Consider the following 57,671-nt stretch of genomic DNA (forward strand, 5'->3'; position numbering starts at 1 on the left):
ATCCAGATTCTCAGTTCCGAAGAGCGCAGCAATTACCCGCTGGTACTCAACGTCGATGACCTGGGCACAGGTTTTGCGCTGACCGTCCAAGGTGTGGCGACCCTGGATGTGCAACGCGTGGGCGACTACATGCTCACCGCGCTGCGCCACCTGGTGGCCGCACTGCAGCAGGCGCCGACCACACCGTTGCAGGCAGTCTCGATCCTGCCGGCTGCCGAGCGCCATCAGTTGCTGGTGGACTTCAACGCCACCGCCCGTGAATACCCGTCGCAGCTCACCGTACACCAGTTGTTCGAAGCCCAGGCGCTGGCCCGTCCGGAAGCCGTGGCGGCGGTGCATGGGCCGCTGTCCTTGAGCTACCGCGACCTCAACCGGCGTGCCAACCGCCTGGCCCACCACTTGCTCAACCAGGGCGTGCAACCGGGCGAAAGCGTGGCGATCGCACTGCCGCGTTCCCTCGATCTGCTGATCTGCCAGTTGGCGATCCTCAAGTGCGGCGCGGTGTATGTGCCGCTGGACGTCAACGCGCCGGTCGAGCGCCAGGCGTTTATCGTGCAGGACAGCGGTGCGCACCGGGTGCTCAACAACCTGGCGGACCTGAACCTGGACGCCCAGTCGCCGCGTAACCCTGAACTGCGGCAGTCTGCCGAAAGCGTCGCCTACATCCTCTACACCTCCGGCTCCACCGGGGCGCCCAAAGGCGTGCAAGTGCCGCACCGTGCGATCTCGCGCCTGGTACTCAACAACGGTTACGCCGATTTCAATGCGCGTGATCGCGTGGCGTTCGCCTCCAACCCGGCGTTCGACGCGAGCACCCTCGACGTGTGGGCGCCGTTGCTCAACGGTGGCTGCGTGGTGGTGGTCGAGCATGCGGTACTGCTGTCCCAGGCGGCGTTTGCGTCGTTATTGCAGGAGCAATCCGTCAGCGTGTTGTGGATGACCGCCGGGTTGTTCCACCAGTACGCCGACGCGCTGATGCCGGTGTTCCGCCAGTTGCGCTACCTGATCGTTGGCGGCGATGTGCTCGACCCGCAGGTGATTGGCCGCGTACTTGAACACGGCAAACCCCAGCACCTGCTCAATGGCTACGGGCCCACCGAAGCCACCACCTTTTCCACCACCTTTGAGATGACCTCGGTGGGCCAGGGTGGCATTCCCATCGGCCGGCCGATTGCCAATGCCCAGGCCTATGTGCTGGACCCACGCCAGCAACCCGTACCGTTGGGCGTGGTGGGCGAGCTGTACATCGGTGGCGCGGGCGTGGCCAAGGGGTATCTGAACCAGCCGCAACTGACCGCCGAAAAATTCATCCCGAACCCGTTTGGTGAAGGCTTGCTGTACCGCACCGGTGACCTGGCCTGCTGGCAGGTCGACGGCACCTTGCTGTACCAGGGGCGCAATGACCTGCAGGTGAAGATCCGTGGTTTCCGTATCGAACCGGGCGAGATCGAGACCTGCCTGGCCAGCTTCCCGGGTGTAAAAGACACCGTGGTGCTGGCCCGTGAAGACGAACCTGGCGACAAGCGTCTGGTGGCCTACTACACCGCCCGTGAGCCGTTGGACATCGAAACACTGCGCGCCCACCTGCAAGGCCAACTGCCGGATTACATGGTGCCGTCGGCCTACGTGTGGCTGGCGCTGTTACCGCTCACCGCCAACGGCAAGCTCGACCGCAAAGGCCTGCCGGTGCCCGACCAGAGCGCGCTGCTCAGCCGTGGTTTCGAAGCACCGGAAGGCGAAGTGGAAACCCAGCTGGCGCAGATCTGGCAGGACGTGCTCAAGCTCGACCGCGTTGGCCGTCACGATCACTTCTTTGAGTTGGGCGGGCACTCGTTGCTGGCAGTCAGCCTGATCGAGCGCATGCGCCAGGTCGGCCTGAGCTGCGACGTGCGTGTGTTGTTTAGCCAGCCAAGCCTGGCGGCGCTGGCCGCCGCCGTGGGCAGTGGCCGGGAAGTCGTGGTGCCGGCCAATGGCATTCCAGCGGGTTGCACCCAGATCACGCCGTCGATGCTGACCCTGGTGCAGCTCGACCCGGTGGCCATCGAACGAATCGTCGCGAACGTGCCGGGCGGTGCGGCGAACGTGCAGGACATTTATCCGTTGGCGCCGTTGCAGGAAGGCATTCTTTACCACCACATCAGTGCCGAACAGGGCGATCCGTACCTGCTGCAATCGCGCATGGCATTCGACAGTATCGAGCGCCTGCACGCGTTCATGGGCGCGCTGCAACAGGTGGTGGCCCGCCATGACATCTTGCGTACCGGGGTGGTCTGGGAAGGGTTGGACAGCCCGGTGCAGGTGGTGTGGCGCCAGGCGCAGCTGGTTGTCCAGGAGGTTGCCTTGGACCCGGCGGACGGCGGCGTCATCGAACAATTGCACGCGCGCTTCGACGCCCGCCATTACCGCCTGGATATCACCCAGGCGCCGCTGCTGCGCATGGTTTACGCCCAGGATCCGCAACACACCCGCGTCGCGGCGATCCTGCTGTTCCACCACCTGGCGCTGGACCACACCGCCATGGAAGTAGTGGGCCAGGAGATGCGCGCGTTCCTGTTCAACCAGGCGCAGGACTTGCCCGAGGCGGCGCCGTTCCGCAACTACGTGGCCCAGGCGCGCCTGGGTGTCAGCATGGAGGAGCACGAAGCGTTCTTCCGCGACATGCTCGCTGACGTGGATGAGCCGACCCTGCCGTTCGGTGTGCAAGATGTACAGGGCGATGGACGTGACATCGAAGAAGCCGAATGGCCGGTGGATACAGCCCTGGCCCGGCGGGTGCGCGAACAGGCGCGGCAGTTGGGCATCAGCGCGGCGAGCCTGATGCACCTGGCCTGGGCGCAGGTACTGGGTCTGGTGTCTGGGCGTGACGACGTGGTATTCGGCACCGTATTGATGGGCCGCATGCAAGCCGGTGACGGCGCGGACCGTGCGCTGGGCATGTTCATCAACACCTTGCCGCTGCGGGTCAATGTAGCAGCGCCGGCTGCGGTTGCGGTCAAGGCGACCCATGGGCGCTTGAGCGCTTTGCTTGGCCACGAACATGCGTCCCTGGCGCTGGCCCAGCGTTGCAGCGGCGTGGCGAATGCTTCGCCGTTGTTCAGTGCCTTGCTCAACTACCGCCACAGCACGCCTGGAGAAATGGCTCGCGACGGCCATGGCATCTGGGAAGGGGTGCAACTGCTCGGTGGTGAGGAGCGCAGCAACTACCCGCTGACCTTGAGTGTGGATGACCTGGGCGAAGGCTTCGGCCTGACCGTATTGGCGCTGCCGCAGATCGGCGCCCAGCGGCTGTGTGCCTACATGCATAACGCCATCGAGCAGTTGGTCGAGACGCTGGAAAGCGAACCCAAGACCCCACTCAGTCAATTGCCGATCCTGCCGGCAGCGGAGCGCGAAACCCTACTGCGCGAGTTCAATGCCACCGCCAGCGATTTCCCCACGGGCCACACGGTGCATGGGGCTTTCGAGATCCAGGCCGAGCGCCAACCTCATGCCATCGCCGTGGTGCAAGACGGCGAATCGCTGACCTACCAACAGCTCAACACACGTGCCAACCAGTTGGCCCATCATCTGCTGCAACAGGGCGTACAGCCTGATGACCGTGTCGCCCTGTGCTGCCGTCGCGGCCCGCAGATGCTGGTGGGCTTGCTCGGCATCCTCAAGGCCGGTGCCGGATACGTGCCCGTCGACCCGGCGTATCCTGCCGAGCGCATCGCCTACCTGCTGAAAGACAGCGCACCTGTGGCGGTGTTGGCCGAAGCCAGTACTCGCGATCTATTGGGCGGGGTTGCCACCCTCGACCTGCACGATCCGCGCTTGCAGCAGCACGTCGTCAACAATCCGCAACTCAGCGTGCTGACCCCGGCCCATCTGGCCTATGTCATCTACACCTCCGGTTCCACCGGCCAGCCCAAAGGTGTGATGGTGGAGCACCGTACCGTGGAAAACCTGGTGCACTGGCACTGCGAGGCCTTTGGCCTGGATGCGACGGGCGACACCAGCAGCGTCGCCGGTTTCGGTTTTGATGCGATGGCCTGGGAGGTCTGGCCGGCGCTGTGCGTGGGTGCCACCCTGCATCTGCCACCGGCCGATGTGGGCAATGAAAACATCGATGAGCTGCTCGCCTGGTGGCTGGCGCAACCACTGGACGTCAGCTTCCTGCCAACGCCTGTGGCCGAATACGCCTTCAGCCAGAACCTGCAACACCCCACGTTGCGCATTCTACTGATTGGCGGTGATCGCCTGCGCCAGTTCACCCAGGAACGCCGCTTTGCAGTGATCAACAACTACGGCCCCACCGAAGCCACGGTAGTTGCCACCTCCGGCCGCGTGCGCGCCGGGCAGGTACTGCATATCGGCCGGCCTATCGCCAATGCCAGCGTCTACCTGCTGGACGCGCACTTGCGTCCGGTGCCGGTGGGGGTGGCGGGCGAGTTGTATGTCGGCGGCAGCGGCGTGGCGCGCGGTTACCTGAACCGTCCGGACCTGAGCGCCGAACGCTTCCTGCAAGACCCGTTCAACGAGGGCCGCATGTACCGCACAGGCGACCTGGCGCGCTGGTTACCGGATGGCAATATCGAGTACCTGGGGCGTAATGATGACCAGGTGAAAGTGCGTGGCGTGCGGGTTGAACTGGGTGAAATCGAAAGCCGTCTGGCCGCACTGGACGGCGTCGGTGAGGCGGTGGTGCTGGTGCGCGAAGGGCGCTTGATTGCCTGGTTCACCGAACAGCAACCATTGGATATCGACACCCTGCGCGCGCAACTGCAAGCCCAGTTGCCGGATGCGCTGGTGCCGGTCGCCTATGTGAAGCTGCACGCATTGCCCCTGACTGCCAACGGCAAGCTCGACCGCAAGGCGTTGCCGGAACCGGATCAGGCGGCGTTGCTGACTCGCGAGTACGCAGCCCCCCAAGGCGAGGTTGAGAGCACCCTGGCGCGTATTTGGGCCGAGGTGCTGCACGTGCAGCAGGTCGGGCGCCATGACCACTTTTTTGAACTGGGCGGCCATTCGTTGCTCGCCGTCAGCCTGATCGAACGCATGCGCCAGGTCGGCCTGAGTGCCGATGTGCGCGTGCTGTTCAGCCAGCCGACCCTGGCGGCGCTGGCGGCCGCCGTGGGCAGTGGGCGCGATGTGTCGGTGCCGGACAATCGTATTCCGGCGGGTTGCCAACGTATTACCCCGGATCTCTTATCCCTGGTGCAACTCGACCAATCGACCATCGACCACGTCGTCGCCCAGGTGCCCGGTGGTGCCACCAATGTGCAGGACATCTACCCGCTGGCGCCGCTGCAGGAGGGCATTCTCTACCACCACATCAGCGCAGGGCAGGGCGACCCTTACTTGCTGCAATCGCACCTGGCGTTCGACAGTCTCGACCGCTTGAATGCCTTCGCCCAGGCGCTGCAACAGGTGATCGACCGTCACGACATCCTGCGCACCGCCGTGGTCTGGGAAGGCCTTGCCCAGCCGTTGCAAGTGGTGTGGCGCAAGGCCCGCTTGCAGGTGCAGGCGGACGTAATCGACCAGTTGCACCAGCGCTTCGACCCGCGCCAGTACCGTGTGCCGATGAATCAGGCGCCGCTGATACGCCTGGTGTACGCGCCGGACCCGGCCAACCAGCGCGTGGTCGCGATCCTGTTGTTCCACCACATTGCCCTCGACCACACTGCCCTCGACGGCGTGCGCCACGAGATGCAGGCCAGCCTGCTCGGGTTGCCACAGCCTGCCGGTGACGCGACGCCTTACCGCAACTACGTGGCCCAGGCGCGATTGGGTGTCAGCGAGGAGGAGCATGAGCAGTTCTTCCGTGGAATGCTCGGTGATATCAGCGAACCAACCCTGCCATTCGGCCTGCAGGACGTGCGCGGCGACGGCAATGCCATCGAAGAGGTCCAACTGAACCTGGCCCCGACCCTCAACCAGCGCCTGCGGACCCAGGCGCGTTTACTCGGCGTGAGTGCCGCCAGCCTGTTCCACCTGGCCTGGGCGCGAGTCCTCGCCAGCACTTCAGGCCAGGAAAACGTGGTGTTCGGCACCGTGTTGCTGGGGCGCATGCAAGGCGGCAAAGGCAGTGATCGCGCGCTGGGTATGTTCATCAACACCTTGCCGCTGCGCGTGGACATTGATGGCAGCGGCGTGCGCGTGGCGGTCAAACAGACCCATGCGCGACTGACCGCATTGCTCGGGCATGAACACGCATCCCTCGCCCTGGCCCAGCGTTGCAGCGGTGTCGCCGCGCCGCAGCCGTTGTTCAGCGCGATGCTCAACTATCGCCACAGCGACAGCCAGCAGGCGCCGGTGTCCCAGGCCTGGGAAGGCATCCAGACCCTGGCCAGCGAGGAGCGCACCAACTACCCGTTGACGCTGAACGTGGACGACCAGGGCGACGGCTTCCGCCTCACTGCCATGACCGCGAAGTCGATTGGCGCGCAACGCCTCTGCGGTTACCTGCAGGTGACCTTGCAAGGGCTGGTCGACGCGCTGGAGCAGGCGCCGCAGTTGGCGGTCAATCGCCTACCGGTGCTGGAGGCTCAGGAGCGTCAGCAATTGCTGTCGGGTTTCAATGCCACCGAGGTGGCCTATGACCTCGACCAGACCCTGCACGGCCTGTTTGAAGCGCAAGTGATGCGCACACCGGACGCCATCGCCGTCAAGGCAGGTGAGCTGGCATTGACCTACGCCGAACTGAACGCGCAAGCCAACCAGCTGGCGCATCACCTGATCGAAATGGGCGTTCAAGCCGATTCGCGGGTCGCGATCTGCCTGGAGCGTGGCCTGGACATGGTGGTCGGCCTGTACGCGATCCTCAAGGCCGGTGCGGCCTATGTGCCGCTGGACCCGGCGTATCCGCTGGAACGTATCGCCTACATGCTGGAAGACAGCGCGCCTGTTGCGGTGCTGGCCCAAGGCGCCACGCGTGGTTTGCTGGGCGACGCGCCGGTGATCGATCTGGACCGCCCGACCTGGCAACACCACGCCATCGACAATCCCCGCGCACAGGCCCTCAGCGCCTACGTGATCTACACCTCCGGCTCCACCGGTCTGCCCAAGGGCGTGATCAACGACCATCCCGGCGTGGTCAACCGCTTGTTGTGGGTGCAGGACGCCTACGCCCTCAAGGCCCACGACCGGGTGTTGCAGAAAACCCCGTTCAGCTTCGACGTGTCGGTGTGGGAGTTCTTCTGGCCGCTGTTCACGGGTGCCTGCCTGGTCATGGCGCGTCCTGGCGGGCATAAAGACCCGGCCTATCTGTGCGAGGTGATCGCCACTGAACAGATCACCACGTTGCATTTTGTACCGTCGATGCTCGACGTATTCCTGGCCCACGGCGATGTCAGCCAGGCGGCCGGCCTGCAACGGGTGATGTGCAGCGGCGAAGCGTTGCCGGGCAGTCTTGTGAGGCGCTTCAAGCAGCAACTGCCAGGCATCGGCCTGTACAACCTGTACGGCCCGACCGAAGCCGCCGTCGACGTGACCGCCTGGAACTGCGCGCGCCCGGACGTGCCGGACAACACGCCGATTGGCAAACCCATCGCCAACACCCGCATGTACGTGTTGGATGGGCAAATGCAGCCGGTGCCCCTGGGCGTGGTGGGCGAGTTGTTCATCGGCGGCGTGCAGGTGGCGCGGGGCTACCTCAATCGTCCCGAGTTGACCGCCGAACGTTTCCTCAAGGACCCGTTCACCGATGGGCGCCTGTATCGCACCGGCGACCTTGGGCGTTACCTGCCCGACGGCACTATCGAGTACCTGGGCCGCAACGACGACCAGGTGAAGATCCGTGGCCTGCGTATCGAGCTGGGCGAGATCCAGGCGCGACTGCTGGAACATCCGCAGGTCAACGAAGCCGCGGTGGTGGCCCGCGATGACCGGCTCGTCGCCTACTACACCGGCGTTCGGGTAACGGACCTGCGCGAACACCTGCTGCAACACCTGCCGGACTTTATGGTGCCCGCGCTGTTCGTGCACCTTGACGCGTTGCCGTTGAGCCCCAACGGCAAGCTCGACCGCAAGGCGCTGCCGGCGCCGGGCAACGAAGCCTTGACCGTGCGCGAGTACGAGGCCCCGGTGGGCGATACCGAAATGCTCCTGGCGCAGCTCTGGGCCGAACTGCTCGGCGTGGAGCGGGTAGGGCGCCAGGACAATTTCTTTGAATTGGGCGGGCACTCGCTGCTCGCCGTGAGCTTGATCGGGCGCTTGCGCCAGGAAGGCATGGAAGCCGATGTGCGTGCGTTGTTCGAACAGCCGACCCTGGCTGGCTACGCCGCGATGACTGAACGAATGGAGATCGTCCTGTGAGCATTCACGAACTGCTGGCGACGCTGAAAACCAAGGACGTACAACTCGCGCTGAAGGGTGAGCAGTTGTCGGTGCTAGGCAACAAACAAGCGCTGAGCGATCCGGTGATTCTTGCCGCCTTGCGCGAACACAAGCCGGCGTTGATCGACCTGATCAAGGCCGGCGAGTATTCGGCCGCCAACGAGGTGCCGACCAATGGCATCCCGGCCAACGCCGAGCGGATCACGCCGGCCATGTTGACCCTGTCCGAGCTGAGCCAGGAGGAGATCGACCGCATCGTCGCTACGGTCGACGGCGGCGTGGCGAATATCCAGGACATCTACCCGCTGGCGCCGCTGCAGGAAGGCATTCTGTTTCACCACGTCAGCACCGAGCAGGGCGACCCTTATGTGATGCAGTCGCAGTTCGCCTTCGACAGCGTCGAGCGTTTCGACGCGTTTGCCCTGGCCCTGCAAGGGGTGATCGACCGTCACGACATCCTGCGCACCGGCGTGGTCTGGGAGGGGTTGCAACAGCCGTCGCAAGTGGTGTGGCGCAGCGCGCGTCTGCCGGTACAGGCGCTGGAACTGGACCCGGCTGACGGTGATATTGCTGCCCAACTGCACGCTCGGTTCGATGCTCGCCATTTCCGGCTGGACGTGACCCAGGCGCCGCTGCTGCGCCTGGCCTGGGCGAAGGACCCGGCGCAGGGGCGCATTGTCGCGATGCTGCTGTTTCATCACATGGCCCTGGACCACAGTGCCCTGGAAGTGGTACGCCATGAAATGCAGGCGTTCCTGCAAGGCCACGCCGGGCACCTGGGTCACGCCGTGCCGTTTCGCAACTATGTTGCGCAGGCGCGGCTGGGTGTCAGCGAGCAGCAACACGAGGCGTTTTTCCAGCAGATGCTCGGCGATGTGGTCGAGCCGACCTTGCCCTTCGGCTTGCAGGATGTGCAGGGCGATGGCCGTGATATCAATGAACTGGATTGGCCGCTGTCGGACGCACTCAACCAGCGCCTGCGCGCCCAGGCTCGAGCGCTGGGCGTCAGCGTTGCCAGCCTGTTCCACCTGGGCTGGGCCCAGGTACTGAGCGTGCTGGCCGGCAAATCCCAAGTAGTGTTCGGCACCGTGCTGATGGGCCGCATGCAAGGCGGGCATGCCACGGACCGCGCCTTGGGGATTTTCATCAACACCTTGCCGTTTCGCGTGGACGTGGCTGGCGACGACCTGCGCAGCGCGGTCAAGGCCACCCACACGCGACTCACCGCGCTGCTGCGCCACGAACACGCGCCCCTGGCGTTGGCGCAAAGGTGCAGCGGGGTGGTGGCGCCGACGCCGTTGTTCAGCGCGTTGCTCAACTATCGCCACAGCGGCACCGGTACCAGCAGCGAAGCCGTGGCGGCGTGGCAGGGCATCGAGACATTGCGTTCGGATGAGCGCACCAACTACCCGCTGACCCTGAGCGTGGATGACCTGGGCGATGGGTTTATCCTGCGTCTGCTGGCGACCACCCAGGTCGATCCGCAACGCGTCTGTGCCTACCTGCAAACCGCCTTGGATAACTTGGTGACCGCGTTGGAGCAGGCGCCACACACCGCGCTCAACCAGCTCTCGGTGCTGCCTGTAGATGAACAGCGTTTGCTGCTGGAACACTTCAACACCACCCAAGCGGATTTCCCCCAGGACACCACGCTGCACGCTCGCGTCGAAGTCCAGGCCGCGCTCACGCCGGACGCGATTGCCGCTGTGCATTCGGGCCGTCAACTGACCTATGCCGAACTCAACCAGCAAGCCAACCTGCTGGCCCATCACCTGCTGGCGCTGGGGGTCAAGCCGGACGACCGGGTCGCCATCGTTGCGCGCCGTGGCCTGGACACCCTGGCCGGCCTGCTGGCAATCCTCAAGGCCGGCGCCTGTTATGTGCCGGTAGACCCGTCGCACCCGGCCGAGCGCCTCACGTACCTGCTGACCGACAGCGCCCCGGTGGCGGTGCTGACCCAGCATGCCTTGCTCGAGCGCTTGCCGGCCCTTGAAGTGCCGGTGATCAACCTTGACCGCTACACCTGGCAGCATCATTCAGCGAGCAACCCCAAGGTAACGGTCAACCCGTCCAACCTCGCCTATGTGATCTACACCTCCGGCTCCACCGGCCTGCCCAAAGGCGTGATGGTAGAGCATCACACCGTGGCCAACCTGGTGGACTGGCACTGCAACGTCTTTGACCTGCGCGCCGGGCGCCACACGGCCAGTGTCGCTGGGTTCGGCTTTGATGCAATGGCCTGGGAAGTCTGGCCGGCGCTGTGTGTGGGCGCGACGCTGCATCTGCCCCCAGCCCATGACGGCGCCGAAGATATCGACGCGCTGTTGGCCTGGTGGTGTGCGCAGCCGTTGGACGTGTGTTTCCTGCCCACGCCAGTGGCCGAGTACGCCTTCAGCCAGCAGATCGAACACCCGACACTGCGCACCTTGCTGATCGGTGGCGATCGCCTGCGCCAGTACAACCGGGCGCAGCGCTTTGACTTGATCAACAACTACGGGCCTACCGAAGCCACGGTGGTTGCGACTTCGGGCAAGGTCGAGGCCGGCCAGCCGCTGCATATCGGCAAGCCCATCGCCAACGCCACGGTTTACTTGCTCGATGAGCAACAGCGCCCCGTCCCATTGGGCGTAGCAGGGGAGTTGTACGTGGGCGGCAAAGGCGTGGCGCGGGGTTACCTGAACCGCCCGGAACTCACTGCCGAACGCTTCCTGCAAGACCCGTTCAACGCCGGGCGCATGTACCGCACTGGCGACCTGGCGCGTTGGTTGCCGGACGGCAACATCGAGTACCTGGGACGCAATGATGACCAGGTAAAAATTCGCGGCATGCGCATCGAACTGGGTGAAATCGAAACCCAGCTCAACCAAGTGGCAGGTATCCAGGAAGCCGTGGTGCTGGTGCGTGAAGAGCGGCTGGTGGCGTATTTCACCGAAAACCGTCAACTCGACCCATTGGCTGTGGGCGACATCCGCGCCCATCTGGTGGCGCACCTGCCGGACTACATGGTGCCGGTCGCCTACGTGAAGCTGGACGCGTTGCCCCTGACTGCCAACGGCAAGCTTGACCGCAAGGCCTTGCCGGCGCCGGACATGGCCGCTGTGTTTACCCGCGAATACGCGGCACCCGAAGGCGAAATCGAAAGCGTGCTGGCGCACATCTGGGCCGATGTGCTGCACGTCGAGCGCGTCGGGCGTCGCGATCACTTCTTCGAACTGGGAGGGCACTCGTTGTTGGCGATGCGCATGGTCTCGCAGATCCGCCAGCGCCTGGGCGTCGAGTTGCTGCTCGGCGATTTGTTTGCCAATGCCGAACTGGCGGCCGTCGCCGAGGTGCTGGCCCGGTCCGGCCGCAGCACCTTGCCGGATATCCTGCCGGCCAATCGTGATGAACAGGTGCCGCTGTCCTTCGCCCAGCAGCGCCTGTGGTTCCTGGCGCTGATGGAAGGCGCCAACACCGCCTACAACATTCCTATCGGCCTGCGTTTGCGTGGGCAGTTGCATGTCGAGGCGCTGCAAAGGGCGCTCGCCCGTATCGTCGCGCGCCACGAAACCCTGCGCAGCCGCTTCGCCCAGCATGGCGATGACGCCCAGGTGCTGATCGTGCCCGCCGAGGACGTGCTGCCCCTGCAGGTGCAGGACCTGCGCCGCCACCCGCAACCCCAGCAGGCGCTGGATGCGTTGATCCACGGCGAGGCTTCGGCGCCGTTCGACCTGGAGCGTGGCCCGCTGTTGCGCGGGCGCCTGGTGGTCATGGCCGACGATCATCATGTGCTGCTGCTGACCCTGCACCATATCGTTTCCGATGGCTGGTCCATGGGCGTGCTCACCCGCGAGTTGATGGCGTTGTATCAAGCCTTCAGCCACGGCCAGCCCGATCCATTGCCGCCGCTGCCGATCCAGTACGGCGACTTTGCCGTATGGCAACGCCTGTGGCTCAGCGGCGAAGTGCTGCATCGCCAGAGCACCTACTGGCAGCAGGCGCTGGCCGGCGCGCCGGCCTTGCTTACTTTGCCCACTGACCGACCGCGCCCTGCGCAACAGGACTACGCCGGCAGCAGTGTCGAGGTGCGCCTGGACGAACGCCTCACCGCCGGGCTCAAGGCCTTGAGCCAACGCCACGGCACCACCTTGTACATGACCTTGATGAGCGCCTGGGCATCCTTGCTGGCGCGGCTGTCCGGACAGCAGGACGTGGTGATCGGCTCTCCCGTCGCCAATCGCACACGCAGCGAGGTGGAAGGGCTGATCGGGCTGTTCGTCAACACCCTGGCCGTGCGCATCGACACCTCCGGCGAGCTGAGCACCGAGGCGCTGCTGGCGCGGGTCAAGGCGCTGGCGCTGGAAGCACAGGCCCATCAAGACCTGCCGTTTGAGCAGGTGGTAGAAATTACCCGTCCGCCGCGCAGCCTGGCCCACAGCCCGCTGTTCCAGACGCTGTTGACCTGGCAGGACAGCAGCGCGCCGACCCTGGCCTTGGGCGACCTGGCCCTGGAAGGCATCGTCGAGAACAGCCATTTTGCCAAGTTCGACCTGTCCCTGGACTTGAGCGAAGTGCAGGGCACGATCATCGGCGCACTGGAGTACGCGGTGGCGCTGTTCGATGAGTCGACGGTGCAGCGTTACGTCGGCTATTTCACCCGCGTGTTGCAGGCCATGGTCGATAACGACCAGGCGGTGCTGGAGCAGGTGCCGCTGGTGGAAGAGCGTGAACGTCAGCATTTGCTGTTCGACTTCAACGCCACCGAGGTGGCCTACGACCTCGACCAGACCTTGCACGGTATGTTCGAACAGCAGGTGGCGCGGACACCGGATGCCGTCGCCGTCAAGGCTGATCACCTTGTATTGACCTATGCCGAGCTGAACGCGCAGGCCAATCAGCTGGCACATCACCTGCTGGAAATCGGCGTTCAGCCCGATTCACGGGTCGCTATCTGTGTAGAACGCGGCCTGGATATGGTTATCGGCCTGTACGCGATCCTCAAGGCGGGTGCCGCCTATGTGCCGCTGGACCCGGCGTATCCGCTGGAGCGCATCGCCTACATGCTGGAGGACAGCGCGCCGGTCGCGGTGCTGGCCCAGGGCGCGACACGCGGGTTGTTGGGGGATGTGCCGGTGGTCGATCTGGATCGGCCGACCTGGCAGCACCAACGTCAAGACAACCCCGGTGTAGAAGGCGTCAGCGCTTACGTGATCTACACCTCCGGCTCCACCGGCCAACCCAAGGGCGTGATCAACGACCATCCAGGCGTGGTCAACCGCCTGTTGTGGATGCAGGACGCCTATGGCTTGCAAGCCCATGATCGTGTCTTGCAGAAAACCCCGTTCAGCTTCGACGTGTCGGTGTGGGAGTTCTTCTGGCCGCTGTTCACCGGCGCTTGCCTGGTGATGGCGCGTCCTGGCGGCCATAAAGACCCGGCGTACCTGTGCGACGTGATTGCGGCCGAGCAGATCACCACGCTGCACTTCGTGCCGTCGATGCTGGACGTGTTCCTGGCCCATGGCGATGTCAGCCAAGCCAAAGGGTTGGTGCGTGTGATGTGCAGCGGCGAAGCCTTGCCGGGCAGCCTGGTGCGGCGCTTCAAGCAACAATTGCCGGGCAGCGAACTGCACAACCTGTATGGCCCGACCGAAGCCGCCGTCGATGTGACTGCGTGGAACTGCGCCGGGCCGGTAACGCCGGACAACACGCCGATCGGCAAACCGATCGCCAACACCCGCATGTACGTGCTCGATGCACAGATGCAGCCGGTGCCGTTGGGTGTGGTCGGCGAGTTGTTCATCGGCGGCGTGCAAGTGGCACGCGGCTACCTGAACCGCCCTGAATTGACCGCCGAGCGTTTCCTCAAGGACCCGTTCACCGACGGTCGCCTGTACCGCACCGGCGATGTGGGCCGCTACTTGGCGGATGGCACGATCGAGTACCTGGGACGCAATGACGACCAGGTGAAAATCCGTGGCCTGCGCATCGAACTCGGGGAAATCCAGTCGCGCCTTACCGATTATCCGCCGGTCAACGAAGCCGCTGTGATCGCTCGCGACAATCGTTTGATCGCCTACTACACCGGGGTGTTCAGCGAGATCGACGCGTTGCGCGCGCACCTGTTGCAGCATTTGCCGGAGTTCATGGTGCCGGCCATTTTCGTGCACCTCGACACCTTGCCCCTGAGCCCCAACGGCAAGCTCGACCGCAAGGCCTTGCCTGCGCCGGGCCTGGAGTCGGTGGTGGTGCGCGAATACGAAGCGCCCCAGGGCGACACGGAAATCGCCTTGGCCAGCCTGTGGGCCGAGTTACTCAACGTGGAGCGCGTGGGCCGTCACGACAACTTCTTCGAATTGGGCGGGCACTCGTTGCTCGCGGTGAGCCTGATGGGGCGCATGCGCCGCCTCGGGTTGTCGGCGGATGTGAAGGTGTTGTTCGGCCAGCCGACCTTGTCAGCCTTGGCGGCGGCCTTGGGCGGTGGTCGGGAAGTGGCGGTGCCGGCCAATCGCATTGCCGCTGATTGCACCGCGATCACGCCGGATATGTTGCCGTTGGTTCAACTGGATCAGCCATCCATCGAGCGTATCGTCGCCTGCATTCCAGGCGGCGCAGCCAATGTGCAGGACATCTACCCGTTGGCGCCGTTGCAGGCCGGCATGCTGTATCACCACCGTGCGGTACAGGGTGCTGACGACTATGTGCTGCGCGCGCAGTTTGCATTCGACAGCCAACAGCGCCTGGAGGCGTTCGCCCTGGCCTTGCAGGCGGTGGTCCAGCGCCACGACATCCTGCGTTCGTCGTTCCATTGGGACGGCCTGGAAGAACCGGTGCAGGTGGTGTGGCGCGAGGCGTCGCTGCGTGTCGAACGCGGCGTGGTGCCGGAGCGGCTCGAGCTGGCGCAAGCCCCGTTGATGCGCCTGGTGGTCAATGCGGACAGTGCCACGTTGCTGTTTCACCACCTGGTGATGGACCACATCGCCCTGGAAATTTTGCAACAGGAGATGCAGGCGTTCCTCATGGGCACTCAACACACCTTGGGCGTGGCTGTACCGTATCGCAACTATGTGGCCCAGACCCGCGTGGGTGCAGAGGACCACGAAGCGTTCTTCCGCGAAATGCTCGGTGATATTGATGAGCCGACCCAGGTCGAACGCCTGGGCAAAAATGAGCAGATTCAACGCCCACTGGATGCGCAATTGAGCCAACGCCTGCGTACCCAAGCGCGGCAATCCGGCGTCAGCGCCGCCAGCCTGATGCACCTGGCCTGGGCCCAGGTGCTGGGCAAGGTCTCGGGCCGCGACAACGTGGTGTTCGGCAGCGTGATGCTCGGCCGCCTGCAAGGCGGTGAAGGCGCCGAGCGGGCCATGGGTGTGTTTATCAATACCTTGCCGCTGCGGGTCGACCTGGGTGAGCACTCGGTGCGCGACGCACTGCGGGCCACCCACGCACGTCTCAGTCAATTGCTCAGCCATGAGCAGGCGCCGCTGGCGTTGGCCCAGCGTTGCAGCGGCGTGCCGGCGGCGACGCCGCTGTTCGACACGTTGTTCAATTATCGTCACAGTGCGCCGCAGGCTGCCAGCGAGGCGTGGCAAGGCATTCGGATGCTCAAGGCTGAAGAACGCAGCAACTATGGCCTGTCAGTGAGCGTGGATGACCTGGGCGACGGTTTCTTCCTGAAAATCGTGGGGCAGGGCGCGCGCCGGTTGTGCGGCTACTTGCAGGTTGCCGTGGAACAGGTGGTGCAGGCGTTGGAGCAGGGCGGCGCGATGGGCATCAGCCACTTGCCGATCCTGCCTGCTGCCGAATGCCAGCAACTACTGGAGTTCAACGCCACCACGCGACCATTCCCGCGTGAACACACGGTGCAACGCCTGTTCGAAGCCCAGGCCCAGGCGCGTCCTGGCGCATTGGCGGCGCTGCATGGCGGGCAGTCACTGAGCTATGGCGAGCTGAATACCCGCGCCAATCGCTTGGCCCATCACCTGCTGGGCCTTGGGCTGCGTCCCGGTGATAACGTGGCGATCCTGTTGCCGCGCTGCCTGGACCTGCTGATCAGCCAACTGGCCGTGCTCAAATGCGCCGCCGCCTATGTGCCGCTGGACATCAACGCACCCGCCGAACGCCAGGGCTTCATGGTGCAGGACAGCGGCGCGGCCTGGTTGTTGACCCGCAGCGATATTGCCGTCGACTACGGTGTACAGCGGTTGGACCTGGACACCTTGGTCCTCGACCCACAACCCAGCCACAACCCCGACCTGTCGCAGTCCTCGGACAGCGTGGCGTACATCATGTACACCTCCGGTTCCACCGGCACGCCCAAGGGTGTGTTGGTGCCCCATCGCGGCATCACGCGGTTGGTGATCAACAATGGCTACGCCGACTTCAATGCCAGCGACCGCGTGGCCTTCGCCTCCAACCCGGCATTCGACGCCAGCACCATGGACGTATGGGGCCCGCTGCTCAACGGCGGCCAGGTGCAGGTGATCGACCACGCCACCTTGCTGGATCCTGCAGCCTTAGGCGTAGCCTTGGCGGACGCAACGGTGTTGTTCGTTACCACGGCCTTGTTTAACCAGTACGTGCAATTGATTCCCCAGGCCCTGGCAGGTTTGCGCATTCTGCTGTGCGGCGGCGAGCGTGCCGACCCGGCCGCCTTTCGCAACCTGTTGGCCCAGGCGCCCGCGTTGCGTCTGGTGCATTGCTATGGGCCGACCGAAACCACCACCTACGCCACCACCTATGAGGTGCGCGCGCTGGCTGAGGACGCCGACAGCGTGCCGATTGGTCGGCCGATTTCCAACACGCAGATTCATGTGCTGGATGCGCACCTGCAGCCGGTGCCCGTGGGCGTGACCGGTGAAATCTGCATCGGCGGGGATGGCGTGGCGCTGGGGTATCTGAATCGACCTGATCTGACCGCTGAAAAGTTTGTGCAGGATCCGTTGAATTTGCACGCCTTGATGTACCGCACCGGCGACCTTGGCCGTTGGACGGCGGACGGCCTGCTGGACTGCATCGGGCGCAATGACGATCAGGTGAAGATCCGTGGTTTCCGCATCGAGTTGGGCGAGATCGAAGCGCGCCTGGCGACCTTCCCCGGTATCCAGGACGTGGTGGTGCTGGCTCGCGAAGATGCGCCGGGCGACAAGCGCTTGGCGGCCTATTTCACCTGGGCTGATCAGCCTGTCGACCTCGACAGCGTGCGCGCCTATCTGCAAGGCCAATTGCCGGAATACATGGTGCCGTCGGCCTTTGTGCCGCTGGATCACCTGCCGTTGACCGCCAACGGCAAGGTCGACCGCAAGGCCTTGCCGGTGCCGGCCCTGGAAACGTTCAACCGCCGTGAGTTCGAGGCGCCGGCCGATGGGCTGGAACACACCCTGGCCCAGCTATGGGCCGAGGTGTTGAAGCTGGAACAGGTCGGTCGTCATGACAGCTTCTTCGAGTTGGGCGGGCATTCATTGCTGGCGATCCGGCTGGTCAACCTGATGGAGGAAGCGGGGTTGCAGGTGTCCCTGGCTGAGCTGTTCCAGCATGCCAGTGTGGCGTCCGTTGCCGCGATGCTGCGCCAGCGTACGGATGAGCCGGTGCGTGACACGTCGGTGATCACGGTGCGCAGGGGTGGTTCGCAAGCGCCGCTGTTTCTGGTCCATGAGTTCAGCGGCATGGACGTGTACTTCCCGGCGCTGGGTCAGCATTTGCCGGGTGACTATCCGATCTACGGCTTACCGGGCGTGGCGCTCGGCGAAGCGCATCTGAACACGATGGAAGGTCTGGCTGCGCGGCTGGTCGAGTTGATCCGAGGCATTCAACCCCATGGGCCTTACCGGGTTGCCGGCTGGTCGTTTGGCGGGGTGCTGGCCTATGAAGTGGCGATGCAACTGCTGGGGCTGGATGAACCGGTGGAGTTTCTCGGTTTGATCGACAGCTACCTGCCGCGCATGACTGACCAGGGCAAGGCGCGCTGGAGCGGGCCGGACGCGCTCAAGCGGCACTTGCTGTTGCAGTGCACGGCGTACTGGAAAACACAGGGAGGTGTGGATGAGTTGGCGAGCCTTGGGCAGTTGGAGGCGCAGGTTGGACAGCTGGACTTTGCAGGCCTGCTGCAACGTTGTCGCGATGAAGGTGTGCTGCACGCGCAAATGGCAGCGGCGACGGACGCGGACCTCTTGAACTACATCGAGCGGGAAGTGGGGCACGGGCATGCGTTGGCGCATTACAGCCTGTTTCCGTTGCCGATCGCGGTGCATCTGTTCAGTGCGTGTGAGCGGCCGACCGAGTTGTCGCGGCGCAGTGAAACCTTGGGGTGGAATGAGGTGTTGGCGCCGGGGCAATTGCGCCAGGTGGCGGTGCCGGGGGATCACCAGAGCATGATGCAGGCGCCGTACATCCAGGCATTGGGCCAGGCGATGGCTGAGGCCTTGGTGACATGCACGCCGCAGGTTCAGGCCCCGCATCAGCCCTTGCTGCGGATTCAGAGTGGCCGGACAGGGTATGCGCCGGTGTTCTGTGTGCCGGGGGCGGGGGACAGCGTTACCGGTTTTATCGGTTTGAGTGAGGCGTTGGGACGCGACTGGCCGTTGTTTGGTTTGCAGCCGCGCGGATTGGACGGTGAGGCGGTGCCCCATAGCCAGGTGGAAGCGGCGGCGGCTTGTTACTTGAAGGCGTTGGAGCAGGAGTGTCCGCAGGGGCCGGTACATTTGGTGGGGCATTCGTTTGGGGGCTGGGTTGCGCTGGAGATGGCGTTGCGGTTGCAGGCGGCGGGGCGGGAGGTGGCTTCGTTGACGGTGATTGACAGTGAGTCTCCGGAGCGCGCCGTTAGGCCTTATACGACGACGGCGGCGTTGGTGCGGTTGATTGAGGCGATGCAGTTGTCGGCGGGGCAATCGCTGGGGATAGATCTGGAGAATTTTGCCGGGAGTGATGAGGTGGCGCAGCGGCGGCAGTTGCATGCAGGGATGGTCGGCGTTGGTCTGTTGCCGGGGCGGTCGGCTGTGGATGCGATGGATGGGCCGGCGCGGACTTATGCGGCGGCGTTGCGCACGCGGTATCGGCCTGGTTTGCGCTTTAACGGGGTGGTGAGGTTGGTGCTGGCTGAGGATCCGGCGTTGGATGCGGCGGGGAATCAGCGGGAGCAGGGGGAGATGGTTGAGGGGTGGCGGCGGCAGGGGAGTGGGTTGCAGGTTTGGTATGGCGGGGGGAATCACTTTACGTTGCTCAAGGCGCCCAATGTGGTTGGGTTGGCGCGTTGGTGGGTGGATGGGGTTGTTGTTGGGGAGGTGGTGTCTTGAGGGCTGTATGTCGAGTACACATCCATTCCTGCGGTAACGGCTACTTTGGGTTCCGCTCTTACAGCGGGTCACTTTTGGCAAACGCCCCAAAAGTAACCAAAAGGTCTTCGCCCCACCACTCGGCACCTCGCCTAGGCTCGGTGTGCCCTCACTCCGGCTTTGGAGCGTGGGCCGCCGCGATGGGCCATCCTTGGCCCAGCGCGGCTAACCCGGCGTCCTGCCGGGTTACCCACGCTTCAAAGCCTGCGTTCGGCCAGCGTGGTTTTACGGGGCGCCGAAGATCAAAAGCCAGAGCAAAAGCGACTAGCTTCGCATCGTGGATACGCTTTTCGTGTTCTGTAGGAGCCGGCTTGCCGGCGAAAAACGCGAGAACGCCGCGATCATCCAGATGTTCTCGCGTCATTGTTAACGACCATCGCCGGCAAGCCAGCTCCTACAGTGGATCGCGTTTGCTTTTGCGTTTGCCTTTGCTCCACACCACTCAAGCCGGAGTGAGGGCATGCCGAGCCTAGGCGAGGCACCGAGTGTTGGGGCAAGAGCGTTTTGGTTACTTTTGCGCTTTTCAAAAGTGACCCGCTGTAAGAGCGGAACCAATAGTGGCCGTTACTCAAATAACGGATATGTTCTCGATCAAAGGTCATCTATGCAAAAGCCAACGCTACGCAAACTAGGAATGTTCGCCACACTGGCCATCGCCATAGGCTTGATCATCTACACGGTCCAAGCTCCCGCCGACGCACCGCAATACCTCACCGCCACCGCCGAACGCGGCAACATCGAAAACGCCGTCCTCGCCACCGGCCTGCTCGAAGGCATCAAACAGGTCGACGTCGGCGCCCAAGTCTCCGGCCAATTGAAATCCCTCAAGGTCAAAGTCGGCGACAAGGTCAAAAAGGGTCAATGGCTAGCCGAAATCGACCCATTGATCCTGCAAAACACCCTGCGCAAAGCCCAGGTCGACGAAGAAAACCTCCAGGCCCAACGCCGCGCCACAGCGGCGCAGCTCAAGCAGGCCAAGTCCGTATACGAACGCTACAAAGGCCTGCAGATTGACGAATCAGTCTCCCGCCAAGACTTCGAAGACGCCGAATCCACCTTCCAGGTGCAACAGGCCAACTTGCTGTCCCTGGACGCGCAGATAAAAAGCGCCCACATCCAGATCGACACCGCCAAGGTCAACCTGGCTTACACCCGCATCGTCGCGCCCATCGATGGCGATGTGGTGGGCATCGTCACTCAGGAAGGCCAGACCGTCATCGCCAACCAACTGGCGCCGGTGCTGCTCAAGCTGGCGGACCTGGACACCATGACCGTCAAGGCCCAGGTCTCCGAGGCGGATGTGATTCACATCAGCCCCGGCCAGCAGGTCTACTTCACCATCCTCGGCGAGGCCGACAAGCGTTACTACGCCAAGCTGCGCGGCACGGAACCAGCGCCACAGAATTTCCTGGAAACCCAGACCGCCGGCACGCCGAAGCAGAACACTGCAGTGTTCTACAACGCGTTGTTCGATGTGCCTAACCCCGACCACCGTCTGCGCATCGCCATGACCGCCCAGGTACGTATCGTGCTCGACACCGCCGAGGCCGCGCTGATGGTGCCGGTGGCGGCACTGGGGGCGCGCAACAACGACGGCAGTTACTCGTTGCGGGTGCTGGACGCGAAAGGCAAGGCAGTGTCGCGGGAGGTGAAGACCGGGATCAACAACAACGTCAAGGTACAGATCCTCGAAGGCCTGGCCGAAGGCGACAAAGTGGTGATCGGCGACGCCACGCCCGCTGTGGCGGGGAACTGACGGATGACTCAGCCACTGTTGGAACTCAAGGGCATCACCCGTAGCTTCATGGCCGGCGAGCGTGAATTCATCGCGCTCAAGGGCATCGACTTGACGATTCATGCTGGGGAAATGGTTGCGATCATCGGCGCCTCAGGCTCAGGGAAATCGACCCTGATGAACATCCTCGGCGGCCTGGATTACGCCACGGCCGGCAGCTACAAGATCAACGGCATCGAAACCCGTTCCCTGGGGGATGAGCAGTTGGCCGAACTGCGCCGTGATTACTTCGGTTTTATCTTCCAGCGCTACCACTTGCTGGCGCACCTGAGTGCCTTGCACAACGTGGAAATGCCAGCGATCTACGCCGGCACACCGGAAACCCAACGTCACAGCCGCGCACGGGAGTTGCTCGCGCGGCTGGGCTTGTCCGGTCACACCACCCACCGTCCCAGCCAGCTCTCCGGTGGCCAGCAGCAACGGGTGAGTATCGCCCGTGCCTTGATGAATGGCGGCGAAGTGATCCTCGCCGACGAACCCACCGGCGCCCTCGACACCCACAGTGGCAAAGAGGTGATGCGCATCCTCGCCGAGCTGCACGCGGCGGGGCACACGGTGATTATCGTCACCCATGACCCCAAGGTCGCGGCGAACGCCCAGCGCATCGTCGAGGTCAGTGATGGCGAGATTGTCAGCGACAAGGCCAATGAGAGTGCTGGCCTGGAGTTGCCCAGCGAAACGCCCATCGAGCCAAAACGCAGTGGCGCCCGGCGTTTGGTGGCGAGCCTGGGGTTGTTCAAGGAGGCCTTCAACATGGCCTGGGTCGCGCTGGTGTCTCACCGCATGCGCACGTTGTTGACCATGCTCGGTATCGTTATCGGCATTACTTCGGTGGTGTCGATCTCGGCCATCGGTGAAGGCGCCAAGCGTTATGTGCTCAAGGATATTCAGGCGATCGGCAGCAACACCATCGACATTTTTTCCGGCACCAGTTTTGGCGATAGCCGCGCCTCGGCCATCGAGACCTTGATGCCTTCGGATGTGGACGCGTTGAATCAGTTGTATTACGTCGACAGTGCCACGCCGGTGGTGGGCCGCAACCTGTTGCTGCGCTTTGGCAATATCGACCTGGATGCGCAGGTCAATGGGGTGAGTGACCGCTATTTCAAAGTGAAGGGCTTGAAGCTCGAAGCCGGTATCGCCTTCAGCGAAAGCGATGCGCGGCGCCAGGCCCAGGTGGTGGTGATCGACCACAACACGCGTCACCGACTGTTCGGCCCGAACGTCGACCCGCTGGGCCAGGTGATCCTGGTGGGTAACCTGCCGTGTACCGTGATTGGGGTCACCGCTGACAACAAGAACATGTTCGCCGCCAGCAAGGCGCTGAACGTGTGGGTGCCCTATGAAACGGCGGCAGGGCGCTTGCTGGGGCAGCGCCATCTGGACAGCATCACCGTGCGCATCAAGGACGGCCAGCCGAGCAAGGTGGTCGAAGACAACGTCAACAAACTCATGCTGCAACGCCACGGCACCAAGGACTTCTTTACCAACAACCTCGACAGCATCATGCAGACCGTGCAGAAAACCAGTCGCTCCCTGGCGTTGCTGCTGTCGTTGATCGCGGTGATCTCGTTGCTGGTGGGGGGCATTGGCGTGATGAACATCATGCTGGTGTCTGTCACCGAGCGCACCCGTGAGATCGGCATTCGCATGGCGGTAGGGGCGCGGCAGTCGGATATCCGCCAGCAGTTCCTGGTGGAGGCGGTGATGGTGTGTTTGATCGGCGGGCTGATCGGGATCTCGCTGTCCTATGCCCTGGGCTTTCTGTTTTCGTTGTTTGTGAAGGAATGGGAGATGGTGTTTTCCCTGGGCTCGATCATCACGGCGTTTGCCTGTTCGACGTTGATCGGCATTGTGTTTGGCTTTGTGCCGGCCAGGAATGCGGCGCGGCTGGACCCGATCGAGGCGCTTGCCAGAGATTGAGGTTTGTCAGCCAATAGAGATTAAATGTGGGAGCGGGCTTGCTCGCGAATGCGGTAGTTCAGCCAATAAATCTGTTGACTGACACACTGCATTCGCGAGCAAGCCCGCTCCCACATTTTGAACAGGTATGTCTTAAAAGCCTGTGTTGTCCTCAGTGGCATACATCCATCGCAACAACGAATGCCGCCCGCTGATTCCCAGTTTGATCGACGCGCGCTTCAGGTAGCTCTCGATGGTGTTGACCTTCAACGCCAACTGCTCCGCCAACTCCGGCGCGGTCCGCCCGGCGAGCAGGCCCACGCACACCTCAAGCTCACGGTTGGATAGGGTCAGCCCCGACTGTACCAACCGTTCTTCGATGCGCCTGCGCAGGGTTTCGAGGCCCTGGTTTTCCAGCACCACCGCGTCGCTGTCCTGACGGCACGGTTGGATCGCGGCGATGTGCTTTTCCACCATGGGCAGCAGCAAGGTGGAGAAGTCCTGCAACATGCTGCGCTCCTGGGGCGAAAAGCTTTCGGACTGGTGCGAGCGATACACCGACAAGACGTAGCGCACGTCATCCTTGCGGCGGGTGAGGTGCAATTGTGCGGCCGGTTGTTCGTCGCCCAACGCCTCCACCGAATCGGTGTAGACCGGGCTGATCTTGCGGCGGGTTTGCCCGTCGGCGCTGACCTGCAATTGCGTGATATGAGTGGCGTCCACCGCCAGTTGGGTGAGGATCAGGTCATGCAGCATGCGTGGGAAATGGCGGCTGCCGGTGCTGGCGATGACTTTGCCAATATGAGGGAACAGCTGTGAGTTCATCATTTCGTCCATGAGGCGTGCAGGTATTCGGCTTTATAGCAGCGGGGATTAAGATGCAAGCCAATGCGAATAACCTACCGTGATAGTCCTTCCCGCCGGACCTATGCTAGTACAGCCTGGCGACGGGAAGGGGATCCAATCTTAAATAATCGGATTAAAAACTCACAAGCTTAGAAGGACGCGTGAGGGTAGGCGTGCACTTGGCGAGTGCCTGTTGCACATCCGCCAACAGGTCGGCCACATCCTCAAGCCCCACCGACAAGCGCACCAACCCTTCGCTGATACCGTGCGCTGCACGTTCCTGCGGGGTGTAGGTGGAGTGGGTCATGCTCGCCGGGTGCTGCGCCAGTGACTCGGCATCACCCAGGCTGACCGCCCGGGTGAACAGCTTGAGCGCATTCATGAAGCGCCGACCGGTTTCGATGCCGCCCTTGAGCTCGAAGGCAATCATGCCACCGGGTAGTTTCATCTGCTGTGTCGCCAGTTCGTACTGCGGGAAAGAGCGCAGTCCCGGGTACGTCACCGACTGCACGGCGGGATGCGCCTGCAGGGCTTCGGCCACGGCCTGGGCATTGCTGCAATGACGGTCCATGCGCAGGGCAAGGGTCTTGAGGCCGCGCATCAACAGCGAAGCGTCCTGGGGCGACATCACCGCCCCAGTCAAGTCCTTGAGGCCCTGCAGGCGAATGCGCTGGGCCAGTGCCTGGCTACTCACCGCAATGCCCGCCGTGATATCGCCGTGGCCGCTGAGGTACTTGGTGGCCGAATGCACCACCACATCGGCGCCCAGGTCGAGGGGGCGTTGCAGGTAGGGCGTGCAGTAGGTGTTGTCGACCACCAGGGTGACGTTCGGCTGCTCGTGGGCGAGGGCGGCCACGGCAGCGATATCTACCAGTCGAAGGTTGGGGTTGGCCGGGGTCTCGCAGTAGATCATGCGGGTGGCGGGGCTGAATGCGGCTTGCAGGGCCGCCAGGTCAGTCAGGTCGACATGCCGCACCTTGATACCGAATTCGCCGATGCCATGGTGAAGCAGGGCAAAGGTGCAGCCGTACAGGGTCTGGCTGACGATCACTTCATCGCCAGGGCGCAGCAGGGTCCAGAACGTCGCGGCGATTGCGCCCATGCCGGAACTGAACGCCACTGCGGCCTCGCCGTTTTCCAAGGTGGTCATGCGTGATTCCAGCAGCGCCAGGGTTGGGTTGGAAATACGCGTATAGAAGTGGCCGCTCGCTTCACCGGCAAAACAGGCGGCGCCGTATTCGGCGGTTGGGAAAGCAAAGGTGGCTGACAGGTAAATCGGTGGGACGAGTGCGCCGTGATGGTCTTTTGGGTCATAGCCGTGGTGGATGGCGCGGGTGGAAAAGCCGAATGCATTGTGTTTATTGTTCATGTCGGACGCTCCTTATTTCCTACAATGCTATGCTCATAACCACAGATGAACTTTGCAATATTTGCTACTAATTCCCGCGTCCTGGGATGAAAATCTTATAAAAATAAAGAATAGAGGCACGTTATGCCCGTCAGTCTGGACCGTACCGACAAAGCCCTTTTAAACGCGCTTCAAGGCAATGCCCGTCTCACGGTGGCCGAATTGGCCGACCGCGTGTCCCTGACCACCTCGCCGTGCTGGCGGCGGGTGCGGAACCTGGAAGAGAGTGGGGTGATCAGCGGGTATCAGGCGATTCTGTCGCCCAAGGCGCTGGGGTATGGGGTGACGGCGTTTGTCAGCATCATGATGGAGAGTCATACCCAGGAGATTGCCCGGGCGTTTGAGCAGCGGTTGTTGGAGATTCCTGAGATTGTGGCGTGTCATAACGTGTCGGGGCGGTATGATTTCTTGTTGGAAGTGGTGGCGAAGGATCTGGAATCGTTTGGGGAGTTTGCGCGGGAGGTGTTGCAGACGTTGCCTTGCGTTAAGGAGATTTATTCGAGTTTTTCTTATAAGTCGGTGAGGGGGTTGAGGGTGATTCCGTTGCCGGGGTGATGGGGGGCTGGTGTGTTGTGTACATATCCGTTGCTGCGGTGATGGCTGATATTGGTTCCGCCCTGTGGATACGCGGTCCTTGTAGGAGCCGGCTTGCCGGCGAAAAACGTGAGACCGCCGCGTTTTGTCTGGTTCCCCCGCGTCATCGTTAACGATCATCGCCGGCAAGCCGGCTCCTACAATGAACCGCGTTTGCTTTTGCCTTTGCTCCACACCACTCAAGCCGGCTGTCAGGCCGCTGTGCTCTTGCTTTTGATTTTGATCTTAGGCGCCCCGTCAAACACGCTGGCCGGAATTCGACAGGGATTTGGGGGGTAAACCGGCAGGGATGCCGGTTTAGCCGCCCCGCGCCATGGATGGCGCGTGGCGGCGGCCCCCCAAATCCCTGTCGGATTACGGGCACACCGAGCCTAGGCGAGGTGCCGAGTGTTGGGGCAAGAGCCCTTTTGGTTACTTTTGGGGCTCTTTTCCAAAAGTGACCCGCCGTAAGGGCGGAACCAATACCAGCCATCACCCAAATAACGGATATGTACCCAACCCAACCCAACCCAACCCAATTGGTCACCCATTCTTCCCCCAAATTGGATATTCCCCCTCCAAGGCCCGATGACTAACCTAGCCATCAATCCCCACTGCCCTGGAGCACCCCCATGCAAACCCGTACCGATTTCTACACCGCCTCCCCAGACGCCATGAAAGCCATGCTCGCCCTGGAAGCCGCCGTCGGCAAGCTGTCCATCGAACTGCCCCTGCTGGAACTGATACGCCTGCGCGTCTCGCAGATTAACGGCTGCGCCTTCTGCCTCGACATGCACACCGCCGACGCCCGCAAAGGCGGTGAAACCGAACGCCGCCTGTACACCGTCTCCGCCTGGCGCGAAACGCCGTTCTTCACCCCGCGTGAACGCGCCGCCCTGGCCTGGGCCGAGAGCCTGACCCTGATCAGCCACACCCACGCCCCGGACGAAGACTTCAACACACTGGCCACCGAGTTCAGCCCGCAGGAGCAGATCGACCTGAGCGTGGCCATCACCACCATCAACAGCTGGAACCGGTTGGCAGTGGGCTTTCGCAAGCAGCCAAAGTAAGGCTCAACCTGATTTGAAATAGCCCCGTGGCGTGGTGCCGGTCATTCCCTTGAAGAAGGCGATCAATGCGCTGTCGCTGGCAAAGCCCAGCTCAAAGGCGCAGTAGCCGATACTGCGCCCGGTGGCGAGCAACTCGATGACGCGCATCAAGCGCCACTGCTGGCGCCATTGCTGATACCCCAGGCCGGTTTCCCGCAGGAAGATCCGGCCGATGGTCTTGGTGCTGGCGCCAACCTGCTTTTCCAGTGCTTGCAGCGTGGGCGGCAAGCGTTCGAGATGGGCCAGCAATGGTGCCAGGCGCTTGTCCTGCGGCAAGGGCAGGAGCATGCGTTGCTCGGCCGCACCCTGGATTTCCTCCAGGCACAACGCCAGCAAATGGGAATATCGGCCGGTGTGCCAATCAGTCTCGAAGGGGGCCATGGCCATCGGTTCCAGCACCGCGCGCAACAAAGCGCTCACTTCGATCACCCGCACCTCTGTCGGCAACAGGGTCGCAACGGCCGGGCTTACGTACACCGAGCGGTAATCTACCGTCTTGCTCATCACCGCACGGTGACGCACACCGCAAGGTATCCACGCCGCGCGGGTCGGTGGCAGCAGGCACAGTTGATTGTCCAGGGTAATGCGGGTGCAGCCTTGTTGGGTAAACAACAGTTGACCACGCCGGTGGTGATGCAGGCCGGAGTCGTGGTCGCCGAGAAGGGCGGCAATACCGATGACGGGAGCCAGGTGGCTGTCAGGGTCGAAGGATGCGTCGGCGGCGAGCCATGCCATGGTCTGTCCTGATGTTTCAGGACAGCTGGCTGTTCGTGGGGCCGATGCTGCTGGTGGTGCTGGCGTTCGGCATGGCGATTCCCAACGTGCTGGGGCGGCATTGGTGGATTATCAAGACCGCCTTGGCACCGCTGCGGCCGTTTTTGGCTTGCTCTATTACCTGGCGATTGGCGCCGGGTTGACCTTGGTTACCTGGGCTCAGGACCTTGGCTGGAGCCTGTTGACGTGCGGCCTGGCGGCGCTGTGGCTGGCAGCGCCGCGTGTGTTCAGAAATTGACCGAAGCACTCAGTCGCGCCGTCAAGGGCGCGCCCTGGAACAGGTAGTCATCGCCCATGTATTCGCCCGCGTCGCGCCAGTAGCGCTTGTCGAACAGGTTGTCGACGCTCAGGCGGAACACCGTCTCATAGCCGCTCACTTTGGTGGTGTAGCGGCTGCCGACGTTCACCACTGCGTAATCCCCCACCTCCACATTGCCGCTACGGTTGGCGTACTTCTTGGCGCTGTATTGCACGCCGCCGAGTACCGCCAGGCCGTTCACCCAAGGCAATGCATAATCGGCATACACACTGGCGCGCAGCTTGGGCACGTTGATCGCTTGGTGGCCCTCATAGTCCGCAGTCCCGCTGCCGGTCACCCGTGCACGAATCACCGCCACGCTGGTTGCGATCTGCAGGCGCTCGGTGGCCCAGCCATTGGCCGACAGTTCCAGGCCGGTGTTCTTTTGCTCGCCCTGTTGCACATAGTCGAATTGGCCAGTGCCGTCCGGCTTGGCGTATTGGTAGGCCTGGCGGGTCTGGAATACAGCGGCGGTGAAGCTCATGCGGCGCCAGTCGTATTTAACCCCGGCTTCGATTTGACGTGAGGTGGTGGGGGCCAGGGTTTCGCCGTCGTTGCGGGTCGTCCAAGGTGCCTCACCGCCCAGGGACAGGCCTTTGCTGTAGCTGGTGTACAGCGATACATTTTCCACTGGTTTGTAGATCAACGACGCCTGGGGCAGAAATTCGTATTGTTGGGTATGGCGTTGCTGATTGCCGTTTTGGTCGAAGGCTTTTTCATCCAGGCGCACTTCACGGCCGCCGAGGATGGTTTGCCATTGCTCGTTGAAGCGGATGCGGTCCGTTACGAACAGGCCATATTGGCGGCTGTCGAGACGCCGGTGCTTGTCGTTCAACGGCACGTCGGTGGGGGTGAAGGTCGGGGCGTCGACGTTGATGTTGGCGCTGCCGATGTATTCGTTGACCGACTTGCGCTTGTCGACCACTCGGCGAAATGCGCTGGCGCCAACGGTCAGTTCATGGCCCAGGCTACCGGTGTCGAACAGCCCAGTCATGGCCGCCTGCACTTCGTCGTCACGACGGGTGTCGTCGGGGCTGCGGTAGTCGTAGATGTCGTAGTCGCCGGTGGGGCTGAAGAAAGCAGTGCCGCAATCGGTCACATAGAAGCAGCCATAGGCAAACGAGCTGTAATCATCGATCACCACCTTGCTGCGCGCGGCGCTGACACTGCCTTTCCACTGATCGCTGAAGCGATACTCGAACTTACCGTTGAGGTTCAGTGAGTCAATGCCCACTTGCTTCGACCCGCTCTGGTGGCCCAGCAGTTTTTTCGGCGAAGCATCGTGGGGAACTTGCGTGCCGCCCAGTAACTGGTAGCCCGGCACCGAACGCTGTTGCTTGTTCTGGTATTCCGCATCCAACTGCAACACCGCATCGGGGCTGATGTTCCAGTCGAACGCCAGGGACACAAAATCGCGCTGGCCATTGGCGTGTTCCACATAGGCGTTGAGGTCTTCATGGGCCACGTTGGCGCGCAGGCCGAATTGCTGCTCGCTGCCAAACCAGCCGCCCACGTCGGTGGCGATGTAGCCGCTGCCGCGATCGTCGGTGGAGACGGTCACTGAGCGCACGTTTTCCGGGCGCTTGGTCACGTAGTTGATCACGCCGCTCGGCTCGGAAATCCCGCTTTGCAGGCCGGCCAGGCCCTTGAGCACTTCGACCTGCTGCTTGTTTTCCAGGGCGACGTTCTGCTCGCCCGTGATGGTACGCCCGTTGATCTTGTAGCTGCTCGCCGCGTTCAGCGAGAAGCCGCGGACCACGAAGTTTTCGTAGTAGCCGATGGGCGCATAGCTGTCGCCCACCGAGGCGTCGTTGCGCAGCACTTCGCTGAGCAAGCGCGCCTGCTGGTCCTTGATCAGCGCAGCGTTGATCACCGTGATCGACGCCGGAGTGTCCAGCAGCGGCGCGTCATCGAAGCCGGCCACCGAGGCGGTTTCACTGCGATAGCCGGACTCTTCCTGGCCCTGGACGTTCACCGCTGGCAGTTCGATTTCAGCCGCCAGGCTGCTGCCGATGCCGCCGCTGAGCAGCAGGCCGAGAGCGAAACGTGAGGAAGCGACGGGACGAAAACGCAAAACCATGGGGCAGGGCCTTAAAGCGCGGGCGGGGGGCGCATAAGCTAGGCATAAGCGTGGTCTTTTACAAGTCTGCTGCTACGAGGGCGTACTGCGCTTCAGGGTTTCGCTCGGCAGTTCCTTGAACAACGCCCGGTAACTGTTGGAAAACCGCCCCAGGTGCCAGAACGACCAATTCATCGCCACCTCGGCCACAGTAGAGTCCGGTGAACCCAGCAACTCACGCCGCGCCCCGTTCAAGCGGCGCAACCTCAGCCATTGCGCCGGGCTCATTCCGGTGTAGGTCTTGAAGCCCTGTTGCAACTGACGCAGTGGCACGCCGGCAATGTGCGCCAGTTCCAGCAGGTTGACGGTCTCATCCGGTGCATCCGCGGCCCATTCGCCGATGCGCGCCATCAACCGGCGTTCTTCGCTGCGTCGCTGCAACGAGTGGCGGTCCAGGCACACGCAGGCGTTGTCGAGGATGAACAGGCAATCGTCCAGTAACTGTTGGGTGAGGGCGTCACGGCTGGCGGGGTCGATTTCGGCGGACAAGCGGGTGAGGGTGCCACTCAGCCAGCGGCTGAACAGCCCATTCTGCTGGCAGGTCAACGGTGCCATGAACAGGCCTTCGAGCTTCGCCACATCCAGCCCATGGCGCTGCACGAATTGCGGCCCGAACACCACCGCCACTTCACGGTAGTTTTCCGGGGTGATCCAGGTGTTGTGGCTTTCGCCGTTGAGCATATACAGCGCGTTGTCACTGCCGTCGAAACAAAACGCCAACGAGCCCGGCGGCGCGTTGAAATGCTGCTCCACGCGGGTGTTCATGCACTCTTCGTACACCTCCACACCCTGCAAATCCAGATAGCGGATTCGCCCGGCAAAATGCCCTGGGGACATCTGCTGGTACTGCTGCACCCAACCGGGTGTCGCATTGCATTGAGCGGCCACATCACCGGTGGTGAAGGCCTGTACGCGCAAAGCTGTTGCCTGTGTCATGGGTAACCTGGGCGCACTCTATTGGTGCGTTGTGGTTCGTGCAAAGTGGATAGATGCCGCAGGGGCGGCGCATCAAGATAGACCTCAATGCGCCAGGAGTACAAGCCGGCGCATGCACCCAACCCATGACGAGGTCCTTATGAACGCCCCCTTCGATCAGCTGTCCGCCTGGCTGAAAGAACACAAGATTACCGAAGTCGAATGCGTGATCAGTGATTTGACTGGCATCGCACGCGGCAAGATTGCGCCTACCAACAAGTTCCTGCATGAGCGAGGCATGCGCCTGCCGGAAAGTGTGCTGCTGCAAACGGTAACCGGGGACTTTGTCGACGACGAAATCTACTACGACCTGCTCGACCCGGCCGATATCGACATGGTCTGCCGCCCGGTGTCCAATGCCACGTATGTGGTGCCGTGGGCGATTGAGCCCACCGCGATTGTGATCCATGACACCTTCGACAAGCAGGGCAACCCCATCGAACTGTCGCCGCGCAACGTGCTGAAGAAGGTCCTGCAGCTCTACACCGATCAGGGTTGGCAGCCGATCGTCGCGCCGGAAATGGAGTTCTACCTGACCCAGCGTTGCGAAGACCCGGACCTGCCGCTGAAAACTCCGATAGGCCGCTCCGGCCGCGCCGAAACCGGGCGTCAGTCGTTTTCCATCGATGCCGCCAACGAATTCGACCCACTGTTCGAAGACGTCTACGACTGGTGCGAAGCCCAGGGCCTGGACCTCGACACGCTGATCCACGAAGACGGCCCGGCGCAGATGGAAATCAACTTCCGCCACGGTGACGCCCTCGACCTGGCCGACCAGATCACTGTGTTCAAGCGCACCCTGCGCGAGGCCGCGCTCAAGCACAACGTAGCCGCGACCTTTATGGCCAAGCCGGTGGCTGACGAGCCGGGCAGCGCCATGCATCTGCATCAGAGCGTGGTCGACATCGCCACCGGCAAACCAGTGTTCATCGACGCTGATGGCAACAAGAGCCAACTGTTCCTTCACCACATCGGCGGCTTGCAGAAGTACATTCCCAAGCTGCTGCCGATGTTCGCGCCCAACGTGAACTCGTTCCGCCGCTTCCTGCCGGACACTTCGGCGCCGGTCAACGTCGAGTGGGGCGAAGAAAACCGCACCGTCGGCCTTCGCGTGCCCACCTCCAGCCCCGACGCCATGCGTGTGGAAAACCGCTTGCCCGGCGCCGATGCCAATCCCTACCTGGCGATTGCCGCTAGTCTGCTGTGTGGCTACCTCGGGATGATCGAGCAGATCGAACCCAGTGTGCCGGTGGAAGGTCGCGCCTATGAACGCCGTAACCTGCGCCTGCCGTTCACCCTCGAAGATGCGCTGGCGCGCATGGAGGATTGCGACACGGTCAAACAGTACCTGGGCGACAAGTTCGTGCGGGGCTACGTGGCGGTCAAACGTGCCGAACACGAAAATTTCAAGCGGGTGATCAGTTCCTGGGAGCGTGAGTTCCTGCTGTTGAGCGTCTAAAAAAACCAAAAAAGGGGTGTCGATATGCGTCTTGTGAAACAGCTTCTCCCGCTGGCCCTGGTGGCCGCGTTCAGCAGTGCCAGCCAGGCGGCGCCGACGGTCAGCGTCTATAACTGGACCGACTATATCGGGGAGACGACCTTGGCCGACTTCCAGGCCAAGACCGGGATCAAGCCGATCTACGACGTGTTCGACTCCAATGAAACCCTGGAGGGCAAGTTGCTCGCCGGGCGCACCGGCTACGACGTGGTGGTGCCGTCCAACCACTTTTTGGCGCGCCAGGTAAAGGCCGGTGCGTTCCTCAAGCTCGACCGCGCGCAACTGCCCAACTTCAAGAACCTCGACCCCAAGTTGCTCAAGCTGTTGGAAAAGAATGACCCCGGCAACGCGCACTCGGTGCCGTACCTGTGGGGCACCAATGGCATTGGCTATAACGTCGACAAGGTCAAGCAGGTGCTGGGCATCGACCATATCGATTCATGGGCGGTGCTGTTCGAGCCCGAGAACATCAAGAAACTCAACCAATGCGGCGTGGCCTTCCTCGATTCGGCGGACGAGCTGTTCCCGGCGATCCTCAACTACATGGGCAAGGACCCGCGCAGCGAGAATCCCGAGGACTACAAACAGGCCGAGGCCAAGCTGCTGACGCTGCGGCCGTATATCACGTATTTCCATTCCTCCAAGTACATCTCGGATTTGGCCAACGGTGATATCTGCGTGGCCTTCGGTTATTCCGGCGACGTGTTCCAGGCTGCCAATCGCGCCAAGGAAGCCAAGAATGGGGTGAACATTGCTTATTCGATTCCCAAGGAAGGCTCCAACTTGTGGTTCGACCTGCTGGCGATTCCCGCCGACGCGAGCAACCCGAAAGAAGCCCACGCCTTCATTAACTATCTGCTCGACCCTGAAGTGATCGCCAAGGTCAGCGCCTCGGTGGGGTATGCCAACGCCAACCCGGCCGCCAAGGCTTTCATGGACCCGGAACTGGTGAACAACCCCGAGGTGTACCCGCCGCAGGAAGTGCTCGACAAACTCTACATTTCCACCACGCCGACCCCGGCGACCATGCGCCTGATGACCCGGGCCTGGAGCAAAGTGAAGACCAACAAATGATGCAGTCGACTGACCACGCCCGGTCCTACTACCGGGCCACGGCCAACGCCCTGACGGAGCGCCCCGCATTGGGCAGCGACCTGACCGCCGATGCGTGCGTGATCGGCGGCGGGTTCACTGGCGTGAATACCGCCATCGAACTGGCCCAGCGCGGGCTTTCGGTGATCCTGCTGGAAGCCCGGCGCATCGGCTGGGGCGCCAGCGGGCGCAACGGCGGGCAGTTGATTCGCGGTATCGGCCATGACGTGTCGGGCTTCGCCAAGTACGTGGGCGAGGAGGGCGTGCGTTACCTGGAGCGCGCCGGTATCGATTCGGTGGCGTTGGTGGGCGAGCGTATTCGCGAGCACAACATCGACTGCGACTTGCGCTGGGGCTTTTGCGAGTTGGCCAATACGCCGACGCAGTTCGCGGCGTTCAAAGGTGAGCAGGAGCACTTGGCGGCGATGGGGTATGCCCACGAAACACGCCTTGTGGGTCCGCAGGATATTCAGCAAGTGGTGGGCTCGTCGGTGTATGCCGGCGGCCTGGTGGACATGGGCTCCGGGCACCTTCACCCGTTGAATCTGGTGCTGGGTGAAGCGCAGTTGGCCGAGTCTCTCGGGGTGCGGATCTTCGAGCACACTGAGGTGCTTGAACTGATCCACGGCGACACGGTGCAAGTGCGCTGCGCAGGCGGCACGGTACGCGCCGACCACCTGGTGCTGGCCTGCAATGCCCATCTGGAGGAACTGGAACCGCGCCTGAGCGGCAAGGTGCTCCCGGCGGGCAGCTACATCATCGCCACCGAGCCGTTGTCGGAAGATGTGGCCAACCAGTTGATCCCGCAGAACCTTGCGCTGTGCGACCAGAAAGTCGGCCTGGATTACTATCGATTGTCCGCTGACCGCCGCCTTCTATTCGGTGGCGCCTGCCATTACTCCGGCCGCGATCCGGTGGACATCGCCGCCTATATGCAGCCGAAAATGCTCAAGGTGTTCCCGCAACTGGCCCATACCGCCATTGAGTTTCAGTGGGGCGGCAAGATCGGCATCACCGCCAACCGCTTCCCGCAGGTGGGGCGCCTGAAGCAGTACCCGAATGTGTTTTATGCCCAGGGGTATTCCGGGCATGGGTTGAACGTGACGCACTGGTGCGCAAAGTTGCTGGCCGAAGGTATCCACGCCGGCCACAGCACGGGCCTGGATATTTTCAGCCAAGTGCCACACATGACCTTCCCTGGCGGGAAAGCGCTGCGCTCGCCGCTGCTGGCGTTGGGGATGTTGTGGTACCGAGTGAAGGAGTGGGTCTAGCACAATTCACTGTAGGAGCTGGCTTGCCAGCGATTAGCGGTGGTTCAGTCGACGCATCCGGTGGATGACCTGCCGCCTTCGCTGGCAAGCCAGCTCCTACAGGTGGGGGTTCAATGTGTGAGCACTTTGCGGAAGGTTTCCACCAGTGGCCGCAAGTTGATCCGATGCCACGCCGCCCACAGTGGCGTGGTGTAGCTCAGCCACGGCAACTCCCGCAACACCACGCCGGGCGGGGCATTGCGGCTCAGGCCCTTTTGCACCATTGCCACGCCCAGGCCCGAAGCCACCAGGCCCAACGCGGTAAACGGTTCACCGGCTTCCATGGGGATCTGTGGGGTGAAGCCGGCGCGAATGCAGGCGGCAACAAAGTCGTCAGTTGGATGCGCGCCGGGTTTGCGTTGCACGCCGATCCATTCCTGATCGGCCAGATGCTCGGGCAGCAGCTCGCTTTGGCGTGCCAGTGGGTGGTGTTCAGGCAGGGCCAGCAGCATCGGGTCATCCAGCACTTGCCGCGCGATCAGGTCCGGGTCATCGGCGGCCGGTGGTTCGCCAACCAATGCGATATCCAGGCTGCGTTGGCGCAGACCTTCCAGCTGTTCGAGAGACGGCAGGTTATACAGCTTGATATGCACGGTGGGGCGGTCGTCGCGCAGGATGCGCAGGGCATTGGGCAATACACCGGCATGCATGGCGTTTTCGATATAGCCGATGCACAGCCCACCTTCTTCACCGCGGCCCAGGCGCTTGCCCAGGGATTCCAGGCGATTGGCGTGGGTCAGCAGCGCTTTGGTTTCAGCCAGGAAGGTCTGGCCGTCACGGGTCAGGCGGATGCGTTGCTGGCTGCGTTCGAACAAGGTCAGGCCCAAACGCTCTTCAAGCTGGGCTATCTGCCGGCTCAGCGGCGACTGCGAGATGTGCAGGCGTTCGGCTGCACGGCCGACGTGTTCTTCTTCGGCGACCACTTCAAAGTAGCGCAGTTGGCGGAGATCGATCATGTTAGACCTACGAGGACTCAAGTTGGTCGCAGTATGTCTTGGACGGTCCGATCTCTGCAATCTAGGATCTGCTCAAAGGTCACAGCGACCCCTGCACCCATTGAGGATCCACCATGAGCTTGAAAGATAAACTTCCCGGCCAACTCGGCTTTGGCACCGCACCGCTGGGCAACATGTTTCGCGCCATTCCTGAAGACGAGGCCCAGGCCACCGTGGAGGCCGCCTGGAGCGCCGGCGTGCGCTATTTCGACACCGCGCCGTTCTACGGCTCGGGCCTCTCGGAAATCCGCCTGGGCCAAGCCCTGTCGCAGTACAACCGCGACGACTTCGTGCTCAGCACCAAGGTCGGCCGGGTGATCCTCGACGAAGTCGAAGACAGCGCCCGTGACCTCGGCGAAAAAAGCGGCGTGTTCGAACACGGCCGCCCGAACAAGATGCTCAACGACTACAGCGCCGACGCCACCTTGCGCTCCATCGAAGACAGCCTGACCCGCCTGAACACCGATCGCCTGGACATCGTATGGATTCACGACATCGCCCAGGACTTCTACGGCGACCAGTGGCTGGAGTACTTCAACCAGGCCCGTACCGGTGCGTTCAAAGTGCTGACTCGCTTGCGCGAAGAGGGCGTGATCAAGGCCTGGGGCCTGGGCGTGAACCGCGTCGAGCCGTGCGAATTGACCCTGGACCTGACGGAGGCGCAGCCCGACGGCTTTTTGCTGGCCGGCCGCTACACTCTGCTGGACCACGATCGTGCCCTGCAACGCCTGATGGACGCGGCTTCGGCCCAGAACGTCGAGATCGTCGTCGGTGGCCCCTACAGCTCCGGCATCCTTGCCGGTGGCGAACACTTCGAATACCAGAAAGCCAGCCCGGCGATCATCAGCAAGGTCGAGCAGATCAAGGCGATTGCCCAGGCGTTCGGCGTCAGTGTGAAAGCCGCCGCGCTGCAATTCTCCCTGGCCCATCCGGCCGTGGCGGCGGTGATTCCCGGTGCCAGCCGTCCGGGCAGGATTGCCGAAGACGTCGCGGCGTTGTCAGAAAAGATCCCGGCAGCCTTCTGGCAGGCTCTGCGCGATGCCCGATTGATTTCGGATCGCGCACCACTGCCGCTTTAACTTCAGGAGTTTCAACCATGAAAATTGATGTAAGCGGCAAAGTAGCGATTGTCAGCGGCAGCACCGCCGGCATTGGCCTTGGCATCAGCCAGGCGCTGGCGCAGTCCGGCGCCACGGTGGTGGTGATCGGGCGTGACGCGGGCAAGGTGGATGACGCCTTGGCGAGCATCCGCCAGGCCGTTCCCGGCGCTGACCTGCGTGGTTTGGTGGCGGATCTCGGTACGGCTGAAGGCGCAGAAAAACTCTTCGCCGCCGAACCGCGTGCCGACATCCTGGTCAACAACCTGGGCATCTTCAACGACGTGGATTTCTTTGAGGCCCCGGACAGCGAGTGGACACGCTTCTATGAGGTCAATGTGATCTCCGGTGTACGCCTGGCGCGGCATTACACGCCGGGTATGGTCGAGCAGGGCTGGGGGCGGGTGATTTTCCTGTCGTCGGAGTCCGGCGTGGCGACCCCGGCGGACATGATCAACTACGGCGTGACCAAGAGCGCCAACCTGGCGGTGTCCCATGGTTTGGCCAAGCGCCTGGCGGGCACCGGTGTGACGGTAAACGCGGTGTTGCCTGGCCCGACCTTTACCGACGGCCTGGAGCAGATGCTCAAGGACGCCACCGCACAATCGGGGCGCAGTGCGCGGGACGAGGCGGATGTGTTTGTGCGTCACGCACGGCCGACCTCGATCATCCAGCGCGCGGCAAATGTGGATGAAGTCGCCAACCTGGTGGCGTACATTGCTTCACCCCTGTCATCTGCCACCACCGGTGCCGCGCTGCGGGTCGACGGTGGTGTGGTCGACAGCATGGCTATCTGAGTTGTTTTCTATTTTTTGGAGTAATTAACGTGGCAACAGCGTCTTCTGTAATTGAAATCCCGGTCTCGGCCGATCAGGTCTGGCAATTGGTCGGTGGCTTCAACAGCCTGCCGGACTGGCTGGCGTTCATTGTCAAAAGCGAGCCAAGCGATGGCGGCCGCGTGCGTCACCTGCAAACCGCCGACGGTGGCGTGGTGGTGGAGCGGTTGCAGAGCTTTGATAACGTTGGGCGCACCTACAGCTACACCATCGAGCAGTCACCGTTTCCGGTGAGTGCGTACCTGGCGACATTGCAGGTTGAGGCCTTGACCGAAATGTCGGCGAAAGTGACCTGGTCGGGTGTGTTCACGCCGGCGACGGGGACTACGGATGCGGCGGTGGAGGAATTGTTTGCGGGTGTCTACAGCGGTGGGCTTGACGCGTTGCGCGCCAATTTCCCAGACTGAAACTGAACCTGTGGTGACTGGGTTTTGTGGTGAGCGGGCTTGCCCCGCGCTGGGCCGCGCAGCAGCCCCAAAAATCTTGGGAGCGCTACGCACGCCAGCGCGAGCAAGCTCGCTCACCACAGCAAGCCCGCTCCCCGAAGTAAATCTCAACAGCGCAAGCTATTCGGGCATGAGCTGCTGGCGGCATTCCAGGACTAATCTGGCACCGCCTTGTTCACTGGTACCCACTTCCAACTTGAACCCATGCAAGTTGATGATCGCCGCCACAATCGACAAGCCCAACCCGAACCCGCCTTGCTGGTCGCTTTCATCCACGCGATAGAAGCGCTGGAACACTGCGTCACGCTCCGCCGCGGGTATGCCGGGGCCGGAGTCGTGCACTTCAATGCGCGTGCTGCCGGCATCATTGACCCCGCGCAAGATCACTTCGCCGCCCGGTGGGGAGAACTTGATCGAGTTGCTCAACAGGTTGGCCAGGGCCTCGAACAGCAGCGCGCGGTCGCCGGTGATCCATGGCAGGGATTCCGGGGTTTCGAGGCGCAGTTGCAGTTCGCCTTCTTCGGCCAGCGGCAGGTAGAAGTCGTGCAACTCACGCAACAGCGGCAGCGGGTCCATGACCAAAAAGCCTGAGCGACGCTGGTGGTCTTCCAGTTCGGAGATACGCAACAGCCCGCGAAAGCGCGCCATCAGCGTATCGGTTTCGGCAATTGCGTCATCCAGTTTCACCGCGTAGTCCGACTCCGCCTCGGCCTCCTGCTTGATCCGGTACAACTGCGCGCGCAAGCGTGTCAGCGGGGTGCGCAGGTCGTGGGCGATGTTGTCGCACACGCCCTTGACCTCGTTCATCAGCTTCTCGATGCGATCCAGCATGGCGTTGACGATGGCCGCGAGCATGTCCAGTTCGTCACGTCGGTTCGACAGCGGCAGGCGGTGGGTCAAGTCGCCGGCAACGATGGCTTCGGCGCTGGCCTGGATCCCGCGAATCCGCCGCAACGGGCGTCGACGCAGTAAGTGCCAGCCGGCAACACCGGGGATAATCGTCAAGGAAAGCGCCCACAGCAGGGCATGCCAGATGATCCGGGTCACGCCAAACAGCGAACCGTTGGCGCGCACCAGCACCAGCCAGCGGCCGTCTTCGGTGTGGGTGGCGACAGCGTCGCAGCTGTCCTTGGGCAACTTGGGGTCGTCGGAGTCGACGCAATTGACCAGGGCGTGGATCTTGCCGTCCAGCGGCAGGTCCGGCGGCACCGCGCGGATCGGCCCACTGAGCGGGCGGAACTGCTCATCGAACAGGCCGTAGGCGTCCACGCCCTTCATGTCGAAGGTCATGCTGGTGGTCAGGGCTTCCACCAGTTCCTCGCCGTCGAAGCGCTGGAACAGGTGCTGGCGCTGCATCAGCGAATGGCGCGACAGGTCGCCCAGGTAACCCGACACCTCGTAATACAGCACCCCCATGAGGATGCAGCTCCAGGCCACGAACAACGAACTGTACAGCGCCAGCAAGCGGCTGCTGGAAGAGCGCCAGCCTTTAGAGGGGTTCAGCAATGACATAACCGGAACCTCGTACCGTGCGGATCAGCGGCGTGAGGCCTGGTGGGTCGATCTTCTTGCGCAGACGGCCGATGTGCACGTCGATCAGGTTAGTGCCGGGGTCGAAGTGATAGCCCCAGACTTCTTCGAAGATCATCATCCGCGACAGGATCTGCCCGGTGTTGCGCATCAGGAATTCCAGCAACTTGTATTCGGTGGGCAGCAGGCTTAGGGGCTGATCGGCGCGACTGGCTTCGCGGCTGATCAGGTTCAGCTCCAGGTCGGCCACGCGCAGGGCGGTTTCGAACTCCTGAACCGTGCTTTTGCGCCGCAGCAGCACTTCGACGCGGGCGGCCATTTCATCCGAGGCGAACGGCTTGGTGAGGTAGTCATCCCCGCCGGCACGCAGGCCGCGCACACGCTCATCCACATCGGAGAGGGCGCTGATCATTAGGATCGGCGTCGACACACCAATCGTGCGCAGCGTGGTGACGATGGCCAGGCCATCGAGCTCCGGCAACATGCGGTCGAGGGTGATCAGGTCGTAATCGCCACTGACGGCGCGGACCAGGCCTTCACGGCCGTTGTCTACCCAATCTACATCCAGTCCATGGCTACTCAGCTCGGCGACGATCTCGCGGGCCGTTACGGCGTCATCCTCGATGGTCAAAATACGGGTCATAGGATTACCTTTCACACTGGAAGACCGCAATCGCCGGCAAGCCGGCTCCTACAGAAGTGCGGGCATTTTGCCAAGAAATGGCTGAACGCTTCCTAAATAAAACTTCATGTTGGCAAAACCGCCACATTGATCTTCGGGAATGCATAAAGCCCGCCTGCCACTGCCGTTTCTTGCAACTTGCATGGTTCTAGGAAGTTCAAGTTATTTAACCTGTTGAAATATATAGATATTTATTTTTGTGGCGACTGGCATGGTGCCTGCACTGTCCCTTTTGAGACTTGTAACACTATTTTTCTGCCTTGGAGCACAACAACAATGATCACATCCTCATCCACGCTGCAAGAGTCGAGCGCGCTCTCCGGGGTTTCCTGGGGGGCGATTTTTGCTGGGGCGGCCGCTGCGGCCGCATTGTCACTGATCCTGGTGCTGCTAGGTTTCGGCCTGGGCTTTTCGGCGGTATCGCCGTGGGCTGACAGTGGTATCAGTGCCAAAGGGCTTGGCATTTCCACGATTGTCTGGCTGGCGTTTACCCAGATCGTCGCGTCCGGGCTGGGCGGTTATATCGCCGGCCGGTTGCGGGTGAAGTGGGCGAATATGCATGGCGATGAGGTGTACTTTCGCGACACCGCCCATGGTTTCCTGGCCTGGGCTGTGGCCACGCTGATTACTGCGGTATTGGTGGTCGGTTCGGTAAGCAGTGTCGTCAGCGGCGGCGTGAAAGCCGGTGCCAGCGTTGCAGCTGGCGCGGCCAGCGGCATCACCCAAGCCGCTGGCAGTGCTGCCAAGGGTGTCAACGGTGGTGACTTCGACTATTACGTCGACAGCCTGTTCCGCGATGATCGCCCGGCCGCCGTCAGCGATGACGCCGCCCATGGTGTGGTTGCTCGCATCTTCACCCGCACCCTGAGCAACGACGGTCAACTGGCCCCTGAAGACCGTGCCTACCTGGCGCAGTTGATCAGCCAGCGCACCAACCTCAGCCAGGCGGATGCCGAAGCGCGTATCGACAAAGTCTACGGCGACGCCCGCAAAGCGTTGGAAGACGCCAAGCTCAAAGCCAAACAAGCTGCTGATACCGCCGCCAAGGTCGCTGCCTACACGTCGCTGTGGACCTTTGTTGCCCTGTTGATCGGCGCGTTCTTCGCCAGCTTCGCAGCCACCTTTGGCGGTCGCCGTCGCGATGCCGTGGTGTATGTCGAAACCGAACACTTCGTACGTTAATTCAAGGAGAACATCATGCGCTCATTACTGCTTTGGTTCCTCGGTGTGCCTATTCCGGTGATCATCCTGATCGCGATCTTCATGCACTGATTGTTGCGTTACCCAAGCCGCGCCTGAGCAACAGGCGCGGCTTTTTGCTGCAAGGCCAGCCAGCTTGTCACCAGCAACACACTGGCCAGTGCCGTCATCATCACCAACGGTGCCGACGTCCCATCGGACAACAGCCCGGTCGCCCAACTGCTCACAGCCGTCAGGAACATCTGGGTAAAAAAGAACAGCCCGGATGCCGTTCCCGCGATTGCACCATAGGGCTGCAGCACCGAGAGCTGACAGGCCGGAATCACCATCCCCACCGACACCATGATCAGCACCATCGGCAGCACGATCGCCAGCCATTCCCCCGGCAGCGCGACGCTCGCCAGCGCGAGAATCCCACTGCCCAGCACGTTCATTGCTATGCCGACGACGATCAAACGGTCTGCCTCGAAGCGCCGCACCAGCCGACGAAACAGGTTCGCGCCCAGCATGTAGCCGCTGATGGTTGCTGCGAACACCAGTGCGTAAGCAGTCGCGGACAGATGAAACCCCCGTTGCAGCAACGCCGATGACTCGCTGATAAACGGAAAATAGGTGCTGTACACGCAACCGATCGCCACGGAGTAACGCAGGAAGTAACGGTCACGCAGCAGTTGGCCGTAAATGCGCAGCAGCCCACGCGGCGGGGCGGCGGCGACTTCCGGTGGGCGGGTTTCAGGCAGACGGCGATACACCACCAGGCACAGCACAGCTCCGATTACGCCCAGCAGCACGAACAGTCCGCGCCAGTGGATGAACGGCAGCATCAGGCTACCCAGTACCGGCGCGGCCATGGGCGAAATTGCCATGGCCATGGAGATCAGCCCAAGCAGGCGTGCTTGCTCGTTGCGGTCGAAGTAATCGCGCACGATCACACGGCCGATCACGGTGGTGCAACAGCCACCCAAAGCCTGGAACAGTCGGGCGATGATCAACACGGCGATGTTGTCCGCCAGGGCACAAGCTGCCGTGGCGAGGACATACAGAAACAACCCGGCCAGCAACACCGGACGACGACCAAAGCGGTCGGTGAGCGGACCACTGACCAGAAGCGAAATCGCCGAGCCGAGGGCGTACAGCGTCAGGGTCAGTTGCAACTGGCTGTCGCTGGTCTGGAAGTAATCGGCCATGGCGGGCAGGGCCGGCAGGTGCATGTCCAAGGTCACGCGTGGCAAGGCGATGAGCACGGTCAGCAGCACCAGCCAGAACCCGGTGGAGAGGGCGCGTTGAGTCATGGGACGTCTCGATGCAAAGAGTAGAGTCCTGACTCTAGCTGCATTGTGGTTTAATCATTAGGACCACTTGTGCCATGTTCGATAGGACCACTATGAGCCGAGGAAAAACCGCATCCGCCCTCGACCTGCCGCGCCCCGATACGCTGGACGCGGGCAAGCAGCAGGGCGCCTACGAAGCCTTGCGCGGTGCGATCCTGAACCGCCAACTGCCGGCAGGCAGCCGCTTGCCTTCCACGCGGAGCCTGGCCGAACGCTGGCGGGTCTCCCGTGGCACGCTGGAAGCCGTGTTCGACCGTCTGCACAGCGAAGGCTACGTGCAGCGGGTCGCCGGGTCCGGCACGCGGGTGTGCGCGGTGATTCCCGAGCAGTTCATCGCCGCGCCGTTGGCCAAGGACATACCCCGTCGGCCTGTGGAGTCTGATCTGCCGGACAGTGGTGTGCAGAGCCATGTGCCCTTTGTCGCACGGCGCCCGGATGCCAGCCTGTTCGATCTGAAGAGCTGGGCCCGCTGTATCACCCGTGGGCTGTTGTCAGTCGGGCCGGGCGTGTTGGAAGCGTCACACCCGGCCGGCCTGCCCGAGTTGCGCGCACAGATCGCCGACTATCTGCGCAGCTATCGCGGCCTGCATTGCGAAGCCGATGAGGTGATTGTCACCACCGGCATCCGCCACGCCCTGGACCTGATCGCGCGCAGCGTGCTCAAGGCCGGCGATAGGGCCTGTGTCGAGGATCCCGGCTACCTGCCGGCACGGCGCCTATTCACGCTGGCAGGCGCCAATGTGCAGGGCATCCCCGTCACCGCCGAGGGCCTCGATACTGCGCAACTTCCCGAGACAGCCCGCTTGGCCTACGTCATCCCGGCGCACCAGGCGCCGCTGGGCATGACGCTGTCGGTGTCCCGTCGCCTGGCGCTGCTGGACTGGGCAGCCCGCGCCGACGCCTGGGTGGTCGAAGACGATTACGACAGCGAGTACAACTACAACACCGCGCCACTGGCCGCGCTCAAGTCCCTGGATTCGGCCGACCGCGTGATCTACTGCGGCAGTTTCAACAAGAACCTGTTCCCCGGTTTGCGCGTGGGCTTCATGGTGGTGCCCAAGGCGTTGCGTCGCGGGCTGTTGCGCACCTTGCAACTCACCGGGCATTCGGTGGGGGCCACTGATCAATTGGGGTTGGTCGAGTTCTTGCGCAGTGGCGCCTTCGTGCGTCACTTGCGTGCCTCGCGCCAGGCGTACCAGGCCCGTCGTGATGCGTTGCTGGAATGCCTGGACGGGCGCTGCGCGGTCAGTGGCCAGCAGGCAGGGTTGCATTTTGTGTTGTGGTTGCCGGCCGGTGTCGAAGAGGGCGATTTCTGCAACCATGCCGCCGAAGCCGGGTTGACGCTGCAGCCTCTGGGCAAGTTCTGTCACGGCGTGAGCTTGCCGCCGGCGGTGATCATCGGCTACACCGCGTTGACCCTGGCCCAGATCCGCTATCACGGCCGAGTTCTCACGCAATTGTTAATAGCGGCTTAACCCGCGCTTGGCTAGACTCGCGCCCCATGAGCCGCCTCTTGCGTTTAGTCCTGGTCCTGCTGTTGAGCCTCACGCTTCCCCTGACCGGGATGGCGGGTGTGCCGTCGAGCACCGAACCCTGCCCGATGAAGATGTCGGACATGCAGGTGATGACCGACATGAACCCTGACTGCTGCCAGGATGGCGTCGATCACGGCAAGGCCTGCAAACCCGGCCAGGAATGCAAGACTGGCGGCTTGCTGCAACTCTCCTTGCCGGTGCTCAAGGCGCCGTTGACCCTGACGCATCCGCTGCTCGTCAGCGCCTCTTCGGATTTCATTCCAGACCGCACGCCGTCCGGCGTCTGGCGCCCACCCCGTGCCTGACTCCTGTTGCACCTCAAGACGCATCCCCTGACCGGGATGGCTTTGCTGTGGGCCGCGTAATGCGGCGCGCAGCGCAACGGAACAGGAATTTTCAACATGAATCCCTTCTACTTGCGCGCCCTGGTGGTGGGCGTGCTGGCGTGGCCGGCGTGGGCGAGTGCGCTGACCCTGGACGACGCCCTGCGCCTGGCGCAGAACAACGCACCGTCGCTCGCTGCTGAGTCGGCCAAGCTGCAAGCCGCGACCCAGGCGGCGATCCCGGCGGGCGAACTGCCAGATCCGAAGCTGGTGGTTGGCCTGCAGAACTTCCCCATCGGTGGGCCCAATCGCGGCACGTTGTATGGCGATGACATGACTGAACAAATGATCGGTATCCAACAGCAGGTGCCCAGCCGCGACAAGCGCAAGGCGCGTATCGAGCTGGCCGATGCCACGGTGGAGCGCACCGTGGCCGAAGGTCGGATCGAGCGCCTGAACGTGCGCCAGGCCACGGCCCAAGCCTGGATCCGTGCCTATGCGGTGGAACGCAAGGAGGCCTTGTTCAAGGACTTCTACCAGCAGAACCGCCTGCTGCAAGACAGCGTGCGTGCGCAATTGGCCGGTGGTCGCGGCCAGCCCTCGGATGCGGTGATACCACGACAGGAAGCCGCCGAACTGGCCGGACGCGAAGATGAACTGGTCCAGCAACGCGCCCAGGCCCGTGCGGCGCTCAAGCGCTGGATCGGCCCAGCCGCCAATGAAGCACCCAGCGGCCAGTTGCCCAACTGGCCCATCGACGGGCGTTACAACCTGCATCAACACCCTGAATTGCAAGCTTTTGCGCCGCGCACCCGCGAGGCCCAAGCGCGGTTGCGCGAAGCCAAGGCGCAAAAGACTTCGGACTGGAGTTGGGAAGTGGACTACCAGCACCGTGGCCGTGAATACGGCGATATGATCAGCCTGCAATTGAGTTTCGACCTGCCGATCTTCCCCGGCCGTCGGCAAAACCCCGGGATCGCCGCCAAGCAAGCCGAGCTGGATCAGCTGGATGCCGAGCGCGAAGCGGTCACCCGCGAACACACCCAGCAACGGGATGATGACCTCGCGCAATACCAGCGTCTGGACCGCGCCGTGCAGCGCAGCCAAGACAGCCTGGTGCCCCTGGCCGAAGAGAAGGTCGCGCTTAGCTTGGCCGGTTATCGCGCTGGCAAGGGTGACTTGCTCAACCTGGTCGGCGCCCGACGTGAGCTGGTCGAAGCGCGTTTCAAACAGATCGATGCCCTCGAGCAACGTGCCCTGGTTGGCGCGCAGCTGTATTTCGCCTACGGAGAAGCCTCCCATGATTAATCGACTCCTCGCGGTGGCGTTGTTGGGCGGTGGCCTGGGCGCCGGTTACTGGCTTGCGCAGGCACCGGCTCCGGTCGCGGCCATGGCCGACAACAAACCGGCGCTGTACTGGTATGACCCGATGTACCCGCAGCAGAAATTCAACAAACCCGGCAAGTCGCCTTTCATGGACATGCAATTGGTGCCGCGTTATGCCGAAGGCGCTGCAGGCAGCGCCGCTGTGCAGATCGACCCCCGTGTGGCGCAGAACCTCGGTGTGCGCCTGGCAACGGTAACCCGTGGCGTGTTGGCGTCCACGCTGGAGCTGTCTGGCATCCTCGCCTTTAACGAGCGTGACGTCGCCGTGGTACAGGCGCGGGCCAGTGGTTTTGTCGAGCGGGTGTATGACCGCGCGCCGGGCGACGTGCTCAAGGCCGGTGCGCCTCTGGCTGACCTGTTGATACCCGAATGGGCGGCGGCCCAGGAAGAGTTCCTGGCCTTGCGCCGTAGCGCGGATGCGCGTCTGTTGGCGGCTGCGCGCCAGCGTTTGCGCCTTAGCGGTATGCCCGCCGGGTTGATCGCGCAGATGGAGCGAAGCGGCCGTGTGCAATCGGTATTGACCGTCGCCAGCCCCATCGGCGGCGTGGTGCAAACCCTCGACGTGCGCGAAGGCATGACGATGGCGGCGGGGCAGAGCCTGGCGCGCATCAATGGCCTGGATCGCCTGTGGTTGCAGGTTGCTGTGCCGCAAGCTCAAGGTGCTGCGCTGGCTGTGGGGCAAGCGGTGGAAAGCCGCTTTGTCGGGCTGCCGGGGCAAACCGTCAAGGGCACCGTCAGTGCTATTTTGCCGACGATCGCCGGCGACAGCCGTACCGTGCAGGTTCGCGTTGAACTGCCCAATGCCGATGGCACCTTGCGCCCCGGCATGACGGCCCAAGTGCGTTTGGCGCAATCTTCCGCGCAATCCGTGCTGCAGGTGCCCAGCGAAGCGTTGATCCGTACCGGTAAACGCACGTTGGTGATGCTGGCCGAGGAGGGCGGGCATTACCGCCCGGTGGACGTCGAGGTCGGCGCTGAAAGCCAGGAGATGACGGTGATCCGCAGCGGTTTGCAGGAAGGCCAGCAGGTGGTCGCGTCCGGTCAATTCCTGCTGGATTCTGAAGCCAGTTTGCGCGGGATTATCCAACCATGATCGCCTTATTGATTCGTTGGTCAGTCGCCAACCGTTTTCTGGTAGTGCTCGCGACGTTGTTTGTCACGGCTTGGGGCATCTGGGCGGTGCAAAACACGCCGGTCGATGCACTGCCGGACCTCTCCGATGTGCAGGTGATCATCCGCACGCCGTATCCCGGCCAGGCGCCGCAGATCGTGGAAAACCAGGTCACCTACCCGATGACCACCACCATGCTTTCGGTGCCGGGCGCCAAGACCGTGCGCGGGTTTTCCTTTTTCGGCGACAGCTACGTCTATGTGCTGTTCGACGAAGGCACCGACCTGTATTGGGCGCGTTCGCGGGTGCTGGAATACCTCAGCCAGTTGCAGGCGCGCTTGCCCGTATCGGCCAAGCCAGCGCTGGGTCCGGACGCCACTGGCGTCGGCTGGATCTACCAGTACGCACTGGTAGACCGCAGCGGCCAGCATGACCTGGCGCAGTTGCGCGCCTTGCAGGACTGGTTCCTCAAGTTCGAACTCAAGACCCTGCCCAATGTGGCCGAAGTCGCGACCATCGGTGGCCAGGTCAAGCAGTACCAGGTGCAGCTCGATCCGCTGGCCCTGGCCAATCGCGGCATTACCCAGGCACAGGTGGTGGAGGCCATCGGCAAAGCCAATCAGGAAACCGGCGGCTCGGTGCTGAACATGGGTGAGTCCGAGTACATGGTGCGGGCGTCCGGCTACCTCAAGTCGCTGCAGGATTTTCGCGGGATTCCCTTGCGGCTGGACGCGAACAATGTGCCCGTTACGCTTGGCGACGTGGCAACCATTCAGTTGGGCCCGGACCTGCGTCGGGGCGTCAGCGAGCTGGACGGCGAAGGCGAGGCGGTGGGCGGTGTACTGATCCTGCGCAGTGGCAAGAATGCCCGTGAAGCCATCGCTGCGGTCAAGGCCAAGCTGGAACAACTGAAAAGCAGCCTGCCGCCCGGCGTGGAGATCGTCACCACCTACGACCGCAGCAAACTCATCGACCGCGCCGTGGACAACCTCAGCCACAAGCTGCTGGAAGAGTTCGTGGTGGTGGCGCTGGTCTGCGGGATTTTCCTGTGGCACCTGCGCTCATCCCTGGTGGCGATCATCTCGCTGCCGGTGGGGGTGTTGATCGCGTTTATCGTCATGCGCTTCCAGGGCATCAACGCCAACATCATGTCCCTGGGCGGCATCGCGATTGCCATCGGCGCGATGGTCGACGCGGCGGTGGTGATGATCGAAAACGCCCACAAGAAACTCGAAGTCTGGCACCACGCCAATCCGGGTCGTGAGCTCAAGGGCGAAGACCATTGGCAGGTGATGACCGACGCGGCGGTAGAGGTCGGCCCGGCGCTGTTTTTCTGCCTGTTGATCATCACCTTGTCGTTCATTCCGGTGTTCACCTTGCAGGCCCAGGAAGGTCGCTTGTTCGGCCCGCTGGCCTACACCAAGACCTACGCCATGGCGGCCGCCGCCGGTTTGTCGGTGACCTTGATCCCGGTGCTGATGGGCTACTGGATTCGCGGGCGCATTCCGGATGAGCAGCGTAACCCGCTCAATCGCGGCCTTATCAAGCTCTACCAGCCTGCACTGGAGGCGGTGCTGCGTCGGCCGCGCCTGACCCTGGTGGTAGCGTTGCTGGTGGTCGCCAGTGCGGTGTGGCCGATCTCGAAACTGGGCGGTGAATTTTTGCCGCCGCTGGACGAAGGGGACTTGCTGTACATGCCCTCGGCACTGCCGGGGCTGTCGACGCAAACGGCGGGTGAGTTGTTGCAACGCACCGACCGGCTGATCAAGACCGTACCCGAAGTCGCACACGTGTTCGGCAAGGCCGGTCGCGCCGAAACAGCCACTGACCCGGCCCCGCTGGAAATGTTCGAGACCACTATCGAGTTCAAGCCCCGTGACCAATGGCGCCCCGGTATGACCCCGGACAAACTGGTGAAGGAGCTCGACCGCGTGGTGCAGGTGCCGGGCCTGACCAACATCTGGATCCCGCCGATCCGCAACCGCATCGACATGCTTGCCACCGGCGTAAAAAGCCCGGTCGGCGTGAAGGTGGCCGGTACCAGCCTGATGCAGATCGACGCAGTGACCCAGGCGGTGGAAAAAGTCGCCAAGGGTGTGCCGGGCGTCAGTTCAGCCTTGGCCGAACGCTTGACCGGCGGGCGTTACATCGACGTGGATATCGACCGGGCAGCGGCCGCGCAATACGGACTGAACATCGCCGATGTGCAGTCGATTGTGTCGGGTGCCATCGGCGGGGAAACCATTGGCGAAACCGTGGAAGGCCTGGCGCGCTTCCCGATCAGCCTGCGCTATCAAAAGGAATGGCGCGACTCGGTGACGGCCTTGGCAGACTTGCCGATCTACACGCCGTCAGGCAGTCAAATCACCCTGGGCACGGTGGCCAAGGTCAAGGTGAGCGACGGCCCGCCGATGCTCAAGAGCGAAAACGCACGACCTTCCGGCTGGGTCTACATCGACGTGCGCGACCGCGACCTGGCATCGGTGGTGAAGGATCTGCGCGCGGCAATCAACCAGCAGGTGCAGCTCCAACCGGGCATGAGCCTCAGCTATTCGGGGCAGTTCGAATTCCTGGAACGGGCCAATCAACGCCTGAAACTAGTGGTGCCGGCGACTTTGCTGATCATCTTCGTGCTGCTGTACCTGACCTTCCGCCGGGCGGACGAAGCGCTGCTGATCCTGGCGACTTTGCCGTTCGCACTGACGGGCGGGGTGTGGTTGCTTTACGGGCTGGGTTTCAACTTGTCGGTGGCGACGGGCGTGGGGTTTATCGCGCTGGCCGGTGTGTCGGCGGAGTTCGGCGTGATCATGCTGCTGTACCTGAAAAACGCCTGGGCTGATCGCAAGGATGGGGATCTGCTGGCCGCCATCACCGAAGGCGCGGTGCTGCGGGTACGGCCCAAGGCGATGACGGTGGCGGTGATCATCGCCGGCCTGCTGCCGATCCTGCTGGACGGCGGCACCGGCAGCGAAGTGATGAGCCGCATCGCCGCGCCGATGATCGGCGGGATGCTCACGGCGCCGTTGTTGTCGCTGTTTGTGATTCCGGCGGCCTATCGGTTGATGCTCAGTCGTCGAAGCCGACCTGCTCATGAATCTCATCCACCTTCAACTCCAACCGGTACGCCACCGCAATAAACAACGCCTGGCACAGGCACAGGGTGGCGCTCAACGAGCGGAAGGCAAACGACGAGCCTTCATTCACCAACAGCACGGCGTTCGCCCGCTTGGCCAGGGGCGACAGGTTGCTGTCGGTGATGATCAGGGTCTTGGCCTGGTGGTGCTGGGCGATGCGCAGACAGTGCTGGGTCTCTTTGCCGTAGGGCGTAAAGCTGATCGCAATCACCAGGTCATTGGCGCGCACGCTGCGCATCTGCTCGCGGTAGCTGCCGCCCAGGCCTGAAATCAGATGGATGCGCTTGTTGGTGTGCTGCAGGTTGTAGACCAGGTAATCGGCCACCGCAAAAGAGCGGCGCACGCCGACTACGTAGATATTGTCGGCATTCACCACCAGGTCCACGGCTTTGTCGAACGCGACATCATCCAGCTCCAGCCCCAGACGCTCGATGCCGGACAAGGTCGCGTTGACGCATTCGCGCGCCAAGTCGCCGCCGCTGGCCTTCTGCGACTTGTTGGCGATCATGCTGCGGATGCGTTGCTGGTAGTTCTGCACCGGCGTGGTCTTGTGGGTGTAGGCCTCGCGGAACAACGCCTGCATCTCACTGAAGCCACTGAACCCGAAGCGTTGCGAGAAGCGCACGATGGCCGACGGGTGCACCTCGCACTCGCGGGCGATGTCGCTGATGCGGTCGACCATGATCCGGTCGCTCTGCTGGCTCATGTAGCTGGCGATGCGCTTGAGCTGGCGCGGCAGGCTCTCGTATTCGTCGGTGATCAGCTGCAACAGGCGCTCGGCATTGATCGGAGGGCTGGCGAGAGTGTCTTCCAGGGTGGTCTCGGGATCGGTGCGGGACATGGGCAATCCTTCTGGCGTTGTTGTCTGTTGCGCTGATGGGTGGCGCAAGTCTACAGGGTAGGCGCAAAAAAATACCCCGGCATCACGGCCGGCGTGGCCTGCTGAAACGATGCACTGTAGTGGGACTGGCTCTGTACAAGCTTAATGGAAAAAATATTCCAATGAAAAAATATCTGGAATAAATATTGATTGGCGTCGCCGGACGTTCTAGTCTGCTCCCACCAAGAGCGTTTGCCGTCGCCACGTCGGCACAACGCAGGCTGATAAAAATAACAGGAGCCAGCATGGGCCAGACTCGTTTTGCCAGTGGGCGTCAATTGGATCTGATTTGCCTCGGGCGCCTGGGCGTCGACCTTTATGCACAGCAAGTGGGTGCGCGGCTTGAGGACGTGTCCAGCTTCGCCAAGTACCTCGGCGGGTCCTCCGCCAACATCGCCTTCGGCACCGCCAGGCTGGGGCTCAAGTCGGCGATGTTGAGCCGGGTCGGCGACGACCACATGGGGCGCTTCCTGGTGGAGTCCCTGGCCCGCGAAGGCTGTGACGTCAGCGGCATCAAGGTCGACCCGGAACGCCTCACCGCCCTGGTGTTGCTCGGCCTCAAGGACCGCGAAACCTTCCCCCTGGTGTTCTACCGCGAAAACTGCGCCGACATGGCCCTGCGCGCCGAAGACATCAGCGAAGCCTTTATTGCCTCCAGCAAGGCGCTGCTGATCACCGGCACGCATTTCTCCACCGACGGCGTGTACAAGGCCAGCATCCAGGCCCTGGACTACGCGGCCAAGCACAACGTCAAGCGTGTGCTGGATATCGACTACCGCCCGGTGCTGTGGGGCCTGGCGGGCAAGGCCGATGGCGAAACCCGGTTTGTCGCCGACCAGAATGTCAGCCAGCACGTGCAGACCATCCTGCCGCGCTTCGATTTGATCGTCGGCACCGAAGAAGAATTCCTCATCGCGGGCGGCAGTGAAGACTTGCTCACCGCGTTGCGTAAGGTGCGCGAACTGACCCCGGCGACCCTGGTGGTCAAGCTTGGTCCGCAGGGTTGCACGGTGATCCATGGCGCTATTCCAGCGCGGCTGGAAGACGGTGCCATCTACCCCGGTGTGCGGGTTGAAGTGCTCAACGTATTGGGCGCCGGCGATGCGTTCATGTCGGGTTTCCTCAGCGGCTGGATCAACGACGCGAGTGACGAGCGTTGCAGCCAGTTGGCCAACGCCTGTGGCGGCCTGGTCGTCTCACGCCACGCTTGCGCTCCGGCCATGCCGACGCCGGCGGAGCTGGAATACCTGTTCAACAGCCCGGTGCCGATTACCCGCCCGGACCAGGACGTGACCCTGCAACGTCTGCACCGCGTGACGGTGCCGCGCAAGGCCTGGAAGCAATTGTTCGTGTTTGCCTTCGATCACCGCTGGCAACTGGTGGACCTGGCGCAAAAGGGCGGCCAGGACCCGGCGCGCATCAGTGATGCCAAGCAACTGTTTATCCAGGCCATCGAACGCGTCGAGAAAAAACTCGCCGAGCAAGGGGTGGAAGCCGACGTCGGCCTGCTTGCCGACCAACGCTTCGGCCAGGACGCGCTCAACGCCGCCAGTGGTCGTGGCTGGTGGATCGCGCGCCCGGTGGAAGTGCAGAACTCACGGCCACTGGCCTTCGAACATGGCCGTTCAGTGGGCAGCAACCTGATCGCCTGGCCCCAAGAACAGATCATCAAGTGCCTGGTGCAATTCCACCCGGATGACGAGCCGATGCTGCGCCTTGAGCAGGAGGCACAACTCAAGGCGGTATATGAGGCGTCGATTGTCAGCGGCCATGAACTGCTGCTGGAAGTCATCCCGCCCAAGGATCATCCGTCCACCTACCCGGATGTGCTCTACCGCAGCCTCAAGCGCCTGTACAACCTGGGTATCTACCCGGCGTGGTGGAAGATCGAGGCGCAATCGGCCGAAGACTGGAAAAAGCTCGACGAACTGATCGAGGAGCGCGATCCGTACTGCCGTGGCGTGGTGTTGTTGGGCCTGAATGCCTCGGCGGAATTTCTCGCCGACGGCTTCCAGCAGGCCAGCCAGAGCACCACCTGCCGTGGCTTTGCCGTGGGCCGCACGATCTTCCAGGAACCGAGCCGCGCGTGGATGGCGGGGGAGATCGATGACGAGACCTTGATCCAGCAGGTGCAGGCCACCTTCGAACAGCTCATTAACGCCTGGCGCAGTGCTCGAACCTAAGCACAGCTCCAGATAGGGAATGCAATCAAATGTGGGAGCGAGCAAGCCCGCTCCCACATAAAGCAGATCTCATGCAACTTTGAAAAACAATAAAAGGTGCAGCCATGCCCGCAATCCGAATTGGCATCAACCCGATCTCCTGGAGCAACGACGACCTGCCGGCCCTGGGCGGTGAAACGCCCTTGAGCACCGCCCTGAGCGAAGGCAAGGAAATCGGCTACGAAGGTTTTGAACTCAACGGCAAGTTCCCCAAGGACGCCAAGGGCGTCGGCGACGTATTGCGCCCTTATGATTTGGCGCTGGTTTCCGGCTGGTACTCCAGCCGCCTGGCCCGGCGCTCGGTGGCTGAGGAGATCGAGGCCATCGCCGGGCATGTCGAGTTGCTCAAGCAGAACGGCGCCAAGGTCTTGGTCTACGGCGAGGTGGCCGATTCAATCCAGGGCTCGCGCATTCGCCTGATCGAACGTCCGCGTTTCCACAGCGAACAGGCCTGGCAGGACTACGCCGACAAGCTCACTGAACTGGCGCGCTTCACCCTGTCCCAGGGCGTGCGCCTGGCGTATCACCACCACATGGGCGCTTATGTCGAATCCCCGGAAGACATCGACCAACTGATGCGCCGCACCGGCCCTGAAGTCGGCCTGCTGTTTGACTCGGGTCACTGCTACATGGGCGGCGGCGAACCTCTCGAGGTGCTGCGCAAACACATTGAGCGCATTTGCCACGTGCACTTCAAAGACGTGCGCAAACCGGTGGTGCAACTGGCGCGTAACCAGATGTGGAGTTTTCCCGACTGCATCGTCAACGGCACCTTCACCGTGCCCGGCGATGGCGATATCAATTTCGCGCAATTGCTCGACGTGCTGCTGGCTGCCCACTACGAGGGTTGGCTGGTGGTGGAAGCCGAGCAGGATCCGGCAGTAGCCCCCAGCTATATCTACGCGAAGAAAGGCTATGACACTTTGCGCGCGCTTCTCAACGAGAGGACTTGAGTGATGAGCTTGTTGGTCAAAAGCAGCAAACGCGGCCAGACCATGGTCGCCCTGGAAGCCGGGCGCCTGGAGTACGTGGGTTTTTCCGCCTACCGCCTGAGCCTGGGGGAAACCCTGCCGGTCAGCGCCGGTGATAAAGAACTGTGCCTGGTTCTGCTCAGTGGCCGGGTGAACATCGAAGGTGAAGGCTTCAACTGGCAGAACCTGGGTGATCGCCAATCGGTGTTTGAAGACAAATCGCCGTTCGCCGCCTACCTGCCGCCGGGCACCGATGCCCAGGTCACGGCGTTGAGCGACGTGCAGATTGCCGTGTGCGCGGCGCCTGGCACCGAGGGCTACGAGCCACGCCTGATCCGCCCCGAAAACTGCAAGCGCAGCGTACGTGGCAAGGGCGCCAACACCCGGTACGTGTGCGACATCCTGCCCGACAGCGAGCCGGCCCATTCGCTGCTGGTGGTGGAAGTGCGCACGCCGTCCGGGCATTCGTCGAGCTACCCCCCACACAAGCACGACACCGACGACCTGCCGCACCAGAGCTTCCTGGAAGAAACCTACTACCACCAGATCAACCCGCCCCAGGGCTTCGTGTTCCAGCGCGTCTACACCGACGACCGCAGCATCGACCAGGCCATGGCCGTGGAAAACAGCGACCTGGTGGTGGTGCCCAAGGGTTATCACCCAGTCAGCGTGCCCTATGGCTACGAATCCTATTATCTGAACGTAATGGCCGGCCCCAAGCGTGCCTGGCATTTCCACAACGACCCGCAGCACAGCTGGCTGCTGGACCTTTAATCAGCGGTTTGGACGGAGAACAACAATAAATGAAGTCGCCTCTATGTTTCGCCCTTAACCGCATGGTCGCTCCCAACCTGTCCCTGCCGGATTTCATCCAGTTGGCCGCAACGCTCAAGTGCGATGCGATCGAGATTCGCAACGACCTGGCTGACAAGCAGATCGAATTCGGCACCCCGGCCAGCCGCGTGCGTGAACTGTGCGCGGTGCAGGGCATTACCGTGCTATCGATCAACGCGCTGTACCCTTTTGATGTGTGGAACGACGAGCGCCGGGCCCAGGCGATCACACTGGCGACCTACGCCCGTGAATGCGGCGCCCAGGGCCTGGTGATGTGCCCGCTCAATGAGCCGGGCGACACGCGCAATGAAGCCCAGCGTGCCGCCGGTTTGCGCACGGCCTTGAGCGAGTTGGCGCCGATCCTGCGCGACTACGGGATTCTCGGCTTTATCGAGCCCCTGGGTTTTGAAGAGTGTGCCCTGCGGCGCAAGCGCGTGGCGGTGGAGGCGATCAAGTCCATCGGCGGCCTGGATGTGTTCCGCCTGGTGCATGACACCTTCCATCATCACCTGGCCAGCGAACATGAGTTCTTCCCGGAGTTGACCGGGCTGGTGCATATCTCCGGCGTGGAAGATAGCGAGGCGCCGCTCAGTTCGATTCGCGACGGCCACCGCGTGCTGGTGGGCGAGGGCGACATCCTGGGTAACGCCGCACAGATCGACACCTTGCTCAGCACCGGCTACAGCGGCTACCTGTCATTCGAACCGTTTGCCGAGAGCGTGCATGCATTGGCGGATATCCAGCAGGCGTTGGGGGCAAGCATCGCCCACCTGCAGAAACGATAAGGGGCGCGAGATGACCACAACAAGACTGACCATGGCCCAGGCCCTGGTGAAGTTCCTGGACAACCAATACATCGAAGTCGATGGCGTGCAGAGCAAGTTCGTCGCCGGAGTGTTCACGATTTTCGGCCACGGCAATGTGCTGGGCCTGGGTCAGGCCCTGGAACAAGACGCCGGCGACCTGGTGGTGCACCAGGGCCGCAACGAGCAGGGCATGGCCCACGCTGCCATCGGTTTCGCCAAGCAGCATCTGCGCCGCAAGATCTACGCGTGTACGGCCTCCGTCGGCCCTGGCGCCGCCAATATGCTGACAGCCGCCGCGACCGCCACGGCCAACCGTATCCCGTTGTTGCTGTTGCCCGGCGATGTGTACGCCAGCCGCCAGCCTGACCCGGTGCTGCAACAGATCGAGCAGTTCCACGACTTGAGCATCAGCACCAACGATGCCTTCCGCTCGGTCAGCAAGTACTGGGACCGCATCAACCGCCCCGAGCAGTTGATGACCGCCGCCATCCACGCCATGCGCGTGCTTACCGACCCGGCCGAGACCGGCGCGGTGACCCTGGCATTGCCCCAGGACGTGCAGGCCGAGGCCTGGGATTATCCGGATTATTTCCTGCAGAAACGCGTGCATCGCATCGACCGTCGCCCGGCGACCGCCGCGATGATCAGTGATGCATTGGCGGCGTTCCGCGGCAAGCGCAAGCCGCTGATCATCTGCGGTGGTGGGGTGAAGTACTCCGGCGCCAATGCCGCGCTGCAAGCCTTTGCCGAACGGTTTGATATTCCCTTCGCGGAAACCCAGGCGGGCAAGAGCGCCGTGGTTTCCAACCATCCGCTGAACGTCGGCGGGATCGGTGAAACCGGCTGCCTGGCGGCGAATCTGCTGGCGCCCGAAGCGGACCTGATCATTGGGATCGGCACGCGCTACACCGACTTCACCACCTCGTCCAAATCGCTGTTCAAGCACGCAGACGTGAAGTTTCTTAACCTCAATATCAGCCCCTGCGACGCCTTGAAGCTGGATGGCGTGCAGGTGTTGGCCGACG

The 57,671-nt window shown here is 62.7% G+C and carries 33 protein-coding genes and 1 pseudogene (2 of these 34 cut by a window edge); 24 read left to right on the forward strand and 10 right to left on the reverse strand.

Annotated features, from left to right (window positions below):
• The 4 genes from RB216_RS11565 to RB216_RS11580 form a co-directional block, all read left to right on the forward strand.
• Window positions 1-8,298, forward strand: partial view of a non-ribosomal peptide synthetase gene (locus RB216_RS11565; protein WP_308908715.1) — the 3' portion only. Its footprint begins 4,566 nt before the window's first position; only the last 8,298 of its 12,864 coding nucleotides appear in the window; its start codon lies beyond the left edge, outside the window; it ends in the stop codon at window positions 8,296-8,298.
• Window positions 8,295-19,589, forward strand: a complete 11,295-nt coding sequence (locus tag RB216_RS11570) for a non-ribosomal peptide synthetase (RefSeq protein WP_308908716.1) — start codon at window positions 8,295-8,297, stop codon at window positions 19,587-19,589. The genes RB216_RS11565 and RB216_RS11570 overlap by 4 nt, the downstream gene beginning before the upstream one ends.
• 643 nt (window positions 19,590-20,232) lie before the next feature.
• A complete protein-coding gene (gene macA, locus RB216_RS11575) occupies window positions 20,233-21,384 on the forward strand; it encodes a macrolide transporter subunit MacA (protein WP_028615832.1) in 1,152 nt (383 codons plus the stop codon).
• Window positions 21,385-21,387: 3 nt separating this feature from the next.
• On the forward strand, window positions 21,388-23,346 hold the full coding sequence (locus tag RB216_RS11580) for a MacB family efflux pump subunit (RefSeq protein ID WP_028615833.1): 1,959 nt from the start codon (window positions 21,388-21,390) through the stop codon (window positions 23,344-23,346).
• Between the two features lie 132 nt (window positions 23,347-23,478).
• Here the strand turns inward: RB216_RS11580 and RB216_RS11585 are convergent, their stop codons facing one another.
• Window positions 23,479-24,150 carry a helix-turn-helix transcriptional regulator gene (locus tag RB216_RS11585; RefSeq protein WP_028615834.1) on the reverse strand — a complete coding sequence of 224 codons (672 nt, stop codon included), beginning with the start codon at window positions 24,148-24,150 and terminating at the stop codon, window positions 23,479-23,481.
• 154 nt (window positions 24,151-24,304) lie between these two features.
• Window positions 24,305-25,540, reverse strand: coding sequence for a methionine gamma-lyase (locus tag RB216_RS11590; RefSeq protein WP_308908717.1), 1,236 nt, complete (start codon window positions 25,538-25,540; stop codon window positions 24,305-24,307).
• A 123-nt stretch (window positions 25,541-25,663) separates the two neighbouring features.
• On the opposite strand from RB216_RS11590, the gene RB216_RS11595 reads away from it, so the two are divergent.
• Window positions 25,664-26,134, forward strand: coding sequence for an Lrp/AsnC family transcriptional regulator (locus RB216_RS11595; RefSeq protein ID WP_028615836.1), 471 nt, complete (start codon window positions 25,664-25,666; stop codon window positions 26,132-26,134).
• Window positions 26,135-26,784: 650 nt separating this feature from the next.
• Window positions 26,785-27,222 carry a carboxymuconolactone decarboxylase family protein gene (locus RB216_RS11600; RefSeq protein ID WP_308908718.1) on the forward strand — a complete coding sequence of 146 codons (438 nt, stop codon included), beginning with the start codon at window positions 26,785-26,787 and terminating at the stop codon, window positions 27,220-27,222.
• A gap of 3 nt (window positions 27,223-27,225) precedes the next feature.
• Here the strand turns inward: RB216_RS11600 and RB216_RS11605 are convergent, their stop codons facing one another.
• Entirely contained in the window at window positions 27,226-27,996 is a 771-nt protein-coding gene (locus RB216_RS11605) for an AraC family transcriptional regulator (protein ID WP_122684468.1), read from the reverse strand.
• Window positions 27,997-28,001: 5 nt separating this feature from the next.
• Here RB216_RS11605 and RB216_RS11610 point away from each other — a divergent pair.
• Window positions 28,002-28,273, forward strand: a pseudogene (locus RB216_RS11610) (MFS transporter); the annotation flags it as partial.
• Here RB216_RS11610 and RB216_RS11615 read toward each other — a convergent pair.
• Both RB216_RS11615 and RB216_RS11620 read right to left on the reverse strand, forming a co-directional pair.
• On the reverse strand, window positions 28,263-30,413 hold the full coding sequence (locus RB216_RS11615; protein WP_308908719.1) for a TonB-dependent siderophore receptor: 2,151 nt from the start codon (window positions 30,411-30,413) through the stop codon (window positions 28,263-28,265). The pseudogene RB216_RS11610 and the gene RB216_RS11615 overlap by 11 nt on opposite strands.
• 72 nt (window positions 30,414-30,485) lie before the next feature.
• Window positions 30,486-31,388: a helix-turn-helix domain-containing protein gene (locus RB216_RS11620; RefSeq protein WP_308908720.1), complete on the reverse strand. Its 903-nt coding sequence runs from the start codon at window positions 31,386-31,388 to the stop codon at window positions 30,486-30,488.
• 139 nt (window positions 31,389-31,527) lie between these two features.
• On the opposite strand from RB216_RS11620, the gene RB216_RS11625 reads away from it, so the two are divergent.
• From RB216_RS11625 to RB216_RS11635, 3 genes are read left to right on the forward strand one after another with little or no spacing between them, the layout of a single operon-like run.
• Window positions 31,528-32,886 carry a glutamine synthetase family protein gene (locus RB216_RS11625; protein ID WP_308908721.1) on the forward strand — a complete coding sequence of 453 codons (1,359 nt, stop codon included), beginning with the start codon at window positions 31,528-31,530 and terminating at the stop codon, window positions 32,884-32,886.
• A 24-nt stretch (window positions 32,887-32,910) separates the two neighbouring features.
• Complete coding sequence (locus RB216_RS11630; RefSeq protein ID WP_028615843.1) at window positions 32,911-33,999, forward strand: polyamine ABC transporter substrate-binding protein; 1,089 nt, start codon at window positions 32,911-32,913, stop codon at window positions 33,997-33,999.
• Window positions 33,996-35,288 (forward strand): NAD(P)/FAD-dependent oxidoreductase, encoded by a 1,293-nt coding sequence (locus tag RB216_RS11635; protein WP_122684475.1) that lies wholly within the window; start codon window positions 33,996-33,998, stop codon window positions 35,286-35,288. Before RB216_RS11630 ends, RB216_RS11635 begins: the two co-directional genes overlap by 4 nt.
• A gap of 110 nt (window positions 35,289-35,398) precedes the next feature.
• Here the strand turns inward: RB216_RS11635 and RB216_RS11640 are convergent, their stop codons facing one another.
• Window positions 35,399-36,283 carry a LysR substrate-binding domain-containing protein gene (locus tag RB216_RS11640; RefSeq protein WP_028615845.1) on the reverse strand — a complete coding sequence of 295 codons (885 nt, stop codon included), beginning with the start codon at window positions 36,281-36,283 and terminating at the stop codon, window positions 35,399-35,401.
• Window positions 36,284-36,396: 113 nt separating this feature from the next.
• On the opposite strand from RB216_RS11640, the gene RB216_RS11645 reads away from it, so the two are divergent.
• From RB216_RS11645 to RB216_RS11655, 3 genes are read left to right on the forward strand one after another with little or no spacing between them, the layout of a single operon-like run.
• On the forward strand, window positions 36,397-37,401 hold the full coding sequence (locus RB216_RS11645; protein WP_028615846.1) for an aldo/keto reductase: 1,005 nt from the start codon (window positions 36,397-36,399) through the stop codon (window positions 37,399-37,401).
• Between the two features lie 17 nt (window positions 37,402-37,418).
• Window positions 37,419-38,216, forward strand: coding sequence for an SDR family NAD(P)-dependent oxidoreductase (locus RB216_RS11650; RefSeq protein WP_028615847.1), 798 nt, complete (start codon window positions 37,419-37,421; stop codon window positions 38,214-38,216).
• A 29-nt stretch (window positions 38,217-38,245) separates the two neighbouring features.
• Window positions 38,246-38,662 (forward strand): SRPBCC family protein, encoded by a 417-nt coding sequence (locus RB216_RS11655; RefSeq protein WP_308908722.1) that lies wholly within the window; start codon window positions 38,246-38,248, stop codon window positions 38,660-38,662.
• Window positions 38,663-38,821: 159 nt separating this feature from the next.
• Here RB216_RS11655 and RB216_RS11660 read toward each other — a convergent pair whose 3' ends face one another.
• Window positions 38,822-40,213: a sensor histidine kinase gene (locus tag RB216_RS11660; RefSeq protein ID WP_028615849.1), complete on the reverse strand. Its 1,392-nt coding sequence runs from the start codon at window positions 40,211-40,213 to the stop codon at window positions 38,822-38,824.
• Window positions 40,191-40,874: a response regulator transcription factor gene (locus RB216_RS11665; protein WP_010211030.1), complete on the reverse strand. Its 684-nt coding sequence runs from the start codon at window positions 40,872-40,874 to the stop codon at window positions 40,191-40,193. The genes RB216_RS11660 and RB216_RS11665 overlap by 23 nt, the downstream gene beginning before the upstream one ends.
• A gap of 315 nt (window positions 40,875-41,189) precedes the next feature.
• Here RB216_RS11665 and RB216_RS11670 point away from each other — a divergent pair, with 315 nt between their 5' ends.
• A complete protein-coding gene (locus RB216_RS11670; protein WP_123476703.1) occupies window positions 41,190-42,095 on the forward strand; it encodes a hypothetical protein in 906 nt (301 codons plus the stop codon).
• Window positions 42,096-42,193: 98 nt separating this feature from the next.
• On the opposite strand, the gene RB216_RS11675 is transcribed toward RB216_RS11670, so the two are convergent.
• Entirely contained in the window at window positions 42,194-43,405 is a 1,212-nt protein-coding gene (locus RB216_RS11675) for a multidrug effflux MFS transporter (protein WP_028615851.1), read from the reverse strand.
• Window positions 43,406-43,497: 92 nt separating this feature from the next.
• Here RB216_RS11675 and pdxR point away from each other — a divergent pair, with 92 nt between their 5' ends.
• The 5 genes from pdxR (at window position 43,498) to RB216_RS11700 (ending at window position 50,936) form a co-directional block, all read left to right on the forward strand.
• Window positions 43,498-44,919, forward strand: coding sequence for a MocR-like pyridoxine biosynthesis transcription factor PdxR (gene pdxR / locus RB216_RS11680; protein WP_308908723.1), 1,422 nt, complete (start codon window positions 43,498-43,500; stop codon window positions 44,917-44,919).
• Window positions 44,920-44,945: 26 nt separating this feature from the next.
• Window positions 44,946-45,284: a hypothetical protein gene (locus RB216_RS11685; RefSeq protein WP_028615853.1), complete on the forward strand. Its 339-nt coding sequence runs from the start codon at window positions 44,946-44,948 to the stop codon at window positions 45,282-45,284.
• A gap of 96 nt (window positions 45,285-45,380) precedes the next feature.
• Window positions 45,381-46,610 (forward strand): TolC family protein, encoded by a 1,230-nt coding sequence (locus tag RB216_RS11690; protein ID WP_308908724.1) that lies wholly within the window; start codon window positions 45,381-45,383, stop codon window positions 46,608-46,610.
• Entirely contained in the window at window positions 46,603-47,781 is a 1,179-nt protein-coding gene (locus RB216_RS11695; protein ID WP_308908725.1) for an efflux RND transporter periplasmic adaptor subunit, read from the forward strand. Before RB216_RS11690 ends, RB216_RS11695 begins: the two co-directional genes overlap by 8 nt.
• Window positions 47,778-50,936: an efflux RND transporter permease subunit gene (locus tag RB216_RS11700; protein ID WP_308908726.1), complete on the forward strand. Its 3,159-nt coding sequence runs from the start codon at window positions 47,778-47,780 to the stop codon at window positions 50,934-50,936. The genes RB216_RS11695 and RB216_RS11700 overlap by 4 nt, the downstream gene beginning before the upstream one ends.
• Here the strand turns inward: RB216_RS11700 and RB216_RS11705 are convergent.
• Window positions 50,866-51,774 (reverse strand): MurR/RpiR family transcriptional regulator, encoded by a 909-nt coding sequence (locus RB216_RS11705; RefSeq protein ID WP_028615857.1) that lies wholly within the window; start codon window positions 51,772-51,774, stop codon window positions 50,866-50,868. The two genes, RB216_RS11700 and RB216_RS11705, sit on opposite strands and share 71 nt — an antisense overlap.
• A gap of 284 nt (window positions 51,775-52,058) precedes the next feature.
• On the opposite strand from RB216_RS11705, the gene RB216_RS11710 reads away from it, so the two are divergent.
• The 5 genes from RB216_RS11710 to iolD form a co-directional block, all read left to right on the forward strand.
• Window positions 52,059-53,996 carry a bifunctional 5-dehydro-2-deoxygluconokinase/5-dehydro-2-deoxyphosphogluconate aldolase gene (locus RB216_RS11710; RefSeq protein ID WP_068934197.1) on the forward strand — a complete coding sequence of 646 codons (1,938 nt, stop codon included), beginning with the start codon at window positions 52,059-52,061 and terminating at the stop codon, window positions 53,994-53,996.
• 104 nt (window positions 53,997-54,100) lie between these two features.
• Window positions 54,101-54,988: a myo-inosose-2 dehydratase gene (gene iolE / locus RB216_RS11715; protein WP_236318714.1), complete on the forward strand. Its 888-nt coding sequence runs from the start codon at window positions 54,101-54,103 to the stop codon at window positions 54,986-54,988.
• 3 nt (window positions 54,989-54,991) lie between these two features.
• Window positions 54,992-55,780: a 5-deoxy-glucuronate isomerase gene (gene iolB, locus RB216_RS11720; protein ID WP_068934195.1), complete on the forward strand. Its 789-nt coding sequence runs from the start codon at window positions 54,992-54,994 to the stop codon at window positions 55,778-55,780.
• A 29-nt stretch (window positions 55,781-55,809) separates the two neighbouring features.
• Window positions 55,810-56,625 carry a TIM barrel protein gene (locus RB216_RS11725; protein WP_308908727.1) on the forward strand — a complete coding sequence of 272 codons (816 nt, stop codon included), beginning with the start codon at window positions 55,810-55,812 and terminating at the stop codon, window positions 56,623-56,625.
• A 10-nt stretch (window positions 56,626-56,635) separates the two neighbouring features.
• Window positions 56,636-57,671, forward strand: the 5' portion of a protein-coding gene (gene iolD / locus RB216_RS11730; RefSeq protein ID WP_308908728.1) for a 3D-(3,5/4)-trihydroxycyclohexane-1,2-dione acylhydrolase (decyclizing). The gene runs 896 nt beyond the window's last position; the window shows 1,036 of its 1,932 coding nt (coding positions 1-1,036); its start codon is at window positions 56,636-56,638; its stop codon lies off the right edge, out of view.

This window comes from Pseudomonas canadensis (assembly GCF_030980095.1).
Classification (GTDB): Bacteria; Pseudomonadota; Gammaproteobacteria; order Pseudomonadales; family Pseudomonadaceae; genus Aquipseudomonas; species Aquipseudomonas canadensis.

Excerpts from the sequence above, each read along its gene's own strand:
- macA (WP_028615832.1), top strand. The coding sequence starts at position 20,233 with ATGCAAAAGCCAACGCTACGCAAACTAGGAATGTTCGCCACACTGGCC.
- RB216_RS11580 (WP_028615833.1), top strand. The coding sequence starts at position 21,388 with ATGACTCAGCCACTGTTGGAACTCAAGGGCATCACCCGTAGCTTCATG.
- RB216_RS11585 (WP_028615834.1), bottom strand. The coding sequence starts at position 24,150 with ATGAACTCACAGCTGTTCCCTCATATTGGCAAAGTCATCGCCAGCACC.
- RB216_RS11590 (WP_308908717.1), bottom strand. The coding sequence starts at position 25,540 with ATGAACAATAAACACAATGCATTCGGCTTTTCCACCCGCGCCATCCAC.
- RB216_RS11595 (WP_028615836.1), top strand. The coding sequence starts at position 25,664 with ATGCCCGTCAGTCTGGACCGTACCGACAAAGCCCTTTTAAACGCGCTT.
- RB216_RS11600 (WP_308908718.1), top strand. The coding sequence starts at position 26,785 with ATGCAAACCCGTACCGATTTCTACACCGCCTCCCCAGACGCCATGAAA.
- RB216_RS11605 (WP_122684468.1), bottom strand. The coding sequence starts at position 27,996 with ATGGCATGGCTCGCCGCCGACGCATCCTTCGACCCTGACAGCCACCTG.
- RB216_RS11615 (WP_308908719.1), bottom strand. The coding sequence starts at position 30,413 with ATGGTTTTGCGTTTTCGTCCCGTCGCTTCCTCACGTTTCGCTCTCGGC.
- RB216_RS11620 (WP_308908720.1), bottom strand. The coding sequence starts at position 31,388 with ATGACACAGGCAACAGCTTTGCGCGTACAGGCCTTCACCACCGGTGAT.
- RB216_RS11625 (WP_308908721.1), top strand. The coding sequence starts at position 31,528 with ATGAACGCCCCCTTCGATCAGCTGTCCGCCTGGCTGAAAGAACACAAG.
- RB216_RS11630 (WP_028615843.1), top strand. The coding sequence starts at position 32,911 with ATGCGTCTTGTGAAACAGCTTCTCCCGCTGGCCCTGGTGGCCGCGTTC.
- RB216_RS11635 (WP_122684475.1), top strand. The coding sequence starts at position 33,996 with ATGATGCAGTCGACTGACCACGCCCGGTCCTACTACCGGGCCACGGCC.
- RB216_RS11640 (WP_028615845.1), bottom strand. The coding sequence starts at position 36,283 with ATGATCGATCTCCGCCAACTGCGCTACTTTGAAGTGGTCGCCGAAGAA.
- RB216_RS11645 (WP_028615846.1), top strand. The coding sequence starts at position 36,397 with ATGAGCTTGAAAGATAAACTTCCCGGCCAACTCGGCTTTGGCACCGCA.
- RB216_RS11650 (WP_028615847.1), top strand. The coding sequence starts at position 37,419 with ATGAAAATTGATGTAAGCGGCAAAGTAGCGATTGTCAGCGGCAGCACC.
- RB216_RS11660 (WP_028615849.1), bottom strand. The coding sequence starts at position 40,213 with ATGTCATTGCTGAACCCCTCTAAAGGCTGGCGCTCTTCCAGCAGCCGC.
- RB216_RS11665 (WP_010211030.1), bottom strand. The coding sequence starts at position 40,874 with ATGACCCGTATTTTGACCATCGAGGATGACGCCGTAACGGCCCGCGAG.
- RB216_RS11670 (WP_123476703.1), top strand. The coding sequence starts at position 41,190 with ATGATCACATCCTCATCCACGCTGCAAGAGTCGAGCGCGCTCTCCGGG.
- RB216_RS11675 (WP_028615851.1), bottom strand. The coding sequence starts at position 43,405 with ATGACTCAACGCGCCCTCTCCACCGGGTTCTGGCTGGTGCTGCTGACC.
- pdxR (WP_308908723.1), top strand. The coding sequence starts at position 43,498 with ATGAGCCGAGGAAAAACCGCATCCGCCCTCGACCTGCCGCGCCCCGAT.
- RB216_RS11685 (WP_028615853.1), top strand. The coding sequence starts at position 44,946 with ATGAGCCGCCTCTTGCGTTTAGTCCTGGTCCTGCTGTTGAGCCTCACG.
- RB216_RS11690 (WP_308908724.1), top strand. The coding sequence starts at position 45,381 with ATGAATCCCTTCTACTTGCGCGCCCTGGTGGTGGGCGTGCTGGCGTGG.
- RB216_RS11695 (WP_308908725.1), top strand. The coding sequence starts at position 46,603 with ATGATTAATCGACTCCTCGCGGTGGCGTTGTTGGGCGGTGGCCTGGGC.
- RB216_RS11700 (WP_308908726.1), top strand. The coding sequence starts at position 47,778 with ATGATCGCCTTATTGATTCGTTGGTCAGTCGCCAACCGTTTTCTGGTA.
- RB216_RS11705 (WP_028615857.1), bottom strand. The coding sequence starts at position 51,774 with ATGTCCCGCACCGATCCCGAGACCACCCTGGAAGACACTCTCGCCAGC.
- RB216_RS11710 (WP_068934197.1), top strand. The coding sequence starts at position 52,059 with ATGGGCCAGACTCGTTTTGCCAGTGGGCGTCAATTGGATCTGATTTGC.
- iolE (WP_236318714.1), top strand. The coding sequence starts at position 54,101 with ATGCCCGCAATCCGAATTGGCATCAACCCGATCTCCTGGAGCAACGAC.
- iolB (WP_068934195.1), top strand. The coding sequence starts at position 54,992 with ATGAGCTTGTTGGTCAAAAGCAGCAAACGCGGCCAGACCATGGTCGCC.
- RB216_RS11725 (WP_308908727.1), top strand. The coding sequence starts at position 55,810 with ATGAAGTCGCCTCTATGTTTCGCCCTTAACCGCATGGTCGCTCCCAAC.